The sequence below is a fragment of the Alteromonas sp. I10 genome (assembly GCF_003201515.1).
Taxonomy (GTDB): domain Bacteria; phylum Pseudomonadota; class Gammaproteobacteria; order Enterobacterales; family Alteromonadaceae; genus Alteromonas; species Alteromonas macleodii.
Genome location: NZ_QJJN01000003.1, coordinates 461371 through 503702 on the forward strand (window position 1 = coordinate 461371; position 42332 = coordinate 503702).

Consider the following 42332-nt stretch of genomic DNA (forward strand, 5'->3'; position numbering starts at 1 on the left):
TTGCAAATAGCTTACTACTGCAGGATGTTTGCTGAGAGTTTTGTTAAACATGCTCTTTTTAGAGAGCAAGTAACGCAAACTTTGTAAGTCGTCTTGCCAGCCCCACTTTTGAGCATGGGTGACCAGCTTTTTATGCAGGGCTAGTAGCTCAGGGCACTGCAGAACCGGCAAGTAAAGCGATACACTTTGCAGTAACAAACGTACGCTTTTAGCAACTTCAGCCAGCATTTTTATTGAGCCACTTTCGCAAAACACATGCTCGTGGTGCTGCCAATGCGCCAATGCAGTTTGAACCGCGTGGCTAAATGCTTCTTCCGTGGTGGTTGTGTCTTCAAGCGCAAGGAAATCTGGCAGGTGTCGAACTTTAGCGTTAAAGCCGTGAAGTAATTGATATCCCTGCGCCGCTTTTGATACATCACTAAGGCGTACCGGCATGTTGTCGTTTATTAGCACCGCCAACGTAAACAAACTGTTGATATCACCTGACATCAATTCAAGCTCTATTTCGTTGATTGGGGAACTGGCTTTTTCTGTACTTGCTTCGCCACAGTCCAGCACAATCTCAACCACACTTTCACCCACACTAACCACATAGGCATTGCGAGTAAAGTGAGTGCTAAACTGTTTAGATAGACGCGTGTTTTTTGCCGCCACGTCCCAATCTTGGGGCCAAGCGCTGGCTTCAAATAGCGTGAGGTCGGGCCTTGAATTATCAAGGCTCACATTGTATTCCATGCGTTTGTGCAGACCACCGCTGACCACGCCGTTAGTCTTTAGCGTCTGTTCGTATTCACCATTGTTACCTCGAACGCGAAAGCCCATTTTATTGTTTTGAAAATCGAGCTTATCTGTATCGTAATAGTCATTCTCAAGGCGCATTTCACGATGAGAGTTAACCTGAATACTGTTTTTTTCGAAAAGAGGAAGTACACGTTGAGTAAACGCATGGTGGGCGTTGTCACCCGTTACAAATTTTAATTCTATTTCTGACATGGTTGCGCTAGGCACAGCTTATGATGCTGACACCTTACCTTTGTCGCTTACTTTTCGCAATGCTGGCGCCATGAAACAAGATGCTTTAATTAGACAAAAGTGGAACAAACTTGCCTTTATCGCGGTCAACCAATACCATCTTCTCGTTTTAAATTCTAAAATTGGACTTCATATGATTCGAAAGTGGTTAGCAGCAGCCCTTATTGCATGCTCTTTTCAAGCATTTTCGCTACAAGATACCGCTGATTTAGAAGCGTCTTCTTCGCATTACATTAGAGATGACTTGTTTATCTTTATGCATACTGGACCTGGTCGTAACTACCGCATTCTAGGTTCAATTGAAGCAGGCACACCTATTACTGTGCTTGCACGCGATAACGATGCTGAATTCACGCAAATTACCGACAATGAAGGTCGCGAAGGCTGGGTTGAAAGCCGCTTTGTGTCCAATACCATGTCGCAAGCCGAGCAATTGCCAATCATAAGTGAGAAGCTAGCTGAGAGCCAAAGCGCACTGCAAACAGCGCAGTCTGAAAACGCCAGACTTCGCCAGCAACTTAACGATGCACGTCAGCAGGTATCGAAGCTTACAACAACTAGCGAGGAACAAGCCTCTGAGATAACTCGTCTTACCGCCAAAGTAGATAGCGCGAATAAAGATGAGCTGGTTACCTGGTTTACACGCGGTGGTATGGTAGCCGGTGTGGGTATATTGCTGGGCGTAATGCTGACTTACCTTCCCAAGCGCAAACGCAGAAGCAGCGAGTGGATGTAGTGTAGGTTTTATAGCTGGACGCTAAAAAACGAAAAAACGCCGATGTTAGCATCGGCGTTTTTTATTGGGCTTGTTTCGGTAAACAGATTAGAAGTGACAAAGTGCAAACACTTTGATGAGTTATATGCGCCTATTATCGTACCGTAAGCACCACTCTATATCCTCTTTTCATACGAGAAACATCACCTTGGTCATCATGTGAACCTCGGGCTGTTATCCTCTCATGTGCATAACCCCATTTAAGCTTCGCACAAAGCTTATCAATGAGTTTTAACCCTATTCCAAATCCGCCATCTAACTCACTGATAGTCGGCGCAGATAAAGTCGCTTGGCCTTTTTCGTTAAGCGCCTCTTCTTCAAGGCCGTCCTCTTCGTTGAGCACGGTGAGCGTTGCATCTGAAAGACTTATTGTGACTTTTCCTTGCTGCGTGTGCTGATAAGCGTTTCGAATCACATTTCCTATCACAATTTCGCTCGCCGTTTTCGCAAGCGTTAACTCACAATCGCTCAATTGCAGCTGCACACTCACGTCTTTTCCCGACAGCAAATACATTAAATCTTGGCTTAGAGCCTCAACCATTGCTTTAAGGTTAACCTTTTCTTTGGGTAAAGCTGCTTCTTCATTTCTTCCTAACCAAAGTAGAGTTTCGGTCAAATCTGCCATGGTTTTTGAGGCATGATCCACCCGCGCAAGCGCGTTATTGCCTTTAGTATTTTCACTATCGATCACTCTGTGCAGTAATGCCGCGCTACTTCTAATGACGGCAATCGGCGTTCTAAGCTCGTGACTCGCATGGTTAACAAATTCCCGTTCTCGATTTAGGGTGTTGCGCACGTTTTGCAAACTGCCATGTATCATCCCTGCTAGCGCGTTAAGTTCCTTATAACGAAACTCCGGGATAGGCTTATCGAGCTCTTGTTCATCCAAAGACGCCGCCCACCTCTGCAATGACTCTATGGGGCGAGACACGCTGCGCATAAGAAAAAGCAAGGCGACAAAAAACGAAACCAGAGCAACTACGCCCACAATGGCGCTGTAAATAACATGGTTTATTCTAAAGTGTTTTTTGCCGTCAGAAGGTGGCGCAACAAACACTTGGGTAACGTATCGCGATTCTCCATTTTCTAACGGAACTAACACGGCAAAGTGAGCCGAAATAGGACGGGAAAACCAATCAGGTTTGTTGATATCTTTCATAAGTGAAAACGGTATAAAGCTCTCTTTGGAAAAGCTCTGCTTCACTTCGTCAGGCAAACTCTCGTAGTTCGCAAAAACATGTAAATCGAGAATTTGAGCATGCTTGTTGTCATCAAGCTCTGCGCTTTCTGCCGCCCGTATCATGGTATTTCTCAGCATGCCGTCCATACCATCGAAAAAGCTATCGCTGCTTTGTATTGAAAAGAGCACGATAACTACGGCGGCCAAACTTAATAGCGACCACAAGACGTAGCGTCTTAAGCTGATGCGAAGGCCATTTACCACTGTTCGTTTCCTTTATTTGTACTTTTTGGTTCCGCGCTTGTACTTTGCACTGAACTGGACTGTTCTGGTTTTAACGTCACACAAAAGCCTGTGCCGGCTACTGCTTTTACCTCAATGCTGGCATTCGCTTGCACCAGTGATTTACGCAAATTATGAAGATGTACTTTAAGCGCATTGCTCTCTGGCGCATCTTCTCCCCAAACCGCATCGAGAAGACGCTCCCGTGGCATAACTTTTCCTTGTTGCTGTAACAATGCCTTTAGCAGCGTAAATGCTGTGGGGCTTAACTTAATAGGCACGTTCTCAACACTTACTACGTCGCTTCCCATTGCTAAACTTACGTTGCCAAAGCGCAGCTTTTTCACCTGTGATGAACGCCTGTGCGCCAGTGCAAAAACGCGAGCAACCAGTTCAGGCATGTCAAACGGCTTCACTAAATAATCATCGGCGCCTTTTTGAAACCCTTCTAGCTTGTTTTCCAACTGGTCACGGGCGGTTAGCATAATAATAGGCGTATCGTTGCCGTCTTCCCGCACCCTCTCACATACGCTTAAGCCATCAAGTCGCGGTAAATTAATGTCCAGCACCACAACATCAAACGGATGCTTTTGGATAAGAGACAGCGCAGCTACACCGTTTGCAGCGTGGTCACATACCATGTCTTCAAGCTCTAAATAGTCGATAATATTGCCCGCCAGGCCCATATCATCTTCCACTAGTAACACGCGGATCATTAGCCGTATTCTCCGTTAAAGGTTTTACCAAATGCTTTGCCATTAGACAGCTTACATCGTCATAAATTAACAGTAATGCGGGTATTAATAAAAGTGTGATGACGGTGGCAAACAATATACCGTAACCCAGCGACGCAGCTGCCGGAATTAAGAACTGCGCTTGTACCGAAGTTTCGCCCAATATGGGATATAAGCCTACAAAGGTGGTAATTGAGGTCAACAACACAGCTCGCAAGCGACTGGTACAAGCTTCAATAACTGCCGTTTCCACCGGCACACCTTCTTCTCGCAAAGCGTTGAATCGTGAAACCAACAACAAGCTGTCGTTAACCACCACACCGCTAAGCGCCAATATGCCGTTCAGCGAGAGCAGACTTATCATTAATCCATTCGACCAGTGGCCGATAATGGCTCCGACTATACCAAAGGGGATGGCGGTCATAATAATAAGCGGCTGTACGTAGGATTTAAGCGGAATCGCCAACAACGCAAAAATAGACAACAAGGCTAATATAAACACGCTCTGCATAGAGCTTTGCGTTTCAGCTTGCTGCTCAGCCTCACCGGCAAAATAAAGCGATAAGTCCTGATATTGACGCGATAGCTGAGGAACAAACTCGTTGTTTAAGTAATTCACCAGTTCGGTAGAGGTAATAACATCGCTATCCACTGACGCGCTAACCGTTAGGGCGCGTAGGCCGTCTATACGTACCACCTGTTTTTCTTGCACATCTTGAATAACGTTAGCCACTACAGAAAGCGGTACTACGGTGCCATCGTCCAGACGCACTTGCGTGTTCATTACATCAGACGGATTCATTCTGTCTTGTTCAGGATAACGCACCCGCACTTTTACTTCGTTTTTATCGCGCAAATAGCGCTGAACAATTTCGCCACCAAATGCTTTTAACAGTTGCTGCGATAGGCTTTGCGTATTCAACCCCAACGCTCGTCCTTCGGGGGTAAGTTCAAAGCGCATCATGGCTTCGCCGGGTGTCAGCGAACTCTCAACTGCATATACACCATCGATATTGTTAAGTACTTCAATAAAGGCATCGTTAGCCGCCGTCAGGGTATCGTCGTTAATGCTTTTAATTTCAACGTTAAACCCGTCGACCATCTCTCGGCGTGAGCGTATTTTTAGACTTTTTACGCCTTCTAAATTGCCAGTTAACGCATTCCAGCGTGCCGACAATTCATCAAGAGAATAAGAGGAGTCTTCATCAAGTGAAATGGTGATTGTGCCGCTTTGATCGCCACTCGCCGTCACTTGCAAACTGCTAATGCCACTTTTATCTGCGCCATTTTCTTGGGTTAATTGGCGGTCTGCCTCTAGCGCATTTTTCTCTAGCAGCATTAAGTTGCGTTCGTTCTGTCCATAGCTGGCATCGCTGTAAAGCGACATATTGGCCGAAACCGTGTCGCCCTGCATGCTGGGGAAGAAGCTTACTCTTACCGCACCTGTAAGCGGTAGGCTAACCACCATGACAAATAAGGCAATAAACAACAATACAGCGGCATAACGGTAGGCTACGGTGACTTTCAATAGGCGCTGATACACGCGATAGTTAAACCACTGAAGTCCACCATCCGCTTTTTGCTGCACTTTGTTCCATACGCTACCTAATCCCCTCCGCGCTTTTTGCTTGGTTGGCAGGTGGGCTAAATGAGAAGGTAAGATCAGCTTCGATTCCACCACCGACAGCAACAAACACAAGGTAACGATAGTGCCGAACTGAGAATAAAGCGTACCTAAGCCGCCCGATACGTTCGATAATGCGAAAAAAGTGGCCACTGTGGTTAGCACACCAAACAGTGTGGGAACCGCCACCTTATGGGTACCTAAGATGGTATTTTGAAGCGTATCGCCATGCTGCTTACGCGTGGCATACACGCTTTCCCCCACCACCACGGCATCGTCCACCACAATGCCAAGGGCCATGATAAAACCGAATGTGGTCATTTCGTTTAGCGTCATTCCCGTATAGCTGTCGGTCATGAAGTACAAGGTACCGAAGAAGATAAAGGGCAAGCCTGCCGCCACCCAAAATGCCACGCGTAAATTTAGAAACACGGCAAGAGTAACAAATACCAACACAATGCCCATAAGCGCATTACTGGTAAGTAACGTCAATCGCTCGGTAATAAGCGTGCTTTTGTCATACCAGGTTTCAAGCTCTACGCCTTCAGGTAGCAAGCCTTTTTCGTGCCATGCGTCCACTACTTCGTGAGCCTGCTGTACCATTTTTGTTACGTCACCATATTCGTCCATAAGCACCTGAATTCCATAGCCATTGGTACCGTTGTAACGTGACAAGTGATAGCTGTCGTCGGCAAACATATCGCGCACTGTAGCAACATCGCCAACGGTGAGTATGACGCCATTGGTATCGGTAATGAGGGGGATGTTGGCAAAATCTTTCGCCCAGTAAGACTGTTCAGACGCTTTTAAACGAATCACTTTTTCTTTGTTGCGCAAGCTGGTCGTAAGCGCGGTATTCGACTCCTGGTTAACGGCATCAGCCACGTCTGACAGCGTTAATCCGTAGGCTTGAAGCTTACCTTCGTCTATTTCAATAGACATCATAGGGTCGACAAAGCTGCCTGCGCTGACTTCGCGAATGTCATCTGTTGCCAGTAAATCTCGCTCTAATTGTTCACCCAAGTATTGAAGCGAAGCGTGATCGACGTCACCATAAAGCTGCACCCAAATAGCGTGTTCTTGTCGGCGTGCTTTGCTGATAACAGGGTTTTCAGCATCCGACGGGAAGTTAGAAATACTATCTACTTCGGTTTTGATGTCGTTGAAAAGCGTGTCTAAATCGTATTCGGTTTCTTTTTCTACCTGCACACTGGCGCCGCTGGCGTTCGAGGTAGAGGTAATTCGCTTAATCCCCGGGATTGCCTCCAGCGCGGTTTCAATTTTGATAGCTATCCCTTCTTCTGCTTGTTTAGGGTCACCACTATCGTATGTCATTGAAATGGTAACAAAGCGTGGCTCCATACTTGGAAATGCCTCTTTGCGGATATCGTTCATGGAAACCAAGCCAAGCACAATAAGGCTGACCATGAGCAAATTGGCCGCTACTGAGTTCTGCGCAAACCAAGCGATAATTCCCCGGGAGTTATTCCCACCATTCCTATTACCATTCGGACTCTCGCCACCATCAAACGGCGCGCCGTTTCGATTATTTGTCATCAGCTTGCCCTCCTGTTTGTCCTTCCACTACAGGCAATACTTTGGTATTCACCAGATAGCTGTTTAAAGGGCGCGCAACCACCAGCGCTTGGCGTATTTCGCCAACCTGTTCTGACATGCTGTTGCCGCTAGCGTTACCCGAGGTTTTACCCGCAACATTACTCACAATATCGCCCGTAACATCACTGGTTTTTGGTGGGGTGATGTAGGCATAACCTTCGCTTTCAAACAGAACCGAAGGCGTGAACTTTGCCAACTGCCCGGTAGATGGCATTACTAACCATACTTCTTGCTTTTGCGAGATAGCAGAAGCCGGCAGTTTCCAGACATTGTCGAGAGCTCTTCCTTCAATATCTGCCTGCACAAAGCTGCCGAATAAAAGAGGCGTTGAGTATGCTAACGGCTTTTCAATAACCGCTATGGCGTTACGCTGACGCGTTGTATCACTTTGATGCCATTCAGCGCGAACGATATTGGCAACCCAGGTATTTCCCGTAGTGGTATCGGTAAGCGTTACCGGCCAGTTAAGGGAGGCATCACCAGACAACTGCGTTTCATCACCAGAAGGTAGTTGAGCCCATTGGCTAGGTGAAAGGCCAATAGCCACTTCGGCAATATCTGCAGAATAGAGTGTGGCGACCGCACTTCCAGCTTGAACATAGCTCCCTAGCGCAATGTCACGGCTGACCACCAATGCATTAAAAGGTGCACGTAACGAGGTAAACGCCAAATCTCGCTTGGCTGAATTTACACTTTGCTCGGCTTCATCCAAAGTGGCCTGAGCCGCCTTTAGCTGTGGCTCACGCAGTACTAATGCCGATAAAGGTTCACCATCAAGCCCTGAACGTGTCCATTCATCTTTCGCTTGAATACCCTGTAATCGCTCTTCTTCTAGACTTACAACAGCCGCTTGATAGGTAGCATTTGCACTTGCTAACGCCTGTTGATAGTTGGTGTCATCAATACGTGCCAATACCGTGTTATTTGCCACTAGGGCACCAGTTTTAAAAGACGAAGATATATCAGTAACTTGACCACTAACCTGTGCGACTAAGCTCAAGCTATCTTGCGGAACAACCTGACCATACCCCCTCACCTTAGCGTTATAGCTGTCGGCGGTTACATCAATAACGCCTACTTGAGCCAGCTGAGTATTGCCGCTTTGTTCTCCCTTTGGGCTGCGATTAGTGGTATTCACTGATGACGTGTCGCTTGCCTTGTTAAGCCTGTTCACACCGCTATCGGCAGTAGGTAATGCTGCTGGCCTTTCACCACCTGCAGTTTTCTTTGCCTGAGCGGCATTTTGTGGTTGCTCAGCATTCGCGGAAATTGCTGGAGACGTTGGTTTTGATTCGGTCTGCGGTTTTGCGCCGGGATGTTGGGCACCCATATTCATCATGGTATACATAACCGCTAGCGCAATACTTGCAGCGGCGAGTAAGGTTACAATAATTCGTTTGTTTCTCATTGTGACACTCCAAGGCCAAGGGCTAGGCCTAAGTCAATTCGGTTTTGTAATTTCTGGGCGTGCAGCTCAACTGCCTGAGCTTGTAAGTTAAAGCGCGTGTCATATACGGAAAGTAAGTCCAAGATGTCAGCGAGGCCCTGTCGATATTGACCTTCAATGGTAGAGACGCTGCGCTCTGCATTTGCTAACGCCACGTTGGTGTGGCTAATTCGAGCACTCAACGCAGTCTCGCTATCCAGCGCATTTTGGGTTTCCTGTACCGCCGTTAATAACGTTTCGCGATACTGCCACCAGGCATTGGCTGAGGTTAGCTTTGCATCTTCAACTTGCGCCCTTAAAGCGCCCCCCTGAAACAGTGGCGCGGTCATCTGTCCAAGCAAACTCCACAAAGGGTTAGTAAACAAAGCTTGTGAAGGTGTAGAGGCATTATCAGAAAGGGATGCAGACAAGCTAATGCTTGGCAACAGGGCTTTGTACGCCACATCGACTTCAAACTCTGTTGCTTTTAACGCATAAAAGGCCGCCTGAAGATCGGGTCTACGTGCCAGATCCTGTTTCGGCAAAGTTGTTAGCGGCAATAACACGTCGGGAAAACTAACTTGAGTGTTGAGCTCGTTTAGCGATTGGTTTTGTCTGCCTAAGAGTACGGCCAACGTGCGCTTTGCTGTTAAAAGTGCATTTTCATATTGGGCAATAGTAGCGCGAGTATTTGCACTGCTTGTACGCGCAGTATCTAAATCGTCTAGGCTTCCTAGCCCGGTGCTATAGCGCTTTAAAATAACGGCTTCGTTATTTTCTAGTACTGTTAACCGAGACTGCTCAATATTCAGTAATTGCTGCTGAGTGAGTACGTCGATATAGCTTCTTACTACGTTAGCGACCAGAGAATCTCTGGCAGACTGATAGCTGGCTCTGGCACTTGCTGCATCTAAGTTTGCTGCACTTATTCCATCGCTGATTTTTTGCCATAGGTCGAGCTCCCAACTGACATTCATGCTCGCACTATAGCTCGGACTGCTCGAATTAGAGCTCGTACTGGAGTTGGTATTTGAGCTGGTAGATGCACTGCTATTGGTGGTTTCACTTTTTGACGCAGAGAAGCTCGCGTCAACATTAAGGTTCCTATCCGCTTTTGCACTATCAATGGCTACTTGTGCTTTTCTAAGCGTTATTAACGACTGCTGCAGACTAGCATTAGAAGACAGGGCTTCATCAATGTAACCGGCTAAGTGAGGTAACTCTTTGATATCAATGACATCGGTTAACGTCGTGTCCGAATTCAGCAGCAAGGTTTGTGTTGATTCTTGTTGCTGTGCTTGAGACTGCCACACAACGTTGTTACCCGTTGACGACGATGCCGATTCGCTCAACGCTCTGTCATCAGTACTTGTACATGCAGACAGCAAAATGCAAAGGGTAATGCTATTTACCGTCAGTTTTATCTTGCCCATGACTTGTGCCTATTATTTGGCGCACAGGCTACTTTCGAAGGTCTATGCGCAGCTTTTTTAAATTAACTGACACGAGTATTTCAAACGCAGGGTTAAGGTCCGGTTAAGGAAAGAGCAAGGAATTAGAAATAAATGAGAAAGGTAAGAATAAGGTATTAAAAAGGCCAGCTTAACGCTGGCCTTTGAATGACATGTTGTGAAGATAGCTCTCAATTAAATCGCTATCTTGCCAAGTCGGTATTTACCGCAAGTATTACCGCTTATTCATCATCTTCAACTAGGGTCATCAACGATGTGTTACCACCTGATGCCGTAGTATCAATACTGATGGTTTTTTCGGTCATCAAACGCTGAATAAGGTTATCGTTATATTCAGCTGTGATAACCGGCAAGATAGCGCCTTCGCGAGATGACAGCATTGCTGTAATACGCGCAGTACGTTCAGTACCAGAGTCGACCACCACGCCAGATAAATCTTCATCCATTAGCAAGGTATCTAGATGCGCAAGACGCGCTACCTGGAATAAGCCTTTTGGTGCGCCAGTTGATTCAAACTTGTTTTGAATTTCAACGGCTTCTTCATAGAAGATTTCAGACACAACTGATACTACCGGGTTACCCGTTGATAGCGCGGTCACAATAGACAGTAACCAGTATTCAAAGGTTACTTCTTTATCGGCAAAACACACCAAGATCCCGCGAGGCTCTAGGTAAAGCTTGTTCGATTCACCTGTTGGCCCCGGCAAGGTTTGTGGCTTGGCTAGCTTGCGTTCAACACTGGTTAACTGCTGACGCGCCGTCGCAAGCGTACGGTTCAAGTCATCAGCAAGCTCGTCAACGATGTCCACTTTCGCAATTTTAGCGAGAAGCTGACGTACCATAGAAATACGGTCATTCAACGGCGTATGACGCCACTGCACTTCTACCGCTTTCGCTTTATCCATCATTACGTGCGCACGCTCGGCAATCTTTTCATCACCGACAAGCGCTGCATCAGTACCATCTACATCATCAATGTGCGATGGCTTAGGTGTGGCACGTTCCATCATTAAACGAGGCAGATAATTAGGACCACCCGCTTTTGGACCTGTACCAGACAATCCACGTCCACCGAAAGGCTGAACGCCAACAATAGCGCCAATCATGTTGCGGTTAATGTATACGTTACCCGCGCGGCTCTTGGCTGCTAGTTCGTTAGCACGCTCTTCAATACGCGAGTGAATGCCCATAGTTAGGCCGTAACCTGTACCATTGATTTGCTCTAGCACACTATCAAGGTCTTTCGACTTAAAGCGAACAATATGTACCACAGGGCCGAACACTTCTTTTTCAAGCACATCAATGTTCTTGATTTCATATAAGGTCGGCGCAAAGAAAGTACCGTTTTCAAAGCCTGCTGGCATTTCATTGCGATAAAGCAGCTTAGCTTTATCTTCCATATACTCTTGGTGATCGGTTAGGCTCTTAAGCGCCTTCTCATCAATAACAGGGCCTACATCGGTAGCAAGCTGCGTTGGGTCACCAACGGTAAGCTCTTTCATGGCGCCGGTTAGCATTTCGATAAGGTCATCAGCAATTTCATCTTGTACGAACAATACGCGAAGCGCTGAACAGCGCTGACCGGCACTTTGGAAACCAGAGTGGATCACGTCATCAACTACCTGCTCTGGCAGTGCAGTTGAATCAACAATCATACAGTTTTGACCGCCCGTCTCTGCAATCAATGGCACCTGTTCGCCACCACGTTCTGCAAGCACTTGAGAAATTAACGTACCGGTTTGCGTTGAACCTGTGAACATTACCGCTTTAATGCGCTCGTCTGGTAGAAGGGTTTCGCCCACTTCTTTACCAGGCGATACGATAAGTTTCAATGCGTCTTCTGGCAGGCCTACCGAGTGCATAATATCTACCGCACGCTGCGCAATAATGCTGGTTTGTTCAGCAGGCTTAGCAATAACCGTGTTACCTGTTACAAGTGCCGCTGCCACTTGGCCTAAGAAGATAGCTAGTGGGAAGTTCCACGGGCTAATACAAAGCACAACACCACGAGGAAGTAAGCGTTGATCTTCAGCAAGCTCTTCTGCACGCGCCGCGTAGTAGCGACAGAAATCAACGGCTTCACGCACTTCATCAATACTGTCTTGCGCTACTTTACCGGCTTCACGCATACAGATAGCGATAAGTTCTGCCATGTGGCGCTCAAGCGCATCTGCTGTTCGATTAAGTATTTCAGCGCGCTCGCTTACATCGCGTTTAGACCATGCTTCAAACCCAGCTTCGGCTTCATCTAATGCTTTGCGCATATCATCAGGCGTAGCGTAATGGTGATAACCTACCACGTCGTTGTGGTTAGTTGGGCTAAGTACCGCTGTCGCACCTTCTGGCACTTCACCGGTCACTTTGTAGTAATCCTGCCAACGTTCAAGTTCATGTTTAAGCGCCGTTACCGCATTGGTGTCGGTAAGGTCTAGACCTCGCGAGTTATCGCGCTCTGGCGCATACAGCCCACGTGGGGTTTTGATTAACTTGTTATAGCGTACTTTCAGGCGTTGTGTTTTCTCTACCGGATCTTCAAGCAAAGACTCAACCGGTTTTTCATCGTCAACGATGGCGTTTACAAACGACGAGTTCGCGCCGTTTTCAAGAAGACGACGTACAAGGTAGGCCAATAAATCTTCGTGTTCACCTACAGGTGCATAAACACGGCACTGAATTTTATCCTGTGTTACCACCTGATCGTAAAGGGTATCGCCCATACCGTGCAGACACTGGAACTCAAAACCTTCTTTGTCGTCACCAGCAAGCTCAACAATAACAGACGCTGTGTAGGCATTGTGCGTCGCAAACTGCGGGTAAATGGTGTCGCGATACTCAAGTAGACGGTTCGCACAGGCATGGTATGATACATCTGTTGACGACTTACGGGTAAATACAGGGAACTCTTCAAGGCCCGCTTGTTGAGTAAGCTTAATCTCAGTATCCCAATAAGCGCCTTTAACCAAACGCACCATTAGCGGACGACCTACCTCTAGGGTAAGTTCTCGCAAGTGTTCTATAACGTGGATTGCGCGTTTTTGGTAGGCCTGTACGGCCAAGCCAAAGCCTGTCCAACCATTTAGGTCTTCATCGCGAAATACGGCTTCAATAATATCTAGAGAAAGCTCTAAACGGTCAGCTTCTTCAGCATCTACGGTTAAACCGATATCGTATTCTTTCGCCATCATACACAGCGCTTTTAAGCGCGGCGGAATGTCTGCCATGGCGCGTTCGCGGTGAGAAAACTCAAAGCGCGGGTGAATAGCAGAAAGCTTTACCGATATTCCCGGTGAACGCTTAGGACCGCGTCCGTTAGCCGCTTTACCGATTACTTTTATTGCTTTTACGTATGCATCGTAGTAACGCTCAGCGTCGCGCATAGTGCGTGCGCCTTCGCCTAGCATATCGTAAGAATATACGTACCCTTTGGTTTCTTTCTCTTTGGCGCGATCTACCGCATCTTCAATGGTTTCGCCCATAACGAACTGACGACCCATAACGCGCATCGCAATGTTCATGGCGCGGCGAATAACAGGTTCACCCAAGCGGCCAAGGGTTTGTTTTAATAAGCCAAACTGTTCTTTCTTGCGCTTGTCGGCATAGTTCACCATGTTGCCCGTAAACAACAAGCCCCACGCCGATGCGTTAACAAATAACGACTCTGAATTCCCCAAGTGAGGTGTCCACTGTCCCTGAGACAGTTTGTCACGAATAAGCTCATCTTGAGTGGCTTTGTCTGGAACACGCAGCAAGGCTTCAGCCAAGCACATCAATACCACACCTTCTGCTGTAGATAGCGAGTATTCATTTAATAATGCGTCAACACCACCGTGCCCTTCTTGCTCTCGGCGAATTTGAAGCACCATCTTTCGTGCGCGTTCCCATGCACGGCTTCGTGCACGTGGGTTTACCTCGGCAATGGGAAGGATTTGATCCACAGCCACCGACTCACTAATGCGATAGTAGTCTCTTATACGCTGGCGTAGGGGTGAAGTTGTATGAAGTGTGTCGTTAATGAGCATTGCAACCCTTTCATAGAAATAGCTGTAACAAAAAGCGTTCCCGCCGTGTAAGACTGCTCACGGTTACATGGAAGCGGCTAAAAAACAAGCAAGGTCGAAACCCTGCGTTGACCTGTCGTTCTTCTTTTTAACTTTATACTTTTGGATGAAGATCACGACAGTGCCAAATTTGCGCGGATGGTAGCACACAAAATCGCCCTGCCAAGCCCCTACCAGCAAAGTTTTTTTGATTCTCTGTCAAGCTACGTATTCAGTACGTTAGATGACATTTCACACGCTGCTCAACAAGCCCTGTTTTTCACTTTTCATCAAAAGAAACAACGGTCACGCCAGGTTGTGAATATTTGTCCATTTCAGTCAACGCTTTAGGCGCTTCTTGAAGTGAAATTATCTTTCCAATCAGGGCTTGGGGATTCAGCTTTTTTGTGGCGATCATGCCAAACATGGCCTCGTAACGATACGCCTGCATACCGTGACTACCTATTACTTCAAGCTCATGTGCAACGACCGCATCCATAGGAATAGGAGGCGTTGACTGTTCAGCTAACAGCAGACCAACTTGGACATGCTTGCCGCGCTTTCTTAGGCTGTTTACTGAATTTACACAGGTAATAGGATTTCCTAAGGCGTCAATTGACACGTGCGCACCGCCTAATGAAAGGCGCTTGATTGTCGCAGACACATCCTTTTCATTCTTAGCATTAATCACTACATCAGCGCCTAACTTTTTCGCCAATGCTAGTGCGTCATCCGAAATATCAACGGCAATAACGTTTGCGCCAATACTCGATGCAATCATCACAGCAGATAGCCCAACGCCACCACAGCCGTGAACAGCGACCCATTGCCCAGCGCTCACCTTACCTTGGTCAACCACTGCGCGAAATGATGTAGCAAAACGGCAACCCAAGCTAGCCGCAGTCACGTAGTCTATTTCTTCAGGGAGATGAACCAGATTAACGTCTCCAAAATCGATTTCTACATATTCTGCAAACGAGCCCCAGTGAGTAAAGCCCGGCTGTGTTTGGTTACCACACACCTGGTGATTACCCGAAGAGCATTCTGAACATCTTCCACACGCACTAATAAAAGGAACCGTAACTTTATCGCCCGCTTTGAATCGCTTTACATCGCTTCCAACGGACTCGACAACACCAGCAAATTCATGACCCGGTACATGAGGTAAGTTTATTCCATCATCATGTCCCATCCAGCCATGCCAATCGCTGCGGCACACGCCTGTGGCTTTTACTCGTATCACTACCCCGTGAGATTTTGGCATGGGCTTCTTTACGTCCTGAATATTTAATTTTCCACCAAACGATTCAAATACCACAGCTTTCATGATTACAGCCCTCCAAAATAAGACTAATAAGTGTTCACACCATTGTGACTAATTCTAAAAGAGTGCTCGCGAAATAACCTTGCTTTCTATTTAGCTTAGATAGCCCAAATTGAAAGAAGCTTTTAATTGGTATTTAATTGAGGAAAGAATCCATCAAATAGGACGTAAAGAAGAGCATGGATAATGTTGATAAGAAAATTTTAGCCTTACTTCAAAAGGACGGAAAATTGTCGAACGCCAAGTTGGCTGAAAAGCTCAATATGAGTGAAACACCCTGCTGGAGACGCGTAAAACGATTAGAGAGTGAAGGATACATTGAGAGTTACCAAGCGAACCTGAACAAACGAAAGCTAGGGTATGGCGTGCTGGCGTTTGTACAGCTCACTTACACAGCCCATGACACAAAAACAACGAGTGACTTTATTGATATTATTCAACGCTGCGACAACGTTTTAAGCTGCCACAACATCACAGGTGGCGCTGATTTCTTACTACAAGTAGTGGCCAGAGACTTGGATGATTACGGCCACTTTGTAGATACAGTACTGCGAAAACTCCCCGGCATATCAGATATATCATCAAGTATCTCGCTTAAAGAGCTTAAATCAACAGTTCGACTGCCTTTAGATTGCTGAATAAACACCACCCAAAAGTGCCACACTAAAATTTTGGTACATTTGTCTAATTTAACTCTGGAGTAATAAGTAGAAGTATAAAAACCGTCTACACTTTAAAAAAACAAAAATACAAATAAATAGGTATTTGCCGATGTGGTTAAGAAAATTCAGTTTAATTCAACGTTTGGGCATTATCGTTGCCCTAATTACGCTGTTATTTATACTTCTTACTGCCGTCGTTTTAAACAGGCATTACGAAGCATTAAAGCAAAAGTCTTATGATGAAAATCAGCACTTGGTCGAGGTGGTTCATACCATGCTCAGTAGCTTCGCGGCGCGCACCGATGTAGACGAGGCAACCGCTAAGCAACAGGCGTTAGAGGCCGTCAAAGCGCTACGATACGACGGCAGCAACTACTTTTGGATCCAAGACCAAACGCCATCTATGGTTATGCACCCCATCAAGCCCGCCCTTGACGGTCAAGATTTACGAACCTTTAAAGACGGGAACGGCAAAGCCTTCTTTATAGAAATGGCGCAAAACGTGAAATCGAAAGGTGAAGGTTTTGTCGATTATGTATGGCCGCTTCCCGGTGAAGAGTCACCTACCGACAAAATTTCCTACGTTAAAGAGTTCAAGCCGTGGGGATGGACAGTGGGCTCTGGTATCTACCTTACCAATCTTGAAAAAGAATTTGCTCATCTTCGCAATGTGATTGCGGTGTTCTGTCTGGTTAGCATAGTGCTAGTTGTGGTGCTTGTTTATGTGATTGGCGGCAGCATAGTGAAACCGGTTCAAGAAGTAAGTGAGCGAATGAAGGATATCTCACAAGGAGAAGGTGATCTCACCCGCTCGTTGCCTGAAACTGGCCAAGATGAAGTAACGCGTTTGGCACGCTACTTTAATGAATATACCGAAAAAATGCGCCATTCTCTGTTGGGGATCCGTGAGAATATTAATTCACTGACCCAGCAAGCAGAACTTGTAGAAACATCAAGTAAAAATAGTAACGCTCAGGCACAGACGCAAAATGAAAATATGCTTCAAGTTGCCGCTGCCATGGAAGAGATGACAACGCAGATAAATGAGGTTAGCAATAACGCAGATTCTGCAGAAAAGAGTACCAGCAGCGCGCGGGGTAACGTGCAAAACGGCGCCTCGGTTGTGGATAGTACCGTAAACGATATACGCTCTCTTACCTCTGATATTGAAAGCGTAAGTAGCGCTGTTACCGAACTTGCTGCGCAGACTGAAAGCATTGGTGCTGTACTTGATGTAATCCGCGGCATTGCCGAACAAACTAACTTACTGGCGCTTAACGCTGCTATAGAAGCAGCGCGAGCTGGCGAGCAAGGACGAGGTTTCGCCGTCGTAGCTGATGAAGTGCGTACACTGGCAAGTCGAACCGGACAAAGTACCGATGAAATCCAAGCGATGATAGAAAAGCTGCAAAGTAATGCCAAAAGCGCAGTAGATGCAGTAAAAGTAAGCCAGTCAGCGTCAACCAAAACGGTAGAAAACGCCATACAGGCGAATCAAAATCTGCAAGAAGCTGATCGCTTAATGACTGAAATTGCAGATATGAGTAGCGAAATAGCGCGGGCTACCGAGCAGCAAGCGGAAGCCGCTACCGAAGCGAATATGCGCATCAATGCGCTTTCGGGTGCTGCTGATAGTAGCTTGAGAACGGCAGATGAATTAGCAGCTGCGAGCCAGGCGTTACGCGCAAGCTGTATAGCAATAATGGACATTGCGAACCGCTTTAAGCTTTAAAGCATTTTACATTTCAACGAGCCTGCAGCGCTTTGCTGCAAAGCATTGAGAAGCAGGCTCACTTTACTGCTGCTACCACTCCATAGCTCACGGTAATTTTCTTTTAAAAAAAGTAAACTTTGCCGAATTTTGCTTCTCTTACGTCAAGTTGTTTAAAAGCTCACATGGTTTAATCAATACACCTACCTTCTGCGTATGGAAGAAAAGACCTGAGTGCATTACACTCAGAGGCACCATAAGTGGCGGTTAATCGATTACTTTTTATTGAGCGATATACTAGCCACCAGAGTAGTGACTTATGCGCAATAAAAGCCAGACGCGCAAAAAATCAAGGAGTTGAATATGAGCAGTGGTTCAAAGGGTAAGCCTATTTTATTATGGGTTGTCGGTTTTTTCGTGTTGCTATTTTTGGTGTATTTCCTGTTCGCCAATACCATCATCAAATCTATTCTTGAGTCCAAGCTGGGCGAATCCTATGGAGCAGAAGTGAATATCGACGAGTTCGACCACTCTCTTTTTCCAACAACTGTTACGCTGAAAGGTATTGCACTCACCAACCCCACAAAGCCTACTCACAACCAAGTTTTTGTAGGCGAAGCTCATGCAGACGTTGAGCTAAAGCCACTGTTAGATGATCAAGTTATCGTAAACAATCTTGATTTACTGAAAGTGCAGTTCGATACACAGCGCGAGTCTGAAGGTGAAGTGTATCGCGTTCCAGAACGTTCACTGTCATTTGACGAAATTAAAGCAAAAGCCAAAGAAGCCGTGCCTACGGTTGACGAACTTCTCGCCCGCAATCCACTAAAAACCACTGCTGCCATTGAAAATGCAAAGTCTGCCTACGAAACCTATGGAAAAGGTTTGAAAGACGACTATGAATCTTTACCTGATAAGTCGCGCATTGAGTACTACAAAACGCAGGTAGCCCAGCTAAAAGAAACGAACTACAAAGACCCTCAAGCCTTGGTACAGGCAAAGTCTTCATTTGATAAGTTGAAAGAAGAAATGCAGGCAGACCGCGCGCTTATTAGCAATTTCACGGAAAAAGCGAGTGATGCCAAACAAGCCCTTAGTGAAAGTGTTGAAGCACTTAAGAAAGCGCCACAAGAAGATTACGCGTTGCTGAAAGGGGTAATTGCAGGTGACCAAGCGGCACTTTCTCAAGTCACTTACTTTGTGTTTGGCGACAAAGCGGCGGAATACACTGAGTACCTTATGGCAGCAATGCAAATTGTTATGCCGCTCATTCAAGGTGAAGAAAAAAGTGAAGCACCGACTGAAGTGCCGTCGATTTTGGTGAAAGAAGCCAATGTATCAGTGCTTTGGCAAAATGAATCTATCACCAGCAAATGGAACAACATTACAAACGTTCACGAAGTATTCGGTAACCCCACCACCTTTACTATTGAAGCAGCGGGCGAGTTACTAAAGTCGTTTACTTCCAGCGGTGAATTCTGGATTGACGGCAACGGGGTTGACGCTAGCCAAGTATGGCAGCTAGCCGGTGTGAATATGTCTAACATTTCATTTAGCGGTAATGAAACACTAAATGCGGTGCTTAAATCAGCGCTGATGAAAACCAATGGATCGATGAAAGTCACTGATAACATGCTTACCGGTACGGGCGAAGTTGACCTTCAGCAGCTCGTTATGGAAGCAACTGGCACCAGTGATATCACCAGTGCTATTGCGCAGGCACTGCAAACGTTAACCAGCCTAAACATGACGATGCTGCTAGACGGCACGCTTTCAGACCCTGGCTTTAACATTAAGTCTGATCTGGATAATAAGCTGGCTAAAGCGGCGCTTTCACAGCTTACTGCCAGCCAAAAAGACAAGCTGGATGAATTAAACAACAAACTCAACAGCATGATAAGTAACGAACAATCATTGCTATCAGGCGAGCTTGTTGACGTAAACAGTATGCTTAGTGCAGCCCAAGGCGACAGTGCCGCCCTTCAGGAGCTGCTTCAAGCTCAACTTAACAACGTTGTTGAGCAGCAAAAAAGTAAGCTGTTTGATAAATTGAAAGGAAAATTGGGCCAAGGTGAATAATGCGCCTTTGACTCGACGCTGCTTCGCGGCATAATAAGACACAGCAGAGGCGAAGAGTCTCTGCTTTTTTTCCGCTTAACCACATTGTCAGGTGAATCTGTGTTGCAAGGTAAATGGCTTCCCATTGTATTGATAGTACTGCTTGGTCTATTGCAATACAGGCTATGGTTTGGAAAAAATAGTATTCCCGATTACTTCAACCGAAAACAAGAAGTTCACTCTCAAGCCCTTCAAAATGCCAACCTCGCTCAGCGCAATGCCCTACTTAAAGCTGATATTAGCGATTTAAAAATTGGTCTAGAAGCCATTGAAGAAAGAGCCCGAAATGAACTCGGTCTGATCAAAAAGGGAGAAACCTTCTACCGTATTTTGCCCGCAGATTCTAAGTGAAGAAAATGACATCGCCCCGCGTTGTTGCGGTTATCCCCGCAGCCGGAGTTGGCAGCCGAATGCAGGCTGACCGCCCAAAGCAATACCTCACCTTAAATGGTAAAACCATTCTTGAACACACGATTGACGCGCTGCTACAGCATCCGTTAATCGACGACGTGATCGTAGCGATAAGCCCAGGTGACGCATATTTTGATCAATATCGGTTACGTGAAAAACCCATTCGCGTTGTAGATGGCGGAAAGGAACGCGCTGATAGTGTATTGAACGGGCTTATGTCACTTGGCGAGAACGATTGGGCACTGGTTCACGATGCCGCGAGGCCTTGTATAGAAGAAAGCGATATTTCCGCGCTGCTCGAATTAATGAACAGTGATAACGTTTCTGGCGGTATTCTAGCTACCCCTGTTCGTGACACCATGAAGCGGGTCAAACCTTCAACAAATGTTATTTCTCACACTGAAGACCGAGACGGTCTTTGGCACGCTTTAACGCCGCAACTTTTTCCAGCAACATTGCTAAAACGCGCGCTTCAAAATGGTTTATCACAGGGCGCGAATATCACAGACGAAGCCTCTGCCATGGAGCTTGAAGGCTACAAAGTTGCCATGGTAAGCGGAAGTCCGGCAAATATAAAAATAACGCATCCGGCCGATCTTCCTTTGGCAGAATTTTATCTTAAGCAAAAATTAAGCGCGCAAGGCCAGAACGCTCAAAACTACAGAGTTCAAAGCCACAGCGCAAAAAATCAAAAGGCACAATCATAATGCGAATTGGACACGGATTTGATGTACACAAGTTTGGCGGTGAAGGCCCCATCACAATAGGTGGCGTCAGTATCGACTATGAGCAAGGACTGTTAGCTCACTCAGATGGCGATGTATTACTACACGCACTGTGTGATGCAATGCTAGGTGCAGCAGCACTCGGTGATATTGGCAAGCACTTCCCTGACACAGACGACGCATACGCGGGTGCAGACAGCCGCGTGCTGCTGCGTCACGTTGTCAATGTAGTAAGGGAGAAAGGTTACCGCTTAAGTAATGCAGATATGACCATTGTGGCGCAAGCACCTAAGATGGCGCCGCACATTACTGCTATGCGTGAGATTATTGCCCAAGACTGCAACGTATCGCTTGACGACATCAATGTAAAAGCAACGACCACTGAAAAGCTAGGCTATACAGGCCGTAAAGAAGGTATTGCCTCTCACGCCGTTGTTCTACTGGAAAAATTATGAAGCCTTTACACACTGACCACTGGCAGTACTATTTCGCAAAACCTGTATCCACCGGTATTTTTAAATTCCAAGCCGACGATTTTCAAGTTGTCGAGGATTTGGGTTATACCCCTTGTGGTGAAGGCGAGCACCAGTTTGTATTTATTGAAAAAACCAACACCAATACCGCGTTTGTCGCTGAGCAGCTAGCCCGTTTCGTTAACCTTCCATTACGCCAAATTACCTATGCTGGTCGCAAAGACAAATACGCGGTAACGCAACAGTGGTTTGGTATTCACGCGCCGGGTAAGCCTGACTTCGACTTCAGCAACTTTGAACTGGAAAGCGTTAAAGTGCTTAAGCAAATGCGTCACAATAAAAAGTTGCGAACGGGTCAGCTTAAAGGCAATCACTTTACGATTACCTTGCGCCAGGTACTGCATCCTGAGGCCATTGAAGAGCGTCTTCAAGAAATTGAAAAGCACGGTGTGCCAAACTATTACGGCGAACAACGCTTTGGCGTAATGCGCTTAAATGACATGGGTGAAGTGCAGCGCGGTGGAAACCTAGTAATGGCCGAGCGGATGGTAAACGGTGAAACCATCAGACACCGCAACAAACGTTCCATGGCGCTTTCTGCACTGCGCAGCTGGCTATTTAATGAAATGCTTTCTGCACGCTTAGAAAAAGACATGTTCGACAAGGTCACTCACGGCGACGCGCTGGTGCTTTCAGGTTCTAACAGCTTTTTCATCAACGAAGGTTCCGACGGCTCTGAGCAGCAGCAAGACGCACAACGTCGTTTTAATGCCAAAGACGTATGCCCTTCAGCACCGCTGTGGGGTAAAGGTGAACTTGTTACGCAAGCTGACACACTAGCACTTGAGCAATCTGTTGCAGAGCAAAATAGTGAAGTTATCGATTTTTTAAGCCAGTGCGGGTTCGAACAAGAGCGTCGCGCGATAAAAATTTGGCCTTCACAGCTTGAATGGCAGAGTAAGGGTGATACATTTACTATCTCGTTTGCGCTTCCAAGTGGCTGCTTTGCAACCTCAGTCCTTAGAGAGTGCGTGGAAACCTTGTCCCCAATTAACAGGGTGTAAAGAGTATTGAGAAAGCGTGGCGCGCAACAGACTAAACCTCGCGTGGCTGTGGATAAGAATAAAGGAAAGTACGCAACATCATGAGAGCTTCTAGAAAAGGAGACGCGTTAGCACAACTGCTTTATAACGAGGGAATACGTTCGCAAGCAGTATTGAACGCCATTGCTGGTACGCCGCGGGAAAGCTTTTTACCCGACGCGCTGAAACATAAGGCCTATCAAAATACGGCATTGCCAATAGGTCAAGGCCAAACCATTTCGCAGCCTTATATTGTTGCGAAAATGACAGAGTTGCTGCTAGATAGCCCTAATAAACCCGAGAAAGTGTTAGAAATAGGCACGGGTTCAGGTTATCAGACCGCTATACTCGCGCAGCTTTTTGCCAAAGTATTCAGTGTTGAACGTATTAAATCATTGCAGTTCCAAGCGAAACGTCGAATGAATCAGCTCGACCTTCACAATATTGCAATGAAACACGGCGATGGTTGGAAAGGTTGGGCATCCAAGGGCCCTTACGATGCCATTATTGTCACCGCCGCCGCTGCAAGTCTTCCACAGGATCTGTGCGATCAGCTTAAAGAAGGCGGGCGGTTGATTATTCCCGTAGGTAACGAGCAACAATCGTTACTGTGTATTGATAGGATTGAAGGTGAACTAAAAACATCGACCATTGAATCGGTCCGATTTGTTCCCCTTGTAGCAGGAGAGCTAATGTGAAGCTTTTTGAGCCATGTTATGACATGGCGTTACGCTGGGCGAGACATCGTCACGCAACCAAATATTTGGGCGGGTTAAGCTTCTCAGAGTCGGTTTTCTTCCCTATTCCACCTGATGTTATGCTTGCGCCAATGGCACTGTCCCAGCCTGCTAGAGCATGGCAGTTCGCTTTTATTACGACCATCGCGTCGATTTTGGGCGGTATAGCTGGCTATTGGCTTGGTTACTTTGCTTTCGATGCTTGGCTGGCTCCGCTTATCGAGAGCTGGGGGTATACCCACAAAATAGACACGGCAATGCAGTGGTTTAAAGACTACGGCGTATGGGTAGTTTTTCTTGCTGGTTTCTCACCTATCCCTTATAAAATTTTCACTGTGAGTGCTGGCTTCTTGCAAATGGCCTTCTTGCCATTTGTACTGGCATCTGCTGTTGGTCGAGGCGCACGCTTCTTTTTGGTCGCAGCACTCATGCGCTGGGGGGGCGCAGCCATGGAGCAAAAGCTAAGGCAGTATGTAGAAGTGCTTGGATGGGGAGTAGTCATCCTCGCAATATTCGCTTATTTACTATTGCGATGACATGCGTAGGCTCCACCTTCACATAGGAATTTTGTTATATATTTGTGTACTCATCGGGGGCTGTGCAGGAAGAAGTGCACCCGCTCCCGTGGTTTTATTAAATAGCCAAGTTTCAGATGGAAGCGAAGAATACACAAAAAAAACCTATAAAGTTCAACGGGGAGACACCCTCTATGCGGTGGCATGGTACACGGGAAATGACTATCGCGACTTAGCAAAATACAACCAATTATCAGCTCCTTACACCATTTTCCCTGGTCAAGTTTTAAACGTCACGCCACCTTCGAATGTGGCTACAGCCCCCGTTATACCTAAGTCCAAGACCAATCAGTCAACAGCTCCGACCACATCAAATGTAGACAAAAGTTTGGTTGACCGCCCACAACCACAGGCGTATCGTGAAAGTGAAAAAGTTGTTAAGCCACAAAATGTTACAACTGTCAAGAAGCCGTCACAAAGCGTCAAAAAACAAACACCGACGAGTTTTCCAGACAAAGTACAAGAGTGGGTGTGGCCTGCAGAAGGTAAGGTAGTTGGAACCTTCAGTAAGTCAGAGTCAGGCAACAAAGGTATTGATATCGCTGGTGCTAAAGGCAGTAAAGTCGTAGCGGCAGCAGATGGAAAAGTTGTTTACTCAGGTAGCGCACTAAGAGGTTACGGTAATCTGGTTATCATTAAGCATACAGATACCTTTCTAAGTGCCTATGCCTACAACGACACTATTTTAGTCAAAGAACGAGAATGGGTGTCGGCAGGGCAGCAAATTGCAACCATGGGTGACAGCGGAACAAATTCGGTAAAACTTCACTTTGAAGTTAGGTATAGAGGGAAATCATTAGACCCTATGAAATACCTGCCAGCATTAAAATAATAAAAATAAATAACAATAAAAAAAGACAAAGGAGAAACGTCATAAGGTAAACCTTGTAGCAGGAGATTCATGATGGGTAAGTCAAATAAAGCCTTAGAATCAAAACCGCAAGATGACTTAGAAGTCATCGATATGCCAGCTGATATGAAAGCTGACGAAACCTTAGTTAACGACGCTGAACTAGAAAATGACGACGCCATTTTCAGTCAGGATGACCAACCTAAAAACCTGGATGCCACACAGCTTTATCTAGGAGAGATTGGTTTTTCACCACTGCTAACCGCAGAAGAAGAAGTTTATTTTGCGCGCCGCTCACTGAAAGGCTGCGAAGCCTCTCGTAAACGTATGATTGTAAGCAACCTTCGCCTTGTTGTTAAGATTGCTCGCCGTTATAACAACCGTGGGTTGGCACTTCTAGATTTAATCGAAGAAGGCAATTTAGGACTAATTCGTGCCGTAGAGAAGTTTGATCCTGAACGCGGATTCCGCTTTTCAACATACGCCACATGGTGGATACGCCAAACCATCGAACGCGCTATCATGAACCAAACGCGCACTATTCGTTTGCCTATTCATGTAGTGAAAGAACTAAACGTTTATTTACGTGCTTCTCGTGAACTTTCACAAAAGCTTGATCATGAGCCAACTGCAGAAGAAATTGCACTAGCGCTTGATAAGCCTGTGGAAGATGTCACTAAGATGTTGCGTTTAAACGAGCGCATTACCTCTGTCGATACACCTATTGGTGGAGAAAATGATAAAGCACTCCTCGACATTATTGCTGACGAGAAAGAGTTTAGCCCTGAAGAGAGCTTACAAGACTCAGATATCAAAAGTAATATTGTAACCTGGCTTGAAGAACTAAACCCTAAGCAACGCGAAGTACTTGCTCGTCGTTTCGGTCTTATGGGATATGAACCTTCAACACTTGAGGATGTGGGTGCCGAAATTGGCTTAACACGTGAACGTGTTCGTCAAATTCAAGTAGAAGCACTTCGCCGTCTTCGCGATATGTTGGGTCATCAGGGTCTTTCATTAGAGAACCTGTTCGACCAAATGAAGTAGCATCTGCGCGCAACGCAAAAATAAAAATGCCAGTGTTGTGAAGCTCTCAATTTTTGAGTTTCACAACACTGGCATTTTTTTATTTTAAATTGGACCTAGTTCCAATCTCTCCGTTAGTTTCGAACGAGAGTAACGAATGTGTAAGGGTGAGGATTTTTCTCATCGGCGTCATGTTCATCACGTGATACTTCCGTCCAACTTGCTGCCGCCTCATAGTCTGGGAACTGTGTATCTCCGTCAACAGTCAAATCAATATGTGTGAGATACAAAGTGTCAGAGCTATCTAAGAACGTTTGGTAAATAGTACCGCCACCGATAATCATTATTTCATCGTTGTCGCTGTTCTCTGCGCTTAGCGCTTTGGCTACCTCAATCGCTGACTCTGGTGAATCTACTACCGTCGCGTCAGATAAGCTGTAGTCAGCATTACTCGTTATAACAATGTTTGGCCTGCCAGGTAATGCCCTTCCGATTGACTCATAGGTTTTGCGGCCCATTATGACGGCTTTGCCTAAGGTGATCGCTTTAAAGTGTTTTAAATCAGCCGGTAAGTGCCACGGCATATCATTATCTGCGCCTATAATTCTGTTTTTCGCCATAGCAGCAATCATCGCTATCTTCATTTCATTACCTATAAAGCCGTTTTTATTGTTGAACCGCGGCAGTATATCAATATCAGCGACCAAATGTGTATTGGCTCAAAGGGTATAGCTTTAACACTCAACAAATAGAAACAGTTATCATTTGCATTATTATTTTAACTGTTCTAGTGTGTATACAGGAGGTCGCGACAATGCAAATAAACTATCTATGCCCTAAACACGCAGATTGGGTTTACAACAACCCAGAACAGGCCCTACACGTAATGGCGCGCGATGAAATGCAAGGCACAATGCTTATGCAAAGCGGTCAGTTCAGTGAAGCAATTCCATACCTTGGCTGTGCGTTTGATATCGCCGTTATTCTGCTTGAGGTAGACGGCGGTGAGAACAGCGCAATGACAGCTAAGATTATGGGCTTAACAAGCTTGCTTGAAGAGACATACTTTCATCTGAAACTGCCTCACCACCGAAACGCCATTGTCGACAGAGCTCATACTGTCATCAGCGCCTCTAACAACATCGTGAACAGCAATGTACCACTGCGCTTCGCCGTGTAGTTGCACCGATACTTATGCGCCTAACTACTTCACCTTACTTTTACTAACGCTTTAGGAGAATTCATGAAAGTTAACCTTAAACGCTCAGCTCTAATGCTATACGCCGCTGTATTTAGTTCGGGCACATTCGCTCATGCAGGACACGATCATGAACACTGGACTAGCGGTGTTATGCATGCTCTGTTTTACGCGTCTCTTGTAGGCTGTGCAGCTGCGTGTGGCTTTGCGGCTTACAAATACTTCAACGCTAAAAAGCGCTCAGCAAAGTAAGGGGGTACGAATTATGATTCATCAATTACTCTCAAAAATCCATGCCGTTAGCCCCTTCTCTGCGGCTAGCGCACATTGCGACATTCCTTGCAAAATTTACGATCCGTTTTCGGCGCAGTTGGCTGCGTTGAGTGTTATTCGCTTCGTAGACCTACTTAACGAACTGGCCGAAAAAGAGACACTTACGTTTGCAGATCAAGCGCAAATGAGCCGCTTAGTAGCAGAAAAGGAAACCCGTGCAGAGAAAGTAAAGCAAGAAGTCAGGGTAATATGGGGCGATTACTTTAAAGCCCCTCAGTTTGAGAAGTTTCCAGATACTAACGAGCTGGTACATAAAATCATGCTGGCCGGTTCTGGGTGTAAGCAACACGTCAGCAGAGAAAAAGCTGAAGAGCTGCTTTCGTTAGTGAATGAATTTGCCGAGCGTTTCTGGGCAACCAAGGATGTCGCAACCAAAAAAGCAACGTGCCCCTATCCACCTTCTGAAGAAGTGGTTTATCCCGACCTCTAAATGTTTAAAATTATGCGGGTTACGGGGAGCAGCATGTTGCCTTCTCTAAACGACGGTGACTTTGTCTGTGCAATGAGATGGCCTCTTAGGTGGCTGCGTAGTGGGCAAATCGTGGTTGTTAAAAGCAGCACTTACGGCGTAATTATCAAAAGGGTAGACCAAGTTAACACCGACGGAACGTTTACCTTAACGGGCGATAACAAGGCCCACTCTGTAAGCCAAGGGGCCATGGGTAAGTTTACTCGCGCTCAATTGCTGGGAAAGGTTATCTATCATACCAGTGAGTAAGCCAGCACGATGAGGGTGCATTAGCCTAACCGCGTTACTTACAAAAAAGCTCGCACGTTGTCTTTGCAACGATGCGAGCTTTTTGGTGTTCTAATTTGCTTTAGAGCACTGGTTATCAGTAATTGTTTCGCAATTGACTGTCACTCAGCGATTGTTTCTCAGCGACTGTTTCTCAGCGATTGTTTCTCAACGACGATACTCAACTTCCACGTCGTAATCGTCTTCGTCCCAGTCGTCGTCATCTAGGTCATCTTCAAACTCATCATGAGCTTCAAGTGTATTCTTGTGGTAAGTGTCCCACTTGAATTCTACTTCTTTCTTCTCTTCTTCCTCTTCCAGTTCAGCTGGAAGAGTTTCAATGAAGTCCATAATGTCGTTACACAAAGGATCTAGGTTCATCTTTTGGAACGCAGAGATTTGATAAACTGGGCCTTCCCAACCCAACGCATCGATCACGTGCTGACAGCGTTCTTCAGCTTCTTCTTCAAGTAGTAAATCGACTTTATTAAATACTAACCAACGGGGCTTTTCTGCCAATTTAGGGCTGTATTTTTCAAGCTCTTCAATGATCGCTTTTGCGTGCTCGGCAGGATCCGTTTCATCAACAGGGAAAATATCTACCACGTGAAGCAAGATACGACAGCGCTCTAAGTGTTTTAAGAAGCGTATACCTAGGCCAGCACCATCGGCAGCACCTTCAATCAAACCAGGAATATCCGCAACAACGAAGCTTCGCTGTGAGTCTTGACGAACCACTCCTAAGTTAGGCACCAAGGTTGTAAACGGATAATCAGCCACTTTAGGCTTAGCTGCTGATACAGAGCGGATAAAGGTCGATTTACCTGCGTTAGGCATACCAAGTAAGCCAACATCGGCTAGAAGCATAAGCTCTAGCTTAAGGTTGCGAATTTCACCTGGTGTACCATTGGTCTTTTGACGTGGGGCACGGTTCGTACTGCTTTTAAAGCGGGCATTACCTAAACCGTGAAAACCACCTTGTGCCACTTTAAGCTTTTGACCATGACGAGTCAGGTCACCTAATACTTCGCCAGTATCACTATCAGTAGCACGCGTGCCAACAGGCACCATTACGGTGAGGTCTTTACCTTTCTTACCGATACAGTTGCCGCCTTGACCATTTTGGCCACGCTCAGCACGGTGAAAGCGCTCAAAGCGATAATCGATCAATGTATTTAGGTTTTCATCGGCCTGTAAAAATACACTGCCGCCGTCACCACCGTCGCCACCGTCTGGGCCACCTTTAGGTACGTATTTTTCCCTTCTAAAGCCAATTGTACCGTTGCCGCCGTCACCGGCTTCAACGCGAATTTCAGCTTCATCTACAAATTTCATTTATCGCTCCGGGCTGTAATGCCGTGGGTTATTAACTTATTTAATGCGAATACTAAGTTTACACCAAATTGCGCATCGGCGCTTTTGAGTCTACTCAGCATTCTAAAAAATTGAGAAGTAAAACCTTGCTCAGCGCTAATTCATTTTCAGAATATAATCGCTATTAATTAAGAACAGAAAAAGAAAGAAAGGTTTCACAAAACAAAAAACCCCGCAAGCGCGGGGTTTTTCTAAGCCTGTTCGGCGAGAAGCTTACGCGCTTACTCAGCTACGATGCTTACAAATTTACGGTTCTTCGGTCCTTTAACGTCGAACTGAACTTTACCGTCTTTTAGTGCAAACAACGTGTGGTCTTTACCGATACCCATGTTGTCACCAGCGTGGAAACGAGTACCACGTTGACGAACAATGATGTTACCAGCAAGAACAGATTCACCACCAAAGCGCTTAACACCTAGGCGTTTACTTTCTGAATCACGACCGTTTTTGGTACTACCACCAGCTTTTTTGTGTGCCATGTGTTCGTGCTCCTATTATGCGTTGATACCAGTGATTTTCACTTCTGTGAACCACTGACGGTGACCCGCTTGCTTACGAGAGTGCTTACGACGACGGAACTTAACGATTTTTACTTTATCGCCACGACCGTGTGTAACAACCTCAGCAGTCACCTTACCACCAGCAACGATTGGTGTGCCGATTTTTACGTCGTCACCGTTGCTTACCATTAAAACTTTGTCAAATTCAACCGTTTCGCCTGGGGCTACTTCGATTTTTTCAAGACGAACGGTTTGGCCTTCGGCCACACGGTGTTGTTTACCGCCACTTTGGAAAACCGCGTACATAGTTAACTCCGCTCTGCGTCCACTGACGCTTCAATTCAAAAAACAGGGCGCGAATTGTACGTGAAACATCCGTAAATCACAACCCCGATTCGCAGAAAAATAGATTATTTTTCCAACATGGGGCGAATTATGCCCCAATTGCGTATTTGATGCAGCTTCAAATGCCCAAAAACCGTTAAAAATTCACAAATTTTTTTGAAAAAACAGTAAAAATTTTTAGGTCGTATTAAATCAAAATGGAAATATTGATAGGTCAAATTACATAGAAATGCGATCCAAACAGCGCAAGATCACGCGAGCGAGATCGGCAAACGATCCTCAAATATGCATTGCGATCAGACTGCGATCGAGCTGTTGGATCCCACGAATAGGATCGTTTTTACGATTACTACTTCCCCACTTTGTATCTGTGACTTGGGGCAATGCTACTCCCCTAATTGAGAAACAAAGTTGCTCTTAAACACTTCGTTTTCTTCATACAAACATCAAAAAATAGCGACTTAACAGGAAAAATTATCGAGAGCACCTATAATTGCATGTGATCGCATGATTAAGGGGGCGTACGTGCGGCAAACCGCTAAACACAGAACAGAATTTATATGAAGAACGCAGCCCCACCTTTTTCACATCTGGTTTAACCGTATTTGAGGAATTACACGTAAATGCGTTAAGCCGTCATTTTTTAAGACAATTTGGTGGATAGTACAGATGATTAAGGTACAATCGCCACCAATAATTGCCCAAGACGTAAGAGTAAGTATTTATTGCCATGCCTATGGATATAGATCAAATCCGCGCCCTGTCTAATGATGATATGCAGGCGGTCAACCAGCTGATTCAACAACAAGTCGACTCTGATGTTGCCCTAATTAATCAGCTTGGTTTTTACATTGTAAACAGTGGCGGCAAGCGATTACGCCCACTTCTTACCGTGTTAAGTGCGCGGGCTATGGGAATAGACAACAACGATCACCATACCCTTGCGGCGATTGTTGAATTTATTCATACCGCTACCCTGTTGCACGACGATGTAGTTGACGAATCGACCATGCGCAGAGGGCGGGAAACGGCCAATGCCATTTTTGGCAATCAGGCATCAGTGTTAGTGGGTGACTTTCTTTACACCCGTTCTTTCCAAATGATGGTGAGCCTTAAACGCATGCGCGTTATGGAGATACTGTCTGAAGCCACAAACCAAATTGCTGAAGGTGAAGTGTTACAGCTGATGAACTGTAACGATCCCAGCACTACAGAAGCTCGTTACTTTGATGTTATTTACGGTAAAACGGCGCGTTTGTTTGAAGCTGCTACGCAGTTAGCGGCTGTGCTGACCGACCAAAATGAGCACATTGAACACGCTATGCAAGAATACGGCAAGCACCTAGGCACAGCCTTTCAACTAGCTGACGATATACTTGACTACATGGCTGACAGTGAAGAAATGGGCAAGAATGCGGGCGACGACTTAGCTGAAGGTAAGCCAACTCTGCCATTACTTTACGCTATGTGGCACGCAAGAAATGACGACGACAAAGCGCTTATTCAAGAAGCTATTGAACAAAGCAATGGCCTACCACACTTGACGCGGATTCAAGGCATTATGGAAGAAACCGGTGCTTTGGACTACACACGTGAATGTGCGCAAAAAGAAGTACAAATGGCCATTAACAGCTTAAACGCTATTGAAGATTCTGAATATAAAGAGGCGTTAATCGCGCTGGCACATATTTCAATTGAGCGTACAAGCTAACTAGCAATAGATAACTAATTGTCGATAAGTGATATGAAAAGGCGTGTTGTAAGCAACACGCTTTTTTTATTGGCAATTACCAATTACGAAAACTAGCTAATTATTAAAAAGCTAGCCTTCGAGCATGAAGCCTATCATCCCCACTAAAAAACCAAGAATACCGCCAAGCGGAGGAAGCCAATGGTTTTCCATACGAATTTGCGGTGCAATATCCTGAAACACCGAATAAAGTATTCCACCTGCGGCAAACAGCATTATACCGCTCATTACAACGGGGAATTGCGCTAGATAATAAAAGCCTAACAAGCTAAACAAGGGGCCAAGTAGCGCCATTAATACAAAGATAATAATGAGTTTGGTACTGCGCTGCTTGTTCTTTGGCAACATTTCCCTATACGCATTAAACCCTTCTGGTAAGTTTTGAACTGCAATCAGTAGGCCTAATAACATGGTACCTCCGCCTAACGCTGCCGTAGTACCAAGTGCGATAGACTCAGGCACAAAATCACTGAGCATGGCAGCTAACTGGCTGCCTGCGGTTTTCTTTTTCGCTAGATAAATATCAAGGGCCATGAAAGCTAAGGCACCGCCAACGAAGCACATTATGGCCGCAAATACCGATACGTCTTTTATGCCTTCAGGTACGAGCACAAGTCCCACCGCCGAAATTAGCGCTCCTGCTCCTAACGCTAAAATGCCATGGCGTAACTCTTTTTCTAGCCACTTAGGCTGAATGCCTTGATAAGTCGCTAAAATAGCGCCTGCGGGCATAGCAAGACCCGCCACCGTTGCCATTATTAATAAACCTACAATATCGCCTTGTGGCATAACGACTCCTTTCTAACCATTACTTGAATATCTTCCTATTGATTACTACACACAGCACCATTGGTTTACAAATAATACCAGTCCGCATAGATAATTACCCACTCAACGAGAGTTAAAATGTTCGTAATCGCGGCGTGTTACCGCAGGTATAGTGGTTCTACATCGAGGTGACGCAACAAAGAGAACGTACATTTTAAAAGCGCGTAACGAAAAAGAGCAGCTTAAGGCTGCTCTTTGCATTTATAACGATGGGTTGTGTTGGCTATACACAAAAAGTCGATTAATTTAAGTCCAAATCTCGGGTCATGTTCTCGTTCTTATCGCGATGCACAATAATGTTGTCTTCAATGCGAATGCCACCAAACGGTTTGTATGCATCAATGGTATCCCAGTTAATGTACTTAGACGCAGGCGTCGCTTTAAGGTCGCGCAGTAGACTATCGATGAAGTACAGGCCCGGCTCAATAGTGAACACCTGACGGGCTTCTACCATACGCGTGCAGCGTAAGAACGGGTGATCATCAGGAGCAGGCTTAGGCGTGCCTCTGTCATCATTAACCAATCCGCCCACATCGTGTACCTGCAGCCCCAAGAAATGGCCAATGCCATGTGGGAAGAACGTGCGTGTAATGCCCATTTCCACAATCTCAGGTGGCGTTAAATTCACCATGCCGGTATCGTGAAGAATTTGCGCAATACCATCGTGGGCTAACAAGTGAATGTCTGTGTAGGCTACACCCGGCTTTAACGAATCGACTAAGGTCAGCGTTACCTTATCTACCGCTTGAATGAGGTCGCGGAACATCGCTGAATTATGAACACCTTCTTGAGCGTAAGTACGCGTAATATCTGCCGCATAGCCATGATAGTTTGCACCCGCATCAATCAGAAACGAACGTGATTCTTTTGGCGCTACGGTATCACACTGCATGTAATGCAGAATTGAAGCATGCTCGTTAAGTGCCACAATACTGGTATATGGTACGTCGTTGTCACCTTGTCGGCTTGCTGCGGCATAGGCAAGATTGATATCAAATTCGCTTTTGCCTTCACGGAAGGCTTGCTCAGCAGCCTTATGGCCTGCCACCGCCAGCTTGTTAGCTTCACGCATGCAGTCAAGTTCATAGTCGGTTTTATAAGCACGTTGATAGTGCAAATAGTGCAACACGCGGTCTGGATTTACATTGCCAAAACCCAACGCTTTTGCCACTTCAATATATTCGCCTACATAGGCAAAACGGCTTTTATCGTAAGGCAGAAATTTCTCTACCGCATCGGCCTGTTGAAGTAGTTTAATGTCGAAGCTGTCAGTCCAAAAGTCATTTGGCTCTGGTGGCACTTTGTGCCAGAAATCTTCAGGGCGATAGAAAATAAGCGTAGGCTTGTCTACACCGTTTACCACCAGCCAACAGTTAGGGTTATCAATAACAGGCACCCATGCTTTGAACTGCGGGTTTACCTTAAATGGGTAGTGATTATCGTCCAAGAAAAGACGTTTGCCCTGCCCTGAGTGAATAACTAGTCCGTCTAGCCCTTCTCGCTGTAGTGCTTCGCGAGTTCTAGCTTGAAGCTCTTCGATATGCTGTTGGTAGGTTGCTTTATGTTGCGACATAGCCCCTCTTATCTTTTTAGTCGTTAGTTAGCTACTAGTGTATCACGAGGCCAGCATGACATGCATACTGGCTCAGACCGCTGTGCTGTTGTATACGTTAAGTTTCCCATACTGGTAAAATAATAACGTAATGAAAGGCGTACCCGTATACGCCTAACTTTGATAGCTATCGCGGTGCTAGTTGCAGTGTACCTGTTACCGGATGTGTACTTACTGCATCTGCCGATGGGATCATATCGCGGGTAAGTTGAGGGAAGATATTTTCGTTTCCACCTAACTGCTGGTCGTAAATATGCTGATACGCCATCACCGCCTTCACGTAAGCACGGGTTTCTTTGTAGGGAATATTCTCAATCCAAATATCCACGGGCAGCGCTTCATTAGCAGGTAACCATTCCAACACTTTGCGCCAACCAGCGTTATAAGATGCGGACACCAGCACAGGGTTATTGTTTAACTTGTCCATTAAATAACGCAGGTACTGCACGCCGTATTCGACGTTATCGTCTACCTGAAACAGTGTGTTACGACTCACTTTCTCTTTTGCTACATAACGCGCTGTTCCCGGCATAAGCTGCATGAGTCCTGCCGCTCCCACCGAAGAGATAGCATCGCTTCTAAACGAACTTTCGCGGCGTGCAATAGCCATAGCCAGCGACTTTGAAATGCTGTATGCCTGCGACTTTTCGCTGAATACATCATTGAAGGCCAGTGGGAATCGGCGCTCGACATCATCCCAATAGCCACTTCGCGCAAAACTGGTAATAGCTTGATCGTACAAGCCCCACTCATACGCCAAAATGCCCGCACCGGTCACTTTCGATTCGGGTAAATGTGACAGTAAATAAAACCACTCTCGGCGCGCTTCTGTGGTTCTGTCTAACCTGAAAAATTCAACAGAGCGCATGGTGGCAGGAGTTTTCGCCACACTGGCAATAGCCGCCGTGTCTCTTGGCGCTGGCATGTGTGCAAGCGACGGAATTTCGCCTATGTGCGCACTTGCCATAAAGCCATAATAATGGCGTTCTTGAGAAAGCTCTTTATAAAGCACCGTAGCCTGCATAGTTTGACCAAGCGCTTCTAAAGCACGGGCTTTCCAATAGCGATAGTTTTCTTCTTGCTGCAAACTGGCAGGAGCGCTATCAATAACATTAACCACTTCCTGCCACTTTTTCGTGCGAAGCAAATGGGAAATATGCCAAAGCTTTACATCTTCATTGGCACCCTGCACATCAGCAAGTTCAAGCCAATGATGCGCTTGAGGAAGGCGGTCTAGCGTGTAGCTAAGCGCTATTGCTCTTCGCATAACGTGCTGCTGCGCTGGCGAGAACACGTTTTTGTCGTTGTAGCGGTTAAATACCGTGCCGGCTAAGTCAGGGTTTCGCCAAGCAAGTTTCTCGACCGCCCATACGATTACCTCAGCTTCATGCGATGCATTTTTTAGTGGAAAGAGCGCCGTTCTATTTACTCGGCTGGTGTCTCGGGTTACCGATAGCCACGCGTCAGCCAGGTATTGCTTATCACCGGGAAGTTGGCGCTTAAGATAAGAGATAATGCTTCGGTTATCTTCTTTCGCGGCAATCTCTATGCGCTTGATCACCATTTCGGGTGTCATCATGCCAGCTTTTTTCCACTTAGCAAAAAGCGGATCGCATTCGTCCGGTTGCGACTGACCGTGAAGCCATAAAGCGTCGACTTCGGACAAAATAGCTTGTTCGCTTTCACCTTCTTTTAAACGGTAATTAAGCGCGATACAGGTTAGCCTTGCTCCCATGCCCGGGCGATAATTGTCTAAAAAAGTGCTGCGATAATCGTTCTTAGCAAGGTAATTAAGCCATTTATAACGCACACCGTAGCTTACCGGCTGACCATTGAAATCTTCTAGAAACTGCTTAACCTCGCGCTTTGTTCTTATTGACATCGTGCGCTCTAGCTTGAGTCTAAGTAGATAAGGATAAAGCGGATAATGCGCCAGTTCATAAATGTCGTTATCGAGGCGCTGAACGCTTCGCTTCGAATACGTTAACAGCTTTTTTTCAACTTCTAGATAACGAGCGCGATCCTTTTCGAAGATATCTTCGGGTAGTGTTAAAGGCTGTGTAGCCCATGCGCCGATAGAGAAAAATGAAGAGAGCGAGCAAACAAATGCCCCCACAACGGTGGCGAACAATTTATTGTTTTTTGTCAGCGAGCGCTGACCTAACCACGAACTAAAATAAAAACCAGACACAATAGAACTCCTACCCTGCTCTACACTCGAACGCTTATGAGCGCTGGCAAATTTGCCGAATCGAGCTGATTGTAAAATGTTGCTGAAAAAGCAGCATTGCGACTGATCCACTACGTTCGTTTGATAAACGAAGGGAAAATTTCAGCCTGGCTCCTTGCCAAAGAAGATGTTGTGCCAGCTGTCGTTAGCTATGCTTTACACACATAGTTGACATGATTGTAGATTATTCTTTTGCTGGATTGGCGCTTTGCGTCAATAACGCTCATTATACAACCACCAATGGCGAAATGAAGCTTGAATTCGATATTTACACTTGAATTTAAGTCATCCGACCACTACCTTAGACAAATTGAAACGCTTGTTTGATTTTTTGTTGAAATTTTGTGTGGCTTTGTAAAGAATCTAGCCACCCTAACGCGTTAGTGAATGCATACGACCCTACAAATTAGTTGGATTACTTCACTAACATCCTGGCCAATGCCGAAGGAGATGATAATGATATACACAGGCAAAAGTCTTTCCGTCAGCCTGTTAGAAGACGGCTTTGCTGAGCTGGTATTCGACGCCCAAGGTTCAGTAAACAAGTTCGACCGCCAAACGGTGAGTGAACTTGACGAAGCAACTCAAGCCCTACTTGCTAAAGGCGATGTTAAAGGCTTAGTGGTACGCAGTGCAAAACCTGCATTTATCGTGGGTGCTGATATCACCGAGTTCACTGGCCTATTCGCCATGGACGATGCAGAAGTACTACAGTGGGTTGCCAATACATCACAAGTATTCGACCGCTTCGAAGACCTACCTTTCCCTACCATCGCTGCAGTTAACGGCTTCGCTCTAGGTGGCGGCTGTGAGATGGCATTGGCGTGTGACATGCGTATTGCAGACACTACTGCTTCAATTGGTTTGCCAGAAGTTAAACTAGGCCTAATGCCTGGTTTTGGTGGTACGGTTCGTCTACCTCGCCTTATTGGTTCAGACAACGCCCTTGAGTGGATGACCACTGGCCGCGACAGAAAAGGCGCGAAAGCCCTTGCTGAAGGCGCAGTTGATGCCGTTGTTGCACCAGAAGCACTTGTTGAAGGTGCGCTTTCAATGGTGAAAGACGCCGCTGACGGTAAATTTGACTGGCAAGCGCGTCGTGCGGTTAAGAAAGCCCCACTACAGCTAAACAAAAACGAAGCTATGATGAGTTTCTCTACTGCTCAAGCCATGGTATTTGCACAAGCTGGTAAACATTACCCAGCACCGCACAAAATGGTTGAGACAGTACAAAAAGCAGCGGGTCTAGACCGTGACGGCGCACTTAAGCTTGAAAACGAAGGCTTTGTAGCGCTTGCGAAAACCGACGCTGCGAAAGCACAGATTGGTATTTTCCTTGCCGACCAACTAGTTAAGAGCAAAGGTAAGAAGCAAGCGAAAGCAAGCACAAAAGAAACCAAGCTTAATGCTGTACTAGGTGCAGGCATCATGGGCGGCGGTATCGCATACCAAAGCGCTGTGAAAGGCACGCCAGTTATCATGAAAGACATTAATCAAGGTGCACTAGACCTTGGCCTTTCTGAAGCAGCGAAAATTCTTGGTAAAGGCATGCAGCGCGGTAAAGTAGACGCGACTAAAATGGCGCAAACACTTAACGCTATCACGCCTACCCTTGAGTACAGCACACTTAAAGATGCAGACCTTGTTATTGAAGCGGTTGTAGAAAACCCGAAAGTAAAAGGTATTGTACTAAAAGAAGTTGAAGAGAGCGTAGCTGACGACGCTATCATCTGTTCAAACACCTCTACTATCTCTATCAACCAGCTAGCTGAAAGCCTAGACAAGCCAGAGCGCTTCTGTGGTATGCACTTCTTTAACCCAGTGCACCGCATGCCGCTTGTTGAAATTATTCGTGGTGAAAAAACCTCTGAAGAAACCATCAATGCGGTAGTAGCCGCTACCCTTAAAATGGGCAAAACCCCAATTGTGGTTAACGACTGCCCAGGGTTCTTGGTAAACCGCGTATTGTTCCCATACTTTGCGGGCTTCAGTAAGCTACTTATCGACGGCGCAGACTTTGTTGCTGTTGATAAAGTAATGGAAAAAATCTTCGGCTGGCCTATGGGCCCTGCTTACCTAATGGACGTTGTAGGTATCGACACGGGCGATCACGCAGCAGACGTAATGGCAGCGGGTATTCCAGAGCGTATGGCTCGCCTAGACAACGACCCTGTAACACTGTTCTACAAAGAAGAGCGTTTAGGTCAGAAGAACGGTAAAGGTTTTTACAACTACGGTGTTGATAAGCGCGGCAAGCCGTCTAAAACACCGGCTGAAGAAGCATATGCACTAATGGCGCCACACGTAGCTGAGAAGACAGACTTTGAAGCAGACGACATTATTGCACGCCTTATGATCCCTATGGCAAACGAAGCAATTCGCTGCCTAGAAGAAGGCATTGTAGATAGCGCAGCTGAAGCAGATATGGCGCTACTTTACGGCTTAGGTTTCCCTCCATTCCGCGGTGGTATTTTCCGTTGGATTGAAACCATTGGCTTGGCGAACTTTGTTGCTATGGCAGACAAGTACGCTGAACTTGGTCCTATTTATCAGATCTCAGACGGCGTTCGTGAAATGGCCGCTTCTGGTAAATCCTATTTCGCATAAGACCCGGAGGAAAAACTAATGAAAGAAGTGGTCGTAATCGATTGCGTACGTACCCCTATGGGTCGTTCAAAAAACGGTGTTTTCAGAAATGTGCGTGCAGAAGACTTATCTGCTGCGCTAATGACCGCGCTACTAGAGCGTAACCCTGGCGTAAACCCAGCGGAAATTGAAGACATCATTTGGGGCTGTGTTCAGCAAACTAAAGAACAAGGCTTCAACGTTGCACGTAACGCGCAACTACTCACAAAAATTCCACGCACAACAGGCGCGGTAACGGTAAACCGCTTATGCGGTTCATCAATGCAAGCCCTTCACGATGCAACAAGCGGCATCATGAGCGGCCGTGGTGACATTTACATGATTGGTGGTGTTGAGCACATGGGTCACGTACCGATGAACTACAACATCGACTTCCACCCTGGTCTTGCTAAGTACACGGCGAAAGCGTCGGGTATGATGGGTATGACAGCCGAGCTACTTGGCCGTCAAAACGGTATTACTCGTGAGCAACAAGACGCATTCGGTGCGCGTTCGCACCAGCTAGCGCACAAAGCACACCTTGAAGGCCGCTGGGCTAACGAGATTGTGCCTGTTGAAGGTCACGACGCAAACGGCGTATTAAAGCTAATTGACTACGATGAAGTAGTTCGCCCAGAGAGCACTGCTGAGAGCATGGCGGCACTTCGCCCAGTGTTCGACCCAGTAAACGGTACTGTTACTGCGGGTACATCTTCTGCGCTGTCTGACGGTGCATCAGGTATGCTACTTATGTCAGCAGACCGTGCGAAAGAGCTTGGCCTAACGCCTCGTGCGAAAATTCGCTCGATGGCAGTGGCTGGTTGTGATGCGGCAATTATGGGTTACGGCCCAGTGCCAGCAACACAAAAAGCGCTTAAGCGCGCTGGCCTTACTATGGACGATATTGAACTTGCTGAGTTTAACGAAGCGTTCGCAGCACAGGCGCTATCATGCATTAAGCAACTAGGTTGGATGGACCACCTTGATACTAAGATTAACCTTAACGGTGGTGCAATTGCACTTGGTCACCCACTAGGTTGTTCTGGTTCACGTATCTCGGGTACGCTTATCAACCTAATGGAATCACAAGACGTAAGCCTAGGCTTAGCGACTATGTGTATTGGTTTAGGTCAAGGTATTGCTACCGTATTTGAGCGTGTATAAGCGTTAAAATAAGCGCTTTTAAAGCTAAATATTGAAAAGGGCCTTCGGGCCCTTTTTTGTTGATTCTAATTACTTTTCAGATTACTTCAAAATACGAGATAAAGGACTTACCACCCCCTGCGCACCTTGCTGAAGCACGTGAGTATAAATTTGCGTGGTCTTTACGTCTGAATGACCTAACTGTGTTTGCACCGTTCTAATATCAGCGCCCGATTGCAGCAAATGGGTTGCAAAAGAGTGGCGCAGTGTATGAGGCGTAACTTTCTTTTTAATGTCACAAGTTTTTGCCGTGTTTCGTATTGCTTTTTGTATACTCGATTCATCAATATGATGTCGTCGCACTCTTTTGCTTTCAGGATCGATAGATAATCGAGAAGAGGGAAATAAATAATGCCAGCCTAACTCTCTGGGCGCGTTTTTGTATTTCAAACGTAATCGGTGAGGTAGATAAACGCCTACGTACTTTGGATTTTCTAAATCAGCCGCCAAGAAGTTTTCTACCATAGCGATTTGTCGTGTAAGACTTGGTTTTAATTCCGCAGCCAACGTTACAATGCGATGCTTACCGCCTTTCCCATCCCAAATGCGAATAGCGTTGTAGTCAAAATCAATGTCTTTAACTCGTAGCCTAACCGCTTCCATTAACCGCAAACCACTTCCGTACAATAAAGATATTGGTAACTTTAGGTTGGCAGGAATTTGCTCAAAAAGAGAAACGACCTCTTCCTGTGTTAATACAACTGGAAGCTTGGCTTGCCTACGACTTGAAACAAAGTTGAGTTCGCATGAAAGTGGCCTTTCCAATATATCGCGATACAAGAACGCTAGTGCATTTAGCGCGCTAGCTTGAGTGGCCGGAGCCACATTTTTAGCGTTAACTAAGTGAGACAAAAACACTTCAACTTCTTTGTCTCCCATTTCAGATGGGTGCTTATTATTATTGAAGCGGATAAAGCTAATTATCCATTTACTATAGAGTTCAATCGAACGCTTCGCATAGCGACGGTTTTGCATGTGCTCTATCACCATTTGCATGAACATTGATTTCATTTTTTTGATTTTAATTACTGTAAATAAAAACAGAATTGCGGTTTTTGACTCGTCCGTAAAATAAAAAGGAAAGATTCCGTACTTAAGTACGGTGTTTTCAGATACTAAGTGTAGGTTATTGATGGAAGTGTATTTACGTGCGAAAGTGATAAAACTATAAATGTGATATATGGAAACTATCCACTTTGCATAAAGGATTTTTTCCTTACACTAAATTGTTAGCTGTCAGTAGGTAGACCATGACTCAAATGTCTTTGCCAAGAAGGGCTTTAAAGTACGCCGTAATATCTTCTTTAATAATTATGCTTTTGGTTTTATATGCAATACTAACCAGAGATGTTACTGGCTCAGCCATGGAAGTATTTCTCCGCTTAGTTGTAACAACTGTTGGTGTGTTTGGAGCAATGTGGTTGGTTTTTATCTTTTACCTATTCGCAAACCCAGATGCTGATAAACCTAGAGAAAAGGACTCATGACTAAAGTGGACTTAAAAAGGCGACACTCTCTTCGATTAACAATGTCAGCTAACAAGCCAATCAACACACTCACTGCGTTCGCTGGGACGCATACACGCGGGGCGGCTGCGCCATTATGCCCCACATGTCTGCGCCCGTTATTGGAAAGTTAGGTGCTACTGGTATGAGTAAAGTTTTTATCTATGGTTTTACTGGCACTTTCACTGAAAAACCTGAGTACGATTACGCTCACCCAGAT

At 46.0% G+C, this 42332-nt stretch carries 35 protein-coding genes (1 of these 35 running past the window's edge); 19 read left to right on the top strand and 16 right to left on the bottom strand.

What is annotated here, in order from left to right; translation table 11 throughout:
* Window positions 1–993 carry the 5' portion of an inorganic triphosphatase gene (locus BZA03_RS08830; RefSeq protein ID WP_039224442.1) on the bottom strand. Its footprint begins 513 nt before the window's first position, so the window shows 993 of its 1506 coding nt (coding positions 1–993); its start codon is at window positions 991–993; its stop codon lies beyond the left edge, outside the window.
* On the opposite strand from BZA03_RS08830, the gene BZA03_RS08835 reads away from it, so the two are divergent.
* Window positions 956–1768 carry a TIGR04211 family SH3 domain-containing protein gene (locus BZA03_RS08835; RefSeq protein ID WP_110288567.1) on the top strand — a complete coding sequence of 271 codons (813 nt, stop codon included), beginning with the start codon at window positions 956–958 and terminating at the stop codon, window positions 1766–1768. The two genes, BZA03_RS08830 and BZA03_RS08835, sit on opposite strands and share 38 nt — an antisense overlap.
* Window positions 1769–1901: 133 nt before the next feature.
* Here BZA03_RS08835 and BZA03_RS08840 read toward each other — a convergent pair whose 3' ends face one another.
* The 7 genes from BZA03_RS08840 to BZA03_RS08875 all read right to left on the bottom strand — a co-directional run bounded on the left by BZA03_RS08840 (window position 1902) and on the right by BZA03_RS08875 (window position 15506).
* The gene (locus tag BZA03_RS08840) at window positions 1902–3251 is read right to left on the bottom strand and encodes a HAMP domain-containing sensor histidine kinase (protein WP_110288541.1); all 1350 of its coding nucleotides are present in this window, start codon (window positions 3249–3251) and stop codon (window positions 1902–1904) included.
* Window positions 3245–3985: a response regulator transcription factor gene (locus tag BZA03_RS08845; protein ID WP_110288542.1), complete on the bottom strand. Its 741-nt coding sequence runs from the start codon at window positions 3983–3985 to the stop codon at window positions 3245–3247. Before BZA03_RS08845 ends, BZA03_RS08840 begins: the two co-directional genes overlap by 7 nt.
* The gene (locus BZA03_RS08850) at window positions 3957–7184 is read right to left on the bottom strand and encodes an efflux RND transporter permease subunit (protein ID WP_110288543.1); all 3228 of its coding nucleotides are present in this window, start codon (window positions 7182–7184) and stop codon (window positions 3957–3959) included. Before BZA03_RS08850 ends, BZA03_RS08845 begins: the two co-directional genes overlap by 29 nt.
* On the bottom strand, window positions 7174–8652 hold the full coding sequence (locus tag BZA03_RS08855) for an efflux RND transporter periplasmic adaptor subunit (protein ID WP_110288544.1): 1479 nt from the start codon (window positions 8650–8652) through the stop codon (window positions 7174–7176). Before BZA03_RS08855 ends, BZA03_RS08850 begins: the two co-directional genes overlap by 11 nt.
* A complete protein-coding gene (locus BZA03_RS08860) occupies window positions 8649–10103 on the bottom strand; it encodes an efflux transporter outer membrane subunit (RefSeq protein ID WP_110288545.1) in 1455 nt (484 codons plus the stop codon). Before BZA03_RS08860 ends, BZA03_RS08855 begins: the two co-directional genes overlap by 4 nt.
* Before the next feature lie 260 nt (window positions 10104–10363).
* Window positions 10364–14161, bottom strand: a complete 3798-nt coding sequence (gene putA, locus BZA03_RS08865) for a bifunctional proline dehydrogenase/L-glutamate gamma-semialdehyde dehydrogenase PutA (protein WP_039217490.1) — start codon at window positions 14159–14161, stop codon at window positions 10364–10366.
* 298 nt (window positions 14162–14459) lie between these two features.
* Window positions 14460–15506: a zinc-dependent alcohol dehydrogenase family protein gene (locus BZA03_RS08875; RefSeq protein ID WP_039224438.1), complete on the bottom strand. Its 1047-nt coding sequence runs from the start codon at window positions 15504–15506 to the stop codon at window positions 14460–14462.
* 176 nt (window positions 15507–15682) lie between these two features.
* Between BZA03_RS08875 and BZA03_RS08880 the strand changes: the two genes are divergently transcribed.
* The 11 genes from BZA03_RS08880 to rpoS all read left to right on the top strand — a co-directional run bounded on the left by BZA03_RS08880 (window position 15683) and on the right by rpoS (window position 25894).
* Window positions 15683–16141 carry an Lrp/AsnC family transcriptional regulator gene (locus tag BZA03_RS08880; RefSeq protein WP_110288546.1) on the top strand — a complete coding sequence of 153 codons (459 nt, stop codon included), beginning with the start codon at window positions 15683–15685 and terminating at the stop codon, window positions 16139–16141.
* A 133-nt stretch (window positions 16142–16274) separates the two neighbouring features.
* The gene (locus BZA03_RS08885; protein ID WP_110288547.1) at window positions 16275–17897 is read left to right on the top strand and encodes a methyl-accepting chemotaxis protein; all 1623 of its coding nucleotides are present in this window, start codon (window positions 16275–16277) and stop codon (window positions 17895–17897) included.
* Between the two features lie 342 nt (window positions 17898–18239).
* Window positions 18240–19955, top strand: coding sequence for a TIGR03545 family protein (locus BZA03_RS08890; RefSeq protein WP_039224435.1), 1716 nt, complete (start codon window positions 18240–18242; stop codon window positions 19953–19955).
* Between the two features lie 99 nt (window positions 19956–20054).
* Window positions 20055–20345, top strand: a complete 291-nt coding sequence (gene ftsB / locus BZA03_RS08895) for a cell division protein FtsB (RefSeq protein ID WP_014948164.1) — start codon at window positions 20055–20057, stop codon at window positions 20343–20345.
* A gap of 5 nt (window positions 20346–20350) precedes the next feature.
* On the top strand, window positions 20351–21112 hold the full coding sequence (gene ispD, locus BZA03_RS08900; RefSeq protein ID WP_110288548.1) for a 2-C-methyl-D-erythritol 4-phosphate cytidylyltransferase: 762 nt from the start codon (window positions 20351–20353) through the stop codon (window positions 21110–21112).
* Complete coding sequence (ispF, locus tag BZA03_RS08905) at window positions 21112–21585, top strand: 2-C-methyl-D-erythritol 2,4-cyclodiphosphate synthase (RefSeq protein ID WP_014948162.1); 474 nt, start codon at window positions 21112–21114, stop codon at window positions 21583–21585. Before ispD ends, ispF begins: the two co-directional genes overlap by 1 nt.
* Window positions 21582–22667: a tRNA pseudouridine(13) synthase TruD gene (gene truD, locus BZA03_RS08910; RefSeq protein ID WP_110288549.1), complete on the top strand. Its 1086-nt coding sequence runs from the start codon at window positions 21582–21584 to the stop codon at window positions 22665–22667. The genes ispF and truD overlap by 4 nt, the downstream gene beginning before the upstream one ends.
* Window positions 22668–22747: 80 nt before the next feature.
* Entirely contained in the window at window positions 22748–23383 is a 636-nt protein-coding gene (locus BZA03_RS08915) for a protein-L-isoaspartate(D-aspartate) O-methyltransferase (RefSeq protein WP_014948160.1), read from the top strand.
* Window positions 23380–23958: a YqaA family protein gene (locus BZA03_RS08920; RefSeq protein ID WP_014948159.1), complete on the top strand. Its 579-nt coding sequence runs from the start codon at window positions 23380–23382 to the stop codon at window positions 23956–23958. The genes BZA03_RS08915 and BZA03_RS08920 overlap by 4 nt, the downstream gene beginning before the upstream one ends.
* A 1-nt stretch (window position 23959) precedes the next feature.
* On the top strand, window positions 23960–24829 hold the full coding sequence (locus tag BZA03_RS08925; protein WP_181417287.1) for a peptidoglycan DD-metalloendopeptidase family protein: 870 nt from the start codon (window positions 23960–23962) through the stop codon (window positions 24827–24829).
* A gap of 72 nt (window positions 24830–24901) precedes the next feature.
* A complete protein-coding gene (gene rpoS / locus BZA03_RS08930) occupies window positions 24902–25894 on the top strand; it encodes an RNA polymerase sigma factor RpoS (RefSeq protein WP_014978235.1) in 993 nt (330 codons plus the stop codon).
* 113 nt (window positions 25895–26007) lie between these two features.
* Here rpoS and folA read toward each other — a convergent pair whose 3' ends face one another.
* Window positions 26008–26505, bottom strand: coding sequence for a type 3 dihydrofolate reductase (folA, locus tag BZA03_RS08935; protein ID WP_110288568.1), 498 nt, complete (start codon window positions 26503–26505; stop codon window positions 26008–26010).
* 182 nt (window positions 26506–26687) lie between these two features.
* Here folA and BZA03_RS08940 point away from each other — a divergent pair, with 182 nt between their 5' ends.
* The 4 genes from BZA03_RS08940 (at window position 26688) to BZA03_RS08955 (ending at window position 28122) form a co-directional block, all read left to right on the top strand.
* Complete coding sequence (locus BZA03_RS08940; protein ID WP_039224426.1) at window positions 26688–27053, top strand: hypothetical protein; 366 nt, start codon at window positions 26688–26690, stop codon at window positions 27051–27053.
* Window positions 27054–27116: 63 nt separating this feature from the next.
* The gene (locus BZA03_RS08945) at window positions 27117–27323 is read left to right on the top strand and encodes a hypothetical protein (RefSeq protein WP_110288550.1); all 207 of its coding nucleotides are present in this window, start codon (window positions 27117–27119) and stop codon (window positions 27321–27323) included.
* 13 nt (window positions 27324–27336) lie between these two features.
* Window positions 27337–27834 carry a superoxide dismutase, Ni gene (gene sodN, locus BZA03_RS08950; RefSeq protein WP_110288551.1) on the top strand — a complete coding sequence of 166 codons (498 nt, stop codon included), beginning with the start codon at window positions 27337–27339 and terminating at the stop codon, window positions 27832–27834.
* 12 nt (window positions 27835–27846) lie between these two features.
* Window positions 27847–28122, top strand: a complete 276-nt coding sequence (locus BZA03_RS08955; RefSeq protein WP_258364617.1) for a S24/S26 family peptidase — start codon at window positions 27847–27849, stop codon at window positions 28120–28122.
* A 186-nt stretch (window positions 28123–28308) separates the two neighbouring features.
* On the opposite strand, the gene cgtA is transcribed toward BZA03_RS08955, so the two are convergent.
* The 3 genes from cgtA to rplU all read right to left on the bottom strand — a co-directional run bounded on the left by cgtA (window position 28309) and on the right by rplU (window position 30320).
* Window positions 28309–29475, bottom strand: a complete 1167-nt coding sequence (gene cgtA / locus BZA03_RS08960) for an Obg family GTPase CgtA (protein ID WP_014948151.1) — start codon at window positions 29473–29475, stop codon at window positions 28309–28311.
* A gap of 260 nt (window positions 29476–29735) precedes the next feature.
* Window positions 29736–29993 (bottom strand): 50S ribosomal protein L27, encoded by a 258-nt coding sequence (gene rpmA, locus BZA03_RS08965; RefSeq protein ID WP_012517170.1) that lies wholly within the window; start codon window positions 29991–29993, stop codon window positions 29736–29738.
* A 15-nt stretch (window positions 29994–30008) separates the two neighbouring features.
* Complete coding sequence (gene rplU / locus BZA03_RS08970) at window positions 30009–30320, bottom strand: 50S ribosomal protein L21 (RefSeq protein WP_012517169.1); 312 nt, start codon at window positions 30318–30320, stop codon at window positions 30009–30011.
* A 775-nt stretch (window positions 30321–31095) separates the two neighbouring features.
* Here rplU and ispB point away from each other — a divergent pair.
* Window positions 31096–32070 (top strand): octaprenyl diphosphate synthase, encoded by a 975-nt coding sequence (ispB, locus tag BZA03_RS08975; RefSeq protein ID WP_014948150.1) that lies wholly within the window; start codon window positions 31096–31098, stop codon window positions 32068–32070.
* A gap of 111 nt (window positions 32071–32181) precedes the next feature.
* On the opposite strand, the gene BZA03_RS08980 is transcribed toward ispB, so the two are convergent.
* From BZA03_RS08980 to BZA03_RS08990, 3 genes are all read right to left on the bottom strand, one after another.
* On the bottom strand, window positions 32182–32898 hold the full coding sequence (locus tag BZA03_RS08980) for a ZIP family metal transporter (protein WP_014948149.1): 717 nt from the start codon (window positions 32896–32898) through the stop codon (window positions 32182–32184).
* Window positions 32899–33178: 280 nt separating this feature from the next.
* On the bottom strand, window positions 33179–34510 hold the full coding sequence (gene pepQ, locus BZA03_RS08985) for a Xaa-Pro dipeptidase (protein WP_110288553.1): 1332 nt from the start codon (window positions 34508–34510) through the stop codon (window positions 33179–33181).
* Window positions 34511–34676: 166 nt separating this feature from the next.
* The gene (locus BZA03_RS08990) at window positions 34677–36740 is read right to left on the bottom strand and encodes a transglycosylase SLT domain-containing protein (protein ID WP_110288554.1); all 2064 of its coding nucleotides are present in this window, start codon (window positions 36738–36740) and stop codon (window positions 34677–34679) included.
* Window positions 36741–37235: 495 nt separating this feature from the next.
* Between BZA03_RS08990 and fadB the strand changes: the two genes are divergently transcribed.
* Both fadB and fadA read left to right on the top strand, forming a co-directional pair.
* Window positions 37236–39386 carry a fatty acid oxidation complex subunit alpha FadB gene (gene fadB, locus BZA03_RS08995; RefSeq protein WP_110288555.1) on the top strand — a complete coding sequence of 717 codons (2151 nt, stop codon included), beginning with the start codon at window positions 37236–37238 and terminating at the stop codon, window positions 39384–39386.
* Between the two features lie 18 nt (window positions 39387–39404).
* Complete coding sequence (gene fadA / locus BZA03_RS09000) at window positions 39405–40568, top strand: acetyl-CoA C-acyltransferase FadA (protein ID WP_015066159.1); 1164 nt, start codon at window positions 39405–39407, stop codon at window positions 40566–40568.
* Window positions 40569–40649: 81 nt separating this feature from the next.
* Here the strand turns inward: fadA and BZA03_RS09005 are convergent, their stop codons facing one another.
* Window positions 40650–41618, bottom strand: a complete 969-nt coding sequence (locus BZA03_RS09005) for an integron integrase (protein ID WP_110288556.1) — start codon at window positions 41616–41618, stop codon at window positions 40650–40652.
* Window positions 41619–42332 lie beyond the last annotated feature (714 nt).

Excerpts from the sequence above, each read along its gene's own strand:
- putA (WP_039217490.1), bottom strand. The coding sequence starts at position 14,161 with ATGCTCATTAACGACACACTTCATACAACTTCACCCCTACGCCAGCGT.
- BZA03_RS08980 (WP_014948149.1), bottom strand. The coding sequence starts at position 32,898 with ATGCCACAAGGCGATATTGTAGGTTTATTAATAATGGCAACGGTGGCG.
- ispD (WP_110288548.1), top strand. The coding sequence starts at position 20,351 with ATGACATCGCCCCGCGTTGTTGCGGTTATCCCCGCAGCCGGAGTTGGC.
- BZA03_RS08925 (WP_181417287.1), top strand. The coding sequence starts at position 23,960 with ATGCGTAGGCTCCACCTTCACATAGGAATTTTGTTATATATTTGTGTA.
- BZA03_RS08860 (WP_110288545.1), bottom strand. The coding sequence starts at position 10,103 with ATGGGCAAGATAAAACTGACGGTAAATAGCATTACCCTTTGCATTTTG.
- fadA (WP_015066159.1), top strand. The coding sequence starts at position 39,405 with ATGAAAGAAGTGGTCGTAATCGATTGCGTACGTACCCCTATGGGTCGT.
- pepQ (WP_110288553.1), bottom strand. The coding sequence starts at position 34,510 with ATGTCGCAACATAAAGCAACCTACCAACAGCATATCGAAGAGCTTCAA.
- rpmA (WP_012517170.1), bottom strand. The coding sequence starts at position 29,993 with ATGGCACACAAAAAAGCTGGTGGTAGTACCAAAAACGGTCGTGATTCA.
- BZA03_RS08955 (WP_258364617.1), top strand. The coding sequence starts at position 27,847 with ATGCGGGTTACGGGGAGCAGCATGTTGCCTTCTCTAAACGACGGTGAC.
- fadB (WP_110288555.1), top strand. The coding sequence starts at position 37,236 with ATGATATACACAGGCAAAAGTCTTTCCGTCAGCCTGTTAGAAGACGGC.
- BZA03_RS08880 (WP_110288546.1), top strand. The coding sequence starts at position 15,683 with ATGGATAATGTTGATAAGAAAATTTTAGCCTTACTTCAAAAGGACGGA.
- BZA03_RS08850 (WP_110288543.1), bottom strand. The coding sequence starts at position 7,184 with ATGACAAATAATCGAAACGGCGCGCCGTTTGATGGTGGCGAGAGTCCG.
- BZA03_RS08885 (WP_110288547.1), top strand. The coding sequence starts at position 16,275 with ATGTGGTTAAGAAAATTCAGTTTAATTCAACGTTTGGGCATTATCGTT.
- BZA03_RS08845 (WP_110288542.1), bottom strand. The coding sequence starts at position 3,985 with ATGATCCGCGTGTTACTAGTGGAAGATGATATGGGCCTGGCGGGCAAT.
- rpoS (WP_014978235.1), top strand. The coding sequence starts at position 24,902 with ATGGGTAAGTCAAATAAAGCCTTAGAATCAAAACCGCAAGATGACTTA.
- BZA03_RS08915 (WP_014948160.1), top strand. The coding sequence starts at position 22,748 with ATGAGAGCTTCTAGAAAAGGAGACGCGTTAGCACAACTGCTTTATAAC.
- BZA03_RS08855 (WP_110288544.1), bottom strand. The coding sequence starts at position 8,652 with ATGAGAAACAAACGAATTATTGTAACCTTACTCGCCGCTGCAAGTATT.
- truD (WP_110288549.1), top strand. The coding sequence starts at position 21,582 with ATGAAGCCTTTACACACTGACCACTGGCAGTACTATTTCGCAAAACCT.
- rplU (WP_012517169.1), bottom strand. The coding sequence starts at position 30,320 with ATGTACGCGGTTTTCCAAAGTGGCGGTAAACAACACCGTGTGGCCGAA.
- BZA03_RS08945 (WP_110288550.1), top strand. The coding sequence starts at position 27,117 with ATGAAAGTTAACCTTAAACGCTCAGCTCTAATGCTATACGCCGCTGTA.
- BZA03_RS08890 (WP_039224435.1), top strand. The coding sequence starts at position 18,240 with ATGAGCAGTGGTTCAAAGGGTAAGCCTATTTTATTATGGGTTGTCGGT.
- sodN (WP_110288551.1), top strand. The coding sequence starts at position 27,337 with ATGATTCATCAATTACTCTCAAAAATCCATGCCGTTAGCCCCTTCTCT.
- BZA03_RS08940 (WP_039224426.1), top strand. The coding sequence starts at position 26,688 with ATGCAAATAAACTATCTATGCCCTAAACACGCAGATTGGGTTTACAAC.
- ispF (WP_014948162.1), top strand. The coding sequence starts at position 21,112 with ATGCGAATTGGACACGGATTTGATGTACACAAGTTTGGCGGTGAAGGC.
- cgtA (WP_014948151.1), bottom strand. The coding sequence starts at position 29,475 with ATGAAATTTGTAGATGAAGCTGAAATTCGCGTTGAAGCCGGTGACGGC.
- BZA03_RS08875 (WP_039224438.1), bottom strand. The coding sequence starts at position 15,506 with ATGAAAGCTGTGGTATTTGAATCGTTTGGTGGAAAATTAAATATTCAG.
- ispB (WP_014948150.1), top strand. The coding sequence starts at position 31,096 with ATGGATATAGATCAAATCCGCGCCCTGTCTAATGATGATATGCAGGCG.
- folA (WP_110288568.1), bottom strand. The coding sequence starts at position 26,505 with ATGATTGCTGCTATGGCGAAAAACAGAATTATAGGCGCAGATAATGAT.
- BZA03_RS09005 (WP_110288556.1), bottom strand. The coding sequence starts at position 41,618 with ATGAAATCAATGTTCATGCAAATGGTGATAGAGCACATGCAAAACCGT.